A 56,533-nucleotide genomic window follows, 5' to 3' on the forward strand; every position below is an offset into this window, starting at 1 on the left:
ATAGCAATGCGTGTAATACTTGTTGATTAGCTTTTTTCATAATGGTTTTGTTTTTTATTATGCATTATCGTTAGCTGTAAGGGACAAGAAATCTTCTAACAAGATACAAATTTATTTAGGTTAGAAATGTTAATAATGCGATTTTTATTTTGGACTTATTGCATAATAAATATTTAAATGGACTTTGTAGAGATATTTTTTTAAAAAAAGGGTGGAATATGTAGAAGATAAATGTACATTTAGCCCTTGGTAGTATAAAGAATTACTATTCGATAATTAAATATAGATAATGGACAACCTTTTTTTATTATATATCCATGGATATGGATCAAACAGAGAATCACGTAAATTTTATAACATAAAAGAGTCTTTACCAGACTTTCCGGCTGCGGTCTTTGAATGGGATGAGAACACAGATTTTAAGTTGTTATTACAAACAGCTGTAAGACAGACAGCAGAGATTGAACAGATCATTTTAGTAGGAGACTCTACAGGAGCTAATTTAGCGTACCAAGTAAGAGAAGCTCGAAAAGCGCTAGGGTTAAAGACAATATTAGTACTAACTAGTCCATTGCTAGATTATGATAAACGCCTTAATGCGGATCTACAGTTTACAGAGAATCTTCAAGAGAGTTTAATAAAAATAAACAATGTAGAGGATGCTTTAGTGATTATGGCTAAAGAAGATGAGGTAATTGACTTTAGTAATTTTAATGTAAAGAATAATGCTTCTAATAGTACTGTGATTTATGTAGAGGATAATCACAGGTTAGAAGGATTTATCAATTATGTGGGGTATATAATAGGTTATATAGTCAATAAGAGTGTAAGACCAGAAGTAGAAGTAAACTAAAATAGCAAAGCAACCTGAGGGTTGCTTTTTTTAGATATTTTGCACGCTCGTTGGATGTAATTAAAAGGTTTGATTTTTAATAGTATTTATTGGACTATCAAAGATGAATTTATTTTAACCTTTAGAAGATTTAGATGTGTATGTAAGTTATGTGTATAGAAAAAGAATCAGAGGAATAAGTACTTGCTATATTAGGGTGCTATGGTTTAAGGTAATTACTTCAGAGCAAACTAATTAAATACAAATAATTAAAACCAAGAATTACAAAGAAGTCAGTGTTTATGTAAATTATAAGTTCACTTTAAATCATCGCAATTTTAAGGTTTTGGGAGGGTTTTAGGAAGAGAGTTTTAAGAGGGAAAGTAACTTTGGCTAGTATTCAGAATTTAATATTAGATGATCTGAACAGTATAGTATTGGGACTTGTAATATAGAAATGACAGGAAGTACTTATGACTGGGCATTAAGAGGGTGTTTTTAAGAGGATGAGGTATAAATAAAAAATCACCAAGAAATAGTCTTGGCGATTTTTGTTGTTGAAAGGTTTTGATTAATCTAAATGAATTAGGTATTGATTTCTTTCATCTCTTTTATGAGCTAAATGAGCTGTTTTTGGGGAGATACCAAATAGAGGAGAGAAGGTCTTAACCTTAATAGTTCTATTGTCGTCATAGAATTCTAATATTCTTATAAAGCCGTCTCCTCCGTTACCTTGATGGCCGCCACCTTCTGATTGCATATCAAAGAGCATCTGGTGTACTTCTTGTCCAAAGTTGTTTTTATCTACTCTATATCCTTCTCCCGAAATATGTCCAGATAGGACTAATTGCATATTCTTTGTTTCTTTTACTATTTTATTCCAAATCTGTTCTCCATTATTAGATTCAGGGAGTAATATTCTGTCTGATTTTCTTTCTTTTTTATCCTTAAAGTAAGGTTCAAAGATTATCCATTTGTTATCTCCTTCTAATCTTGTATCATTGCGATTGAGATAGGCGTGTGTTAACAAGACGATTTGATGATTTTCATATTGTTTAAATTTTAGAATTTCATTTGCCCAGTTTAGGGTTGTGTTTCGTGGAGCGTATTCTAGGTTGACAATCAGGTAATCTTTATTGTTAATTCCTTTAAACTCATACATGGCATTCGTTAGCGTAGGTAAGTTATGCTCATTAAGTCCATGTTGTACAAGATGTTTTTGATTTAAGTAATTCTTAGTTATAGGGAAGTACTTGTCATATTGGGTAGTTCTCGTTCCTTTAGAGTCTATGGTGTAATCGTGATTTCCTGTTGCTAGAATATAAGGAATCTTATGATCTAAGATAGTAAAGGATTTATCTATAAACTCCCATTGTTGCTTAGAAGAGAGATTTCCATTTAATCCAGGAAGGATTACATCATCTTGTTCTACTAAGTCACCAGTGCACAGTACCATTTTAATATTTAGTTGATCTATATTAGCCTCTATCCATCTATTAATAAGGTCTAGTATAGGTTGATTTTGGCTATATTTAGAATAGTTTTGAATATCAGGAATTAAAATCATAGACCAAGAGTTTGGCTGGTCTAATTCTACTTTTGTCGCGTATTGTTGAGCAAAAGAAATAGGGGATGCTAATAAAAAAAGCACCCCTATTTGGAAATATAAACTATACAAACACTTCATTTTAATAACCAGGGTTTTGGGTAAGGTTAGAATTGATAATAATTTCTTTTGACGGAATAGGCCATAAGTATTGCTTATTCTTATCAAAAGCCCTGGTGGCTAATACTTTTATTTTTCCTTTACTAAGTAATCCGTCAAATACAGGTAATCCATTTTCATCTATGGTTGGTGTTTCTGACCAGAACCACAGTCCTTTATCAACTACTTCTTTTTTTAGTTTGTCAGGGTCTAACATACCATAATTTGGTCTAGTTAGGGCGATTTCGGCATGTTTCCAACGCATAATATCTTCAATTCTTCTATTTTCCCAAGCAAATTCTACTCTTCTTTCTATTCTAAGGTATTTTCTCATTTCAGTTTGTGATGAGATAGTAAGTAATGGAGCAGTAATACCAGAGTCATTATAAGCGCGTGCTCTTACTTGGTTAAACGCTTTAAGCATTTCGCTATCTAATTGGTTTAGTTCTATTTTTGCCTCTGCATACATTAGCAATATATCAGCATATCTCATAATAACAATGTCAGCATCAGAATAAGAATCATCAGACCAGTCTGTATCAACTCCTTTTTTTAGTGTTAATCCATTATAAGAAGCATAGGTATCTACAGATCTTGTGTCTTTATTTTTTACTTGCTTACCTGTTGTAGTGTTAAGGACATTAGTAGAGTAAGGGTTAGGATCATAAATATATCCAAGGTGATCAGTACCAAATTCTACTATAGTTTCTTTTAATCTCGGATCTCTGTTTTTAAATGGGTTTTGAGGATCAAAAAGAGGAGATTGATCTATTGTTTTCCCATCCGTGCATAGATAAGTAGCAAATAATTCCCAAGAAGGTTGTGCTACAGAGCTTCCACCAGCATTTCTAGTATAGAAATTCTTAACTGAGAATATAGAATTATGTTGAGCAGAACGTGGAATAGCAAACACAGTTTCAGAAGAATTCTTAGTTTTAGAAAGGAAATATTCTCCATAATTACTGTGTAGCTTATAATTATTTAGTTTTATACACTCTTCAGCAGCCTTACGTGCTATTTCATAATCGTGAAGATTTAATGCTGTTTTTGCCTTAAACGCTAATGCTGCACCTTTTGTCAATCTTGAATTCTGTGTTCCATTGTACTTAATAGGTAGGTTATTGATTGCAAAGTTAAAATCATTGTACACTTCTTGTAAAATAATTTTTTTATCAGTTCTTCCCATTTTGAAAGCCTCCTCTATCGTAAGCGTTTGAGTATAAAAAGGAACATCGCCAAAGAAAAACAGTAATCTACCGTAGAATATAGCTCTAAAGGCACGTGCTTCAGCTTCAAACTGTTTTCTATCTACTTCTGATAGATTACCTCTGTTTTGCGTTAAGTTTTCTAATATAGTATTTGCTCTAGCAATTCCCTTATAAGTATTCTTCCACAATGCAGCACTTGTACCCCATTCACTATTAATGGTACCAGCAGCATATTCATTCATTACTTGTCTTTGAGACCAGTTATCTGTTAATCGTTCACCAGCCCAGCCTGTTTCAAGATTCCAAAGGTATTCTCTGTAAAAATCATTAATAGAAAGTTCGTATTCATTTTTATCAGAATACCAATTTTCTGAAGAAGCACTAGAAAGAGGGTTTAAATCTAAATCAGCACAACTGCATGTAAAGATAAGTAAGCTAAGTATATAAAGTATTTTTTTCATTTTAGATAATATTAGAAGTTAACAGATACCCCGAAGTTGAATGATTTAGCGATGTATGCATTATATGCTGATTCTGGATCATATCCCTTTGGAAAATTACTGAATGTAAAATAGTCGTTTAGAGAAATAAATACTTTAAGCTTGTCTAAATGCACTGAGTTTACTAAATCTTTAGGGAAATTATAAGCTAAAGTGATATTCTTAATACGGAAATAAGCTCCATTAATTAACCAGAAATCAGACATTTTATAATTGTTGTTTTCTGCGCTTACATGCGATAATCTAGGGTATTTAGCATTTAGATTTTGTTCCACAGTATTGTATGGGCTCCAGTATTGACCATCTATCTCTTGCATTGGACTTGTCCATGAAGATTGGAAAGGTCTGATTTGGTTTTCTGTCAATAGACTTTTTTGTTTTCCAACTCCTTGGAAAGCTATTCCTAATTCCACTCCTTTGTAATCAAGGTTAATATGTCCACCAAATATGTAACGAGGTAGTGAAGAACCTAAAGGCACACGATCATAATCTGGTGATATGCTTCCATCAGGAACACCATCAGGTTCACTTATATCTAGATATTTAATATCTCCTGGTTTTACAGCATTAGATAGTTTAGGGCTATTATCTATTTGTTCTTTATTTTGAAATAGACCATCAGAAATATATCCATACCATTCGTTAAATGAAGTTCCTTGTCTTATGATTTTTCCATTAGACATAACGATACGTCCTCCCAAATCCCCCATAGTGGTTCTAGAGTCTGATAGATTAGCTCCTATAGAGTATTTTAGGTCACCAATCTGATCTCGCCAATTAATATCTAAGTCCCAACCTTCAGTATGCATATTACCAGCGTTCTGTTGAGGGTTTTCAAATCCCATAAAAGCAGGAATCTCTAACTCTAATAGCATATCTCGTGTCTTCTTTTTATAATAATCAGCTGTGATACTAAGGCGATTTCTTAAGAAATTAATATCCAAACCAAAATCAATTGATTCTGTTGTTTCCCAAGTGATGTTCTGGATAGCATATTGCGTTTGAGCAGCAGTTAGAGCAGAGATAATCTGGTTGTCTTTATAGAATAAGGTATTAGAAAAATTGATTGAAGATTGATATGGATAGTTTCCGATTCGTTCATTTCCTAGAGTACCCCAAGAACCTCTAAGTTTTAAGTAGCTTATTACATTTTGGTTTTTCATGAAGTTTTCTTCTGATACTGTCCATCCTGCAGAAAAAGAAGGGAATATCCCCCATCTGTGATCTTTGTGAAAGCGTGAAGAACCATCTCTACGAATATTAGCTTGCAAATGATATTTGTTGTCAAATGAATAGATTAATCTAGAGAAAAGAGATTGATAAGCTGTCTCTGTTTTATCACCAGAGTTAGTCATAAATTCTACAGGAGCAAGGTCTAAATATGGAAAATTAGGCAATTCCATATTCATTGCTTTAGCGCCTAAATTATCTATAGAAGAATAATTATCTTCATACCCTAATAATAGATTAATACTATGTTTTTTTAGATCTTTAGTGTAAGTAGCAAGCACTTGTTTTGTCAGTATTTTGCTTTCGTTTCTATTCTCGATTAAAGTATTGTTTGTATGACCATTTATATAGCCTGAGAAGCGTTCAGGGCTCTCAGCATCATAATATTCTATTTTTTTTGTAAAGTTCTTTCTTCTATCAAAAGCTAGTTGTGGGGCTAAAACTAATGAAACTTTTAAATCTTGAATTGGCGTAAAGTTCAAGGCTACTCTTCCGTATATTTTATCAGAGTGATGTCTTTTAGTTCCTCCATGATACAAACTAGCATAGGCATTAGAACCTGATTTTCCTTCAGCTATTCTTCCATCTTGCCAAGTAGCAGCATATACAGGAGCATAACGCATAGCTTCCCATACAGGGTCATTAACAGGGGAAGTTTGTTGGGTTGTATTATATGATAAATCAATATCTCCAGAGATAAAATCATTAACCTTGATATTGTTATTTACACGAGTCATAATTCTTTTGTAATTCTCAATATCATAAATTGCTTTGATATTCTCATAATCTACACTTGCACGCGTCTTAATTCGCTCACCACCACCAGAAAGAGAGAAGGAGTGTCTTTCTTTTGCAGCAGAATCTTTTAGCAATAGATCTTGCCAGTCTGTAATAGGGTATTTATTAGGGTTCTCTAAGTTATTCTGATACCAATTGTCTATGTCTTGTTTGCTATAGATACCATATTCTCCTCCAGGAGCTGTCCCTGCATCATTCCAAGACATTTCATTGATCATCTCCATGTAGCGTTTATAACCAACAGACTTAGGCATCATCGTAGGTTTTTCAAAGGCGTAATCAGATTTATAAGAGAAGTGAAATTCGTTATCTTTAGCGCGTTTAGTTGTAATTAAAATAACTCCTGCTGCTGCTCTAGCTCCATAAATAGAAGCCGCTGCTGCATCTTTTAAGACAGATATTTCTTCGATATCATTAGTGTTTACTTGATCCATATCATCTTGTGCCACTCCATCTACAACGATTAATGGATCTGTATTACCTATAGTAGTCACACCACGAACTTTGATATTAGCTTTAGCACCAGTTTTACTTGAGTTACGCGTTACCATTACTCCTGATAGTTGTCCTTGAAGAGCCTGCGAAAGCTGTGTTGTATTTCGCTGTTCTATTGCATCTCCACTAACTTGTCCTACTGAACCTGTAATATCTTTCTTCTTAGCTGTCCCATAACCAATTACTACAATCTCATCTAGATTAGACGCTTCTTCTCTCATTTTGATATTCATCATAGAAGAAGCCTTTACCATTTGATCTTGAAAACCAATAAAAGAGACTTTTATTAAGTCATTTGGATTTGCTTTGATATCAAAGTTTCCATCTAAGTCAGTAATGGTAGACTGTATATTACTTAAGTTTTCTATGGTTGCTCCAGGTAATGTAAGTCCATTGTTGTCCAATACTCTTCCTTTAAGCATACTTAAAGCAATAGAAGAGTTTCCTTTTTTGATAGAAAGTAGATTGTCCTCTAATTTATAAGATAGATTAACTTTGGCTTGTAATGAACTTAATATTTGTTGAAGAGTAAGTGTTTTACTACTAAAGTTTACCTTAGTACTCTGAGGTAATTCATCAGTATAGTAAATCTTAATAGAAGTTTGTTTCTCTATTGTTTTTATTAATTCATTGATTGTTAATTCACTTTTAGGTAGTGCTAAATTAATTTGAGAAGGTGATTGTCCTAGAGTAATATTTGACCACATCAGACAAGCTAGTGCTATTACAGGAAACTTAATTTTTTTGTAGTTGTTTTTCATGGTTTAAGTGCATAATAGGTTTTTAAATGTTTAGTTATTTTTTAAAAATTGAGATATCTTTATCTTGTTTTTTATAGGTAAGGTCTTCTAAGAAGCAGATACTTCTCAGAATAGCATACAACTCATGTTTTGGATATCGTCCATGCAAGATGGCTTGGGTACTAACACGATGATCAATGTGGATGTGGATACGGTAGTATTCTTCCAACTGATTGATAGCTTTATCTAAAGGGATATTATTAAAGTCAAAGTATGAAGTCTGAGCGAGTAAAGTATTATGAGCTAGTCTATCATTATGCCATACCAAACTATCATTAGCGTGTAATATTCTTAACGAAGAATCTTTAGGGTTTTCTACTGATACTATTCCTTCTATTACGCGAACCTTATGGTCATTAGCAGCCTTATCACTCACTGTAAATGTTGTTCCTAGAACTGTAGTGTTAAGGTGATCAGACTTGACTAAGAAAGGAAGATCTCTGTTTTTGGCTACTTTAAATAAGGCAGTACCTTTTAGTTTTACTGAACGATTAGAGGTATTGTATTCATCGTTAATTTCTAATGTAGTACCAGGTTCTAGTATAATAATAGTGTTGTCATCTAAAGTAATACTCGTGGTCTTTTCTGCATAATATAGATTAGTAGAAGAACTATATTGATTCCATAAAAAGACACCACTTAATAAAGGTATTGTAAGACAAGCAGCCCAGGTAGCAGTGCGTCTAAAGCGCATGCGTCGAGTATGTGCTTTCTGACTAGCTACTATTTTATTGCGTAATCTGTTTTCAACAGTTTCTTTGTCTGCGATGGTAGAAGTACCTGTTTGTTGTAATCTTTCTAACCAAGAAGTTAAAAATTGATTTTCTTGATCAGATGAGTTTTTCTTTAAATATTGATCTATAATATTTCTAATCTTGTTTTCCATGAATAGTGCTTATATCTATAAAGTGCGCTATTCTATAAATGGTACTATGCGAAAAACTGGATTTAATGATTACTTAATATAGGTAACAATTACTTAACGAATAAAAGAAAGAAGAAAAAGGCTTCTACAGAATAAGAAAGATTAGCTCTTAATAAGGATAATGCTTTGTTTAATTGGTTTTTAACTGTGTTTTCTGACAAGTTTAGGAGTTGAGCAATTTCAGAATAAGACTTCAGACTGTAATATCTCAACTGAAAAATTTCTAAACATTTTTCTGGTAATATTTCTGCAGCTTTTAATTTGACTTGTTCTAGTAGGTAAAGTTTAAATTGTTCTTGTTCCTCTACAGTAAGTAATTCAAATTCTGATAATGCCTCATAAGCAGTCTCTAGTTCTACAGAAGTAAATTTTCTATTGCGCAAATATTCTAGACATTTATATTTAACAGCTGTATAAAGATAGGCTTTAAAATTCTCAATATGTAAGGTATCAAATCTCTTCCAAAGATCAATAAATACTTCTTGAATGATATCTTCTGTCTGTGCAGTATTTTGAGTTAGGTTATTAGCATAGATATACAGAGACTCCCAATAAGACGTATACAAGTTGTTTACGAATCTATCTTTATTAGTCATTATTATATTATTTTGAGACCAAAATTATCTTATAATAAGAGTAATGTTCTTTCTCTAACTTTACTAAAGCATTAAGCTTTTTTATGTAATAAGGACATTATTTCTAAAAAGTAGTGTTTTTGTAAGGATATATTGTGTGTGTTTTACAAGGTATAGTATTGATATACTGATAAAAGAGAGAGAGTTTAAGTGAGAATATAAGTTAGTGTATGGTTAAGGAAGTGTAAAGAAATAACTATAAGATAGGAGTTGTTACGTTTTATGCGACGTCTTCTTATAGAGATTATTATATGTTGGTCTACTAGGAGATTACTTGCTGTATTCTTGCACATTTCCTCCTGAAATGGGCATTTTGGGCAATAAAAGTGCTAGAATTCCTTTGAAAGAACGAATTATTGGTTATATAGCCTTCGTTCTTTATTCAATAGGTTCGACACCATACTTTCTAGTTGGATGGCGTGGAACTTCATTGCTTTAGGACTGAAAAAGTTTTATAAAACTAAAAAGTCAAGATGACTTCATTTCAAGAAAGTAAGAGTCTGGATAAATAATTAAAAATATTAATAAGTAAATGTGATAATTATGTTATAATAATAAGAAATAGGAATTGTTTGTTAATTAAACTTAGCGAGTAAAAATGAAATAAATAGTAGGTGGTAATCTTAACGATTTAATAAAATTGAAGACAGGCTATAATATTACATTTGATCCTACACGAAAACCTACTAAAAGTAACAACATATAATGATAAGTAAAGAGAAAATGTTTGATGCTTTATATGAAAAGCATTGGTCTGAGTTATATGCTTTTGCTCTTAACGTAACAAGGGATAAAGTTATAGCAGAAGATATTGTACAAGAGGTTTTTATTGATTATTGGAGCCGCATGAATACCATTAATGTAGAACTACCAAGGGCTTATTTTTTTCAAGCTGTTCGAAATCAGTGTGCAAAAGCATTGAGTAATAGAAACTTCAATCAAGTACAAATAGAGAATATAGCTTCTTTAGTTCCAGATCTTGACGAGATACAGTTTGAAGAAGTAAAACAACAATTATTGAACGAAATTAATCAAACTGCAATCTCACTTCTACCAGATAAATGCTTAACTATTTTTAAAATGCGTTTTTATGAGCAATTGTCTTATAAAGAGATTGCCTCTCGTCTAAATATCTCTGAAAGTACAGTAGAGAATCAAGTGAACAAGGCTTTAAAACTGTTGCGAGGAAATACAAGATATATTACAGATATGCATTTTTCTGTATTGTTAAGTATTATGTGTTAAGTAAAGTTTAGCTGTATTATCTAATCGTTAAGTATGGTTTGATACATAGGTGTTTTTTAAAATAGAAGAACATCATAGTATAAAGCATACTAAGAATGATAAAACAGTTTAAAAGAATATTGTCAAAATACGCAGAAGGAAATAGTAATAAAGAAGAAGAATCTTTAGTTAATCAGTATTTTGATTGCATGCAAATGGAAGGTGTGCTTCCAAAAGATGTAAGTACAGCTGTTGGCGAAAGGATGAAAAGAAAAATAAACCTTCAAATTAAACCAGTCCCAAAAACGTCTTTTGCAATGTACTATAAGATAGCAGCAGCAGTAGCAATTGTTTTATCATTATCTTATTATTTTCTTTTCCCTTCAACAAAAGAAATAGAATATGTGGAGCAATTTGCAGTTAAAGGACAACAGCTTCAGTTTTATTTAAGTGACTCTACCTATGTACACTTAAATTCAAATAGTAAATTAATCTACCCTAAAACATTTAACGGAAATTCTCGTGAAGTACAATTAGTAGGAGAAGCTTTTTTTGAAGTAAAACACACTTCAAGAGATACTCCGTTTTTGGTTGTTAGCCCTAAATTAAGAACACAAGTATTAGGAACAAAGTTTAATGTAAACGATAGTCCTAATGAAACAGTACAAGTAAGTGTTTATGAAGGAAAAGTAAAAGTAGAAGACAAACAAACTAAGCAACAGGTTATTTTGGCAAAAGATGAACAAGTGACTTGGACAGATGCAGTAAGTTCATTACAGAAAGCGACTATACAAGAACAGCAGTTTAATCAATGGTATAAAGGAGAAGTCAAATTTAACCAAATGGGGATCCAAGAAGTAATTACAGTATTGAATAGGCGTTTCAATACGCATTTGCAGTTAGCATCAACTAATTTACCAACTTCAACAATTAGTGGCGATTTTACAAGCGATAAAATTGAAGACATCCTTCAAAGTTTGCAATTTATATACGGTCTTCAATATAAGAAGCAAAGTGATGGGAAGATTATAGTACACCTCAAATAGTTTATGTCTAACCACAATATTATGAAATGAAATAACACAACTACAATTAACTACAAAGAAAAAACCTGTACAAAGTGGCAGCGATGAACAGGTTTAGAAGTGATAATTAATTATCCAGCAGAACAATTAACTAAAAAACAAAGATAACAATTATGTATCTCAAATTATTCAAAGGAGGTAAGAAATTATATACTCCATTAGCTACTGCTTTGCTTTTTTTACACTTATTAAGTGCAGAAAACACTTATGCACAACAAAAAGCAGCGACACCGATTTCAATTCAGTTGAATCAAGCTTCTATTACAGATGTTTTTAACGCCATTAAAAAACAATCAAATTACACTTTAATTTATAGTGATAAAGTAACCGCTTTGACCAAAAAAGTGGATATGCATATTGACGCTAAAGACATAAAAGGTATTTTAGATTATATGTCTAAACAATATGGAATTACTTATCAAATTACAGGTTCAACTATCTCTGTAAAATTAGGAGAAGTAAAAACACAAAAGATAAAAGGAATTGTAATGGACGAACAAGGATTGGGGGTCCCAGGAGCTACAGTTATATTAAAGGGAACGGACAAAGGTGTAAGTACAGATTTGGACGGAAATTTTGCTTTGGATGCTGTAGTGGGAAAAGATAGAGTACAAATTTCTTTTATTGGATATAAAACAGTTGAAGTAATAGCAGCTACTAATTTAAAAGTAGCTTTAGTAGAAGACCAAACTAATTTAGATGAAGTAGTAGTGGTGGGATATGGAAAGCAAAAACGAGTAAATGTTACAGGAGCTGTAGATCAAGTAGGAGCAGAGGTGTTTAAAGATCGCCCTGTTTCTAATGTAGCTAAAGCATTACAAGGAGAAATAGGAAACCTAAACCTTATCATAGGAGATGGAAAACCTACCAGAAGTGCAACATTTAATGTGCGTGGTACAACTTCAATTGGAGGAGGAGGGAATGCTTTGGTATTAATAGATGGAGTACCTGGTGATCCTTCTTTATTAAATCCCAATGATATAGAAAGTGTATCTGTTCTTAAAGATGCTGCTTCTGCAGCTATTTATGGAGCAAGAGGAAGTTTTGGAGTAGTTCTAATTACCACTAAAGCATCTGAAAATGAAAAGTCAAAGATTAACTTTTCTACCTCTTTTTCGGTTTTAGATCATACAGTTAAACCTGATTTAGTGACTAATGGATACCAATGGGCGAAACAATTTGACGACGCTTATTATTCTTGGAATGATTACAAAATGCATCCGTCTAAAGCAAATAGCGTATTTCCTTTTTCTATGGAATATTTGCAACAACTAAAGGAACATGACGAAAACCCAAGTTTGAGTAAAGTAGATATTGATCCTGTAACTGGAAAATATGTGTACTATGGAAATACAGACTGGATGAAAGAGTTGTATGCAGATATGATTACAGCACAAGAGTATAATTTAAGTGCTAGTGGTGGAGGGGAAAAAGCAAGCTATTACTTATCAGGTAGAATAAATTCTCAAGACGGTATTTTTAGATATAACCCCGATAAATTTAATATGTATAATTTAAGAGGAAAAGGGTCTTTACAAGCAACAAGTTGGTTGAAGTTAGAAAATAACTTTGAATATGCTGAAATGGATTATTTCTTTCCAATCTTAAATCACCCTTCAGATACACCAGTTTGGCGTAGAATATCAGACGAGGCCTTCCCTGTAGCGATGATGTTTAATCCTGATGGAACCTTAACACACAATGCGGCAATTGTATTTGGTAGTTTTGTTTCAGGAGGAAATTATTCAGATACAAACAGACAACAATTGAGAAATACAACAAGTTTTGTTGCTGACGTAATTAAAGATGATTTGAAGTTATATGGAGATTTTACTTTTAGGAATTTAAATGAAGTAGAAACGAAACAATATACTCCAGTGCCATATAGTACCAAACCAGGAGAGTTACTTGAAAGAGGAGAGAATAAGTTAGAAGAGTTGCAAGAGAAAACGACTTATAAGGGGATGAATCTTTATGCAGAATATAAAAAGCAATTCGGTAGTCACTATTTGAAAGGATTAGTAGGATATAATTACGAAAAATTGCGTTTAGACAAGCGCACTTTAGAACGCAATGAGTTAACGAATTCTTTATTACCTGATTTTGGTTTAGCAACTGGAGAGAATATTGTTTTAAAAGGAGGAGGATATCAATGGGCGACTTTAGGGGCTTTCTTTCGATTGAACTATAATTTCAGAGAAAAGTATTTTATAGAAGTAAACGGGAGATATGATGGTTCTTCAAAATTCCCACAGAATCAACAGTGGGGGTTCTTTCCATCAACTTCTGTAGGGTATCGTTTATCACAAGAGAACTTTTGGCAAAACAGTCGTTTAGCAGATATTTTACCTGAGTTGAAATTCAGAGCTTCTTATGGTTCATTAGGAAATGGAAATATCTCTCCTTATCAGTATTTAGAAACGATGTCTGTTAATCAATTAAATGTTTTATTAAACGGAAAAAATCCATTGTATACCAATAAACCAAATGTAATTCCTAATGGATTAACATGGGAGAAGGCTACTACATTCAATATTGGTTTTGATACAGAATGGTTTAACCGACGATTAACAACCTCTTTTGATTGGTACAAACGAGTTACAACAGATATGTATACACAAGGTACGCCTCTGCCACAAGTATTTGGAGCAACAGAACCTAAAGGAAACTATGCTGATTTAGAAACAAAAGGATGGGAGTTGTCGATTGCTTGGAGAGATAAAATCAACTTTAATAAACCTTTGACTTATAAGTTCCGATTTATTCTTTCAGACAATCAGTCTAAGATTACAAAATTTAATAATCCAACAAATTCATTAGATACATATTACAAAGGAATGAAGATAGGAGAAATATGGGGATTTGAAAATGCGGGTTATTTTATTGATCAGAATGATATTAATAATCATGCAGATCAAAGCTATATCCGTGTTTCTGCAGCAAATATATTAATGCCTGGAGATATCAAATTTGCAGATTTAAATGGAGATGGAGTAATTAATATAGGCGATAATACAGTAGATAACCCTGGAGATAGAAAAATTATTGGAAATTCAGCACCTCGTTTTAACTTCGGTTTTAATACTGATTTAGAGTGGAATAATTTCTTCGTATCTGCTTTTTTTCAAGGTGTAGGTAAACGCGATTTTTGGCCTGGAGCAGACAACTCTTTATTTTGGGGTGCATACAATAGACCATACAGTTGGCATCCAACAAAAATGAATGATATGATGTGGTCTGAAGAGAATCCAGATGCTTATTTTCCAAGGATGAGAGGGTATGTTGCTCTTAACAATAGAGGAGAGCTACAAGTACAACAAAGCAAGTATATCCAAAATGCAGCTTATATCCGCTTAAAGAACTTAACAATAGGATATAACTTTCCCAAACAGATGTTAGAAAAGAATAAAATAGAGAGTCTAAGAATTTTCTTTTCAGGACAAAACTTATGGACCTATTCACCCATGTTTAGAGTCTTAAAAACAATGGACCCTGAAGTAATTGATGGAGCAGATCCAGAATTGTCACCAAACGCTGGTAATGGAATGCGTTATCCGATGTTAAAAACATTCTCTTTAGGAATCGATATTACTTTTTAAAACAAGCAAACAATGAAAAAAATAATATTAATAACTGCTTTAGCAGGTTTGTTTATCACAACTTCTTGTTCAAACGACTTGGATCAATTACCCTTTGATAAACTTTCACCAGATGTAGCTTTTACAACAGAAAAAGATTTAGAATTATATAGCAATTCTTTTTATAAAATATTACCTAACGGAAATGATGTCGTTCGTGGAGATAATATGTCTGATTATGTTATTGGTCGAACAATCAATAACTATTTAACAGGTACTTATACAGCCTATGATAGTGGGGGTTGGAGTTGGAGTGATTTGAGAAATATCAATTATTTTTTAGAAAAATCAAAAGGAGCTAAGATCATAGATAAACGGAAAGCACATTACGAAGGATTGGCTCGCTTTTTCAGAGCGTGGTTTTACTTTGATAAAGTAAAGCGTTTTGGCGATGTGCCTTGGTATGACAAAACACTAACAGTAGATGATCCCGATTTGTATAAACCAAGAGATACAAGAGAATTGGTGATGCAAAAGGTTTTAGAAGATTTAGATTTTGCAATTAGTGCTATTGAAGGAGGAAAAGATAATAGTGCTTCACGAATTACCAAACAAGTTGCATTAGCTTTTAAATCTCGAGTATGTCTTTTTGAAGGAACGTATCGAAAATATCATACAGATTTAGGGTTGGTTGGTAGTTCATCAGAGTGGTTAAAACAAGCTGCTAATGCCGCAGATGAATTAATGAAAACATCTTCTTATCGCTTAAATACAGCGCAAGGGAATCAAAGCTATCGAAACTTATTTAATAAAGAAGCTGTAGAAGCTTCAGAAGTGATATTAGCGGCTAATGCAAGTGCAGCTTATAGAATCTTTAATGATGCAAATTGGTATTATACCAGTGCAACGTATGGGAATCGCTCTAATTTGACTAAATCGTTTATCAATACCTATTTAAATATAGATGGCACTCGCTTTACAGATAAAGCTGGGCATGCAACTATACCTTTTTGGGAAGAAGTAAAAGGCAGAGATCAACGTTTAGAACAAACCATTCGAATGGGAGATTACAAAAGAGATGGACAAGCTGCTGCTCCTGATTTCACCTATACTTATACAGGTTATCAGCCCAAAAAATTAACCTTAGATTCTTCTGCTACAGATGGAGTAGCAGAAAATAATAATACACTGCCTTTAATTAGGTACGCTGAGGTTCTGTTGAATTATGCTGAAGCAAAAGCCGAATTAGAAGAATTTACAGGTGCTGATTGGGACAAAACAATCAAGTTGCTAAGAGAAAGAGCAGGTATTACCAATAGTAGCATACCAACAGTCGCAGATGCCTATTTAAAACAAGAGTTTTTTCCAAACATATCAGATGCGAATTTATTAGAAATTCGAAGAGAAAGAGGAATAGAGCTGGTGTTAGAAGGCTTTAGATATGATGATTTAAGACGTTGGAAGTTAGGAGGGCTTTTAACCAAAAGCTATGAGGGCATGTATGTACCAGCCATGAATACACCATTAGATATGAATGGGGATGGTAAGTCAGATGTTTCTTTTGTTACAAAAGTACCTGCAAATCCACAAAAAGGAGTGTACTACTATATTATTGATAACAATCAGTACAAGTTGTCTAATGGTGATTCTGGGACACTTATAATTATGGACAATCTAAAACGTATCTATGAAAACCATCAGTATGTATACCCAATTCCATATAGCGCAATTGTATTAAATAGTAAATTAAGTCAGAATCAAGGTTGGTAATTTAATTGTAATAGAAATGAAAAGTCAAATAATAAGAATAATTCAAGTAGTGGTTTTATTACTTTGTTGTATCTCTTGTAATTATGAAGATGATTATACAAATAAAAACCCAAAGAAGGATCCTACAAAGTTGTTTACTCTAACAGCCTTGGTGGTAAATAAGATAGAGTCTCCTTTAGCTAAGGCAGAAGTAACTTTATATGACGAAAAGCAGAAGGAGATAAAAAAACAGGAATCTTCAACAACAGGAGCAGCTGTGTTTAGCGATTTGCTTGCTGGAAGCTATAAGTTAAAGAGTAGTTACGAAAATCAAGTTAACGAAGTAGTGGTAGAAATAAAGAATGAAGACAAAGAAGTCAAGATCAAATTAGATATTGCTCCAAAAGATGTTGTTCTTCAAAATTCTCCTATTGTAATTACTGGAATACAGGCCGATCCACGAGGGACAGATGCAGCAGCTAATGGCACATCCTCTACTTATGATGGAGGTAAAGTAGTTGTAAATCATATTGGAGGGTACGAGTATGTACAGTTAATGGCTTTAGAGGATATTGATTTTGAGCGTACACCTTATAGTGTAGTTATGGCAAACAATGGTATTGTTGGAGATAGAGGATGGGCACAAGGAGGAAATGTAACCTATAAGTTTGATTTAGTATCAGGAAAGGCAAAAAAGGGAACCTTCTTTTATGTAGGAGGAAAGTCAAAGGTACTTTCAGGTTATGGCAGTTGTGGAAAAAGTACAGATATCAGTACGTCTAATTGGATTGCTACAAAAGACTATAAATTAGAAGCAGGAGACGGTTTTGGAGATCCTAATGGAGGAATCTTAGGGAATTTAGGGAAAGATGGTCAGAATGTAGCAGATGGTGTTGCAGTGTTCAAAGGAACAACAGTTACAGGAGAATCAATTCCTTTAGACGCTGTTTTTTATGGTACCTCATTAGACGGAGTATATGATTCGGTTAACAATTGGGGATATCGTGTGCCAGAACAAAATGACCGTTATGCAACAAAAAATAAAGAAGGTAAAGTACAACCGTTTTTTGGACAAGGTTCCAATGTACATTTGTTTAGTCAACCAGGTTCGGATGTAGGAGATTTTATCAAGTTAGGTGGTTCTACAGATAGAAAGGAATGGAAGGTACTGAGAAATTCTACTATTGTACAGCTAAGTTATTGTGCAGGAGAATCTTCTTTAACAGACATCGAGAGAGCCAATGGAGTAACAGTATTTGCAGAAGGAAATACAACACCAGAAGTACCTGAGCCTTCAAAAGGAAATGTAAGTGTCATGTCTTTTAATATTCGTCATCACGATGCTACAGATCCCTATTCATTAGAGAGTAGAAAGGAGTATATCTTACAAGTGATTATAGACGAAATGCCAGACATTGTTGGGTTGCAAGAGTTTTCTGATAATTGGTTTGAAACATGGATGCAACAACAGATGGCAGCCAAAGGTTATGGGTATTATATGGACGAAGCTAATTCATACGGATCACCTAAAGTGATCTTCTATAAAAAAGATCGTTTTGATTTGAGAGGGAGTGCTACTTATCAAATGAAATATACTGAGAATAGAAGTGGTGCATGGGTGGTGTTATTTGACAAGCAAAAGCAAAAAGAATATTTTGTAACGAATAGTCATTGGACAACTGTTTCTTCAGAAGATAGAACAAAAATGGCTAAAGATGTCGTTAATATTATCGAACAAAATTACCAGAATCGCCCTGTAATTTGTATAGGAGATTTTAATGGACAACCTCATACTACAGAAATTAATGTTTTAAAAACAACAACGCAACCAAAATTGTTGAATGCTGTAGACGAATCATTAAAAACATTTCACAAATGGGGGCCAACAGGTTCAACTACTTTAGATTATATCTTTTATTCTTCTCCTTTCAAATTAATAGAAGGAAAAGTAATACGAACAAGTTTTGGCGCAATATGGCCTTCAGATCATTGGCCTGTTATGGCAACTTTTACGATAGATTAATATGAAAAAAATACTAATTGCGATAGGGCTTTTTTGTGGTTTAAATACAACCGCTATAGCTCAAGAAAAAACACCTCATATTGTATTAATTACAATCGATGGTTTTAGACCAGATTTCTATTTAGAAGAGCAATGGGGAATGCATACAGTACGAGAGTTAATGAAAAATGGAGTAGCTGCTAAGGCAGTTACTCCTATCTTCCCTTCTGTTACTTATCCAGATCACACAACCATTATTACAGGAGAACTTCCTGCTCAACATGGAATAGTATATAACAATATTTTTGACCCTGCTACAGGCTCTCAAAAGTGGTATTGGGATTATAGTGCAATTAAAATACCAACACTATATGATGTGGTGAAGCAAAAAAAACTGACTTCTGCTAATGTAATTTGGCCTGTAACAGTCAATGCGCCTATCGATTATAATGTTCCTGATATATGGGATCTTACTAACGGATACGATAGAAGAAGTATTACAGCTTTATATACTACACCTTATAGTTTGTGGCGCGAGATACAAAATGAAGCAACAGGAACATTAAGAGCTAAAGATTGGGCAATGACAGAAGAAGAGCTGATTATGGATGAGAATATTGCACGTATGGGAAGTTATATGATTCAGCAGTATCAACCGAATCTATTAACCCTTCACTTTCCATGTACAGATCACTATGAGCACCAAGATGGTTTGGATAGTCCTTTGGTACGTGCCAGTGTTGCTGGAGCTGATCGTGCAATCAAAACAATTATTGAGGCATTAGATCGTTCAAAACTGAAAGATAACTATGTAATAATTATTACAGGAGATCATGGGTTTGAGAAAATCACACACCGTTTACAACCTAATATTTGGTTAAAGGATGCAGGACTGTTAGACGACGCAAAAACAATGGACTGGAAAGCAATGTTTCATACCCAAGGAGGTTCTGCTTTCTTGAGAGTGCAAGGAAAGAATAAAGTAAAAACAATCGAAAAGGTTAAAACTTTATTAGAAAAACAACCACAAGAAATTAGAAACCGCTATCGCATGATATCAAAAGAAGAGCTACAAAAGCTTGGTGCAGATCCAGAGGCAGAGTTAGCCTTAACAGGTTTAGATCACACAACATTTGGTGGAGGCCTTAAAGGAGAAGTATTGAGTAAGTTAAATAAAGAAGGTGGAGCACACGGATTTTTGAATAGCGATAAAAGTATGCAAACTGGATTTGTTGCTTTTGGAAAAGGAATAAAACAAGGAGTGGTGATCGAACAAATGGCTTTGATAGATATTTGCCCCTTTATTAGTGAATTATTGGAACTGGATTTTAAATTTCTTTCAAAAGAGTTAAAACAACAACTACTAAGTATCTAAAGATAGAATTAATATTATAAAGAAGGCTACTCTTTAAAATAATAGTAGTCAAATTCGGAAGATTGTAATTTTTAAATTAATTAAGTTACCTAAGCTTAACAATAGCGTAAGATTCGTATAGGAAGACATCGCTAATTTTGGGCATTGAAAAAAAGTGACATTCTGAACAGTAAGGGGATATTATCAAATCATTAAATATTCTTTTTCGTAACGAAATACTTTAATACGCTCTATTTGTAACAACATAAACCATATATAATGAAAAAAAGATTCTTTACTGTTGCCTTCTTATTTACGGCAGCATTAGCCATCGGACAGACTAGTGTGCGTGGCTATGTATTCGAGGATGCTAATAAGAACGGGAAAAAAGATAGAAGTGAAAAGGTATTAGCAGGGGTAGCGGTATCTAATGGAGTGGAGGTCGTACAGACTGATGATAAAGGACTGTATGAACTGCCTTTAACAGGGGATAATCAAATCTTTGTGATTAAACCAAGTCAATACGCTACTGTGTTAGACCAATATAATCTACCTGCCTCTTATGTAACGCATAAACCTAAAGGATCACCAACAGGAACTAAGTATGAAGGAGTAGCTCCAACAGGAAAATTGCCAAAAGAAGTAAACTTTGGATTGATTGCACAAGAGGAGTCAGCAGATTTTAAGGCTTTTATCTTTGGAGACCCTCAGCCATATAGTCTAGAGGAATTAGATTACTTTAAAAAAGCAGTAGTAGATGAGGTAAAGAATAAGACAGAAGGAATCTCTTTTGGTATCAGTCTAGGTGATCTAGTAGGAGATAAATTAGACTTGCATACGCCTTATAAAGAAGTGATGAAAGAAGTAGGGCTACCATGGTATAATGTGATGGGAAATCACGATATGAACTATGAGGCAACTGAAGATATCTATTCTGATGAGACCTTTGAGAAGAACTTCGGACCAGCTAATTATGCATTTAATTATGGGGATGCTCACTTTATCGTATTAGATGATATTCTATATCCTCACCCAATTAAAAAGAAAGGGTACCTAGGTGGTTTTAGACAAGATCAATTAGACTTTGTGAAGAACAATCTGAAGTTCGTTCCTAAAGATAAGTTAGTGGTAATTTCTTTTCATATTCCATTATTTGTTGGAAACGAAAAACACTTCGATCAAGAGTCTAGACAACAGTTGTTAGATATTTTAAAAGAGCATGAGAATATCTTACTATTGTCTGCACATACTCACTATCAGATGCATCAGTTCTATACGAAAGAACAAGGATGGTCAGGTATAAAACCATTACATGAGTATAATGTTGGGACAACGTCAGGCGACTGGTACTCAGGCGAGTTTAACGAGTTAGGTGTGCCTGCTTCTACTATGAGAGATGGAACCCCTAGAGGATATGCTACTTTAGTAGTTAAGGGGAATCAGTATGAGTTAGATTATAAAGTGTCTGGGGAATCAGATGATTATAAAATGGAATTGTTTATGCCTAAGGTTATTGCGGATAAGAAAGCAAATAACTATCAGATATATACGAATGTCTTTATGGGAACAGAGAAAGACCTAGTACAGTATAGAATAGATGGAGGAGAGTGGAAAGAGATGAAGAAAGAAGAGAGTTTTGACCCAAGCTTCTATGCAGCAGTTCAAAAGTATGATTTGACAGAAAAACTATTAACTGGAAAGAAACCTTCTCACCCGATTAAATCATCTCATTTATGGAGTGCTAAGTTACCTTTTAATATTGGGGTAGGAGAGCATAAAGTAGAAGTGAAGGTGACAGATATGTTTGGTAGAGAGCATATCGCACAAAAGACATACAAAATCGAGAAAAGTAAATAGTATAGTTTTTTATAAGGTTTAGATTCTTCATCATTATAGCGAGCTCGCTTATAATCGAATCGGGATTTAAATTAAGTGTGTTGAAAGGGCTCAGTATCGTTAGATACTGGGCTTTTTCTGTTTGTGTAGGGGAGTTATAAGAAGGTCTTCTGCTATATCTATTCTTAGAAGAATCATAAAATGTTTTCAGAGCGTTTTCTTCCTATTATCTTTACTAGACATATAAAATGAAAAATGAATATGACTAATTTAGAACTAACGAAAGCTTAGTATTATGCATTATTCTATAAAAGTAAACACGCAGCAGTTAGAAGGAGCGTTATCTCCTATAAATAAGCCTTATTATTTTGCTATTCTTATAGATGGTGAAGCTACTTTTTCTTTAGATTTTAATAGATACTCTTGCTCTGGACAGTATATCTTATTTTTATCTCCTTATCAGTTGTTGACATGGGAAAAAGTAGAAATTAAGTCAATGAAGACTATACAGTTTCATGGAGACTTCTATTGTATAGAATATCACAAAGAGGAGGTAGCATGTAATGGGGTCTTGTTTAACGCATTATTTGACGCTCCTTATGTTCCTATTCAGTCATCTTTATTTCTAGAATTGACTCAGCTTTTTGATAAAATAGAGCAATTAGAACACCAACAGTCTGCTTATGATATTCCGATTCTCAAGACGTATTTACAATTGGTATTAGCCCTGAGTAGTAAGGAGAAACAGTTGATCAATAAGAAACAAAAGACTTCAGGACTGTTCTTAGAAGATATAGTTAGCTTTCAAGAGATGCTAGAAGAGCATTTTATGGAGTCTAGAGCAGTAGCATTTTATGCAGAGCAGTATCATTTATCTGTTGATGTGTTTAGTAAAAAGGTTAGAAAGCATTATGGAAAAACACCTTCTAAATTAATCCAGGAACGCCTTATTTTGGAAGCAAAAAAACAACTTCATCTGACTTATAAGAGTGTAAAAGAGATAGCTAAGATATTAGGATTTGAGGATGAGTTTTATTTTAGTCGTTATTTTAAGAAAGAAGTAGGTGTATCTCCTAAGATATTCAGAGAACAAGTAGGAATATCAGTAGTGGCAAAAAAGTCTATGGAATAGAAGGAATAGTCCATGTTATCTCTCTGCTAAACCTTCTAGTTTTGTTGAAAAATAAAATAAAACCAATGAAACAAATTTTAGTATTATTTAGTAGTTTACAAGAGAAATCGATTCATTTTCTTCGTTTATCTATCTGTATTGTCATGGTTTGGATAGGAGGGCTAAAAGCTTTTCAATATGAAGCGGATGGTATTGTACCTTTTGTAACGAATAGTCCTTTTATGAGCTTTTTTTATCAGAATTCAACAAAAACAGTATTAGATGAATCTGGCAAAGAAGTATATGAATATACTCAACATAAAAATCCCGAGGGCAAAGTAGTGCAGAAGAACATTGATTGGCATAAACAGAATGGTACTTATGTGTTTTCGTATATTCTAGGTACAGTGATTGTAAGTATAGGGATACTCGTATTATTAGGGATATGGTATCCTAGACTCGGTTTTTTAGGAGGGGTATTAACATTAGGAATGTCTTTGGTCACACTATCATTTCTAATTACTACCCCAGAAGTATATGTGCCTAATTTAGGAGGTGATTTTCCTACACCTAACTATGGATTTCCTTATTTATCAGGTGCTGGAAGGCTAGTCTTAAAGGACATTATCATGATGGCAGGAGGATTAGTGATCGCTGGTGATTCAGCACGTAATTTGCTTTATAAGTGATTAATAGAATTAGAATATAAAATAAAGTGAGAATAAAAGCTTAGTACTTATCTAGTATTAAGCTTTTATTCTTAGAGGAGATAATAATTTTTGAAAGTATACTATTATTTTTAATAACCGAAATGTGTGTACTAGTTAAAAAGAATTAATTAATATGAGTTAAAATATTTTATATTATTGCTATTTAATGTTTTTATTATTTATAATTATTGCAATTTAAATATGCTTTATGGTTGTTGTTTTGCATATTTATTACTTTTTATTTATAAAAAGTAATACTTTTATAAATGGTTAAAAAAAGTAATAATCAAAAAACATTTTAATATGAAATTGCAACACACGTATTTTTATCATCCCTCTAATATTGAATGTAATGAGGAAGTAATTAAACAATTCGAAAGCCAAGGTGTCTCTATGAAAAAGATACAAGAAGCACTTGGTAGACATAATCGATTTGTAGTCGCTAAAGAGTCAAATGAAACTACGGTTTCTATGGGAATTGAGGCGGCAAAAGGAGTTTTAAAACAAAGTGGTATCTCAATAGAAGAAATAGATATTATTGTCTTTGTGACTTGTACTCCAGAGCATCAGATACCTTGTGACTCTATTTTTATACACCAAGCTTTACAAGGAAAGAATAATACAATGTGTTATGATATTAACGCTAATTGTATTGGGGCTTTTGTAGCATTAGATCAAGTGACGCATTATCTCAATAGCAGTAGTAGAGCTAAAAATGCTTTAGTAGTTTGTTCTGATCAGTTATCTCGTATTTTAGATAGCCAAAACCCTGTAACAGCTTTTTGTTTTTCAGATTCCGCTTTTGCATTTATAGTAGAGAAAGAGACTACTACATCTGGATTAGTAGACGTTATGTATCATACAGATAGTAGTTTTTGTGATACTGTTCTGTATCCGCCTCAAGGACATTCTTGTTCTTTATCTGATGAATTGACAATGTGGGATACATCATTTGATGGAAGCGGAAGTGTGGAGTTTGCTTTAGATAAAATAGAGGTCTTTTTAGCAAAGAACAATCTGAAAATAGAAGATATCAGTTTATTCTTATTCTCTCAGTTATCGCTAAAAAACATTAAGATTATTAAATCACATTATCACTTACCAGAAGAAAAAGTACCTTTTTATTCGAAAGAGTATGGGTATTCAGGAGCTTCTAGTCCTTTTTTAGCTTTACATCAATATCAGAAAGAAGGAACACCTCTAAAGGAAGGAGATTATTTTTTAATGTGGACATTAGGGGCAGGGTATCAGGCTGGTTTAATGTTGTGGAAATACTAAGTGTTTAGATGTTAGTTATCTAACTTTACATAAGGATAAACTCAGTATATTCAATACTTACAGTGATTTTTTTGTTTTGAAATTACCAGATTACAAGTATATTTACTTTCAAAAAAACTATGAAATTTCTTACGATATTAATTTGTTTAGTCTCATTGACGACCTTTGCTCAACCTAAAGCTATTTTGGATAAAACGACTTATCAATTTTGGTTAAACGAACCTAAAGTCGTAGAAGAAAAGAATCCTCTCATTATCTTCTTACACGGGAGAAGTCTTTCGGGAACCAATATAGATAGGGTAAAGAGATATGGTGCGCTAAAAGGAATAGAGAAAGGATTAGATATCCCAGCTTATTTAGTAGCTCCTCAATTGCCTTCTGGGCCATGGAATGCGGATAAGATTGACGAAATTGTAAGTTATATGATTACAAATTATAATATCGATGAGAGTCGCATTTATGTAACAGGAATGAGCTTAGGAGGATATGGTACGATGAAATATGCTGGTAAGTATCCTAATCGTATAGCTGCTGCTATCGCTATCTGTGGAGGAGGTGAAGAAAGAGATGCCTGTGCAGTGACTAATATCCCTATTAAACTTATTCATGGTGATAAAGACTTTATCGTACCACTAAAAGAGTCTAAGAAGATAATGACTGCTATTCAAAAATGTGATAAAAAAGCTCCTGTAGAACTACAAGTAGTCAAAGGAGGAACACATGGGAGTGTAGAAGATCTATATCGACATATGGAGGTATATAATTGGTTATTACAACACGTAAAAAGTGATGTCTCAGTAAGTTCAGAAAACAAAGAAGAAATCTAAGTATAACATAAACAAAACCCCCAAAGTCTTTTGACTTTGGGGGTTTTGTTTATATATTATTGGCTATTGTCTTCGTTGTTTTTAAGATATACTCTATAAAATCTTCTTCTACTCTGGAGATGTCATCTAGTTGCCCATTGTCTAAACTTAGTTCCTTGAATGCTTTTTACCCTATAACCTACAGATATGATTACATCTAGATTATAAAACTTAACAGGTTTGTCTGAATTTGCAATGTGCAAATTTTGCACATTGGTTTGTTCTACTAGTTCACCTTCTTCAAATACATTCTTTATGTGTTTGGTAATGACAGTTCTATCTTTTTGAAATAATTCTGCCATTTGGGCTTGAGTTAGCCATACTGTTTCGTTCTCTAAACAGGTCTCTATCTTAGCGAGGCCATCTTCTGTCTGATAAATAAGGATACTTCCATGCTCTGCCATAACATTTTTTTTAAGTTTATAAGTACTTTATATACCACCAAAACCATACTGTAAATTAACAACTTTATATTTATTTAGAGAGCAGTTTTATGTTTTATCCTTATAGCTATAGCCTAGCGTATTGTGTTTTGAAAATGAGAGTTTTGTTTTGTCATTTTGAGATATTGATATGAAAAACACTTTTTAAGTTATAAATATGTAAGAGGGAATATTCTTAATTCCTATGAGGTTTTCTATTGTGATTTACTCAGAAGTCCTTATCTTTAAGTACTCAAATACCCTTAATAGATATGAAATATAAAATAGACCTATATACTCGCGTAAAGATAGATACCTCTAGTGACGCTAAGGCGTATGCTAATATGTTGTGTATAGGTGATCAATGCAAAACATTTGCAGAAGGGTTTATAGAAAACTCTCAATCTCGTATTTCGCTTATGGCTATTGTGAAGGGGTTAGAGCAGATTAAAGAAGGAGCAGAGGTGACTATTTATGCAACTTCTAAGTATGTGATGAATACCTTTGAGAAAGGGTGGGTGTTAAATTGGAAATACAATGATTGGTTAAAAGCAGACGGAGAGCCTCCATTGAATGTTGATCTATGGATGCGCTTTGCAGTTCAGATGGAGAGACATAAATTAACCTTTAACTATGTGTCTAATTATAAAAAGTATCCTCAACTAGTAGAGTGTAGAGATGTAGGCGCTGCTATACTATTACAACCCAACTTACTGATAGATGAGGTGTATAGAGCTTATCTAGAGGAGTTACAGTACAAGTTACACGATTTGATAGATGAGCATCGTGTAGCAGAGATAGAGGTGGTATTAGATACGATAGAGGAACCCGAAGAAGAGATTGTTTATGAGCCTGTATATGAGTCTTTAGATGAGATAGAGGATGAGCACGAAGACGAGGAGGAAGAAACAGAAGAGAGTCAAAGCCATACTCGTCCAACAGTATTTACCAGAATGCCTAGTGATATTAAATTATTAGTGACTATACGAGATCAATTGAATCAATACTTTGCAGATCAACCGACTAAAGTAGAGTTGCGTTCTACGGATTTATATGATGAAATACGTAAAAATAAGACTTTAAAAGAACGTTTTCCTCATCCAGTACTCTTTAACCGCTTCTTGCGTAAACAGCATCAAGAAGGGGTGCTAAAACAGATTATTCCGAACTGTAAGATTGATACTTTTAATACTGATTTCTATCAGTGGTATTTTCATAGATAATTTGGGATGATTTTGTTTTGTGAAAACTTGTTTTAACTGTTTTCAGATTGCTGTCATGGCTTAGTCTTGTTTCCGAAATGCTTTCAAGACCTCCCTAAAACCGTACTTTTTGGGAACAACCCGGAAAGAAAAGAGCAAATTTATAGCACTTAAACTTTGTGAGTCATTATATCCACTGCGTTTAGATATAAATATCGAACTCCGTTTTACTTCTATTTACTCCGTTTTACTCCTTTTTTTGACTTCGTGATTAATCGGATTATTGTTGTTAATTATTAAGCGCTTAGTAATCAATCATAATATTCTCCTAACGATTTGTTCATCTTGACTATCTTTAGTTGGTATTGTTTTAGAGGTAATATAATGAACTAAAAATTATTCATTATGTTAAAAAAGAAACCAGAAAAGGCCTTAGAAGCTTGGGAGAAGGCAATGGATCTAGTTACTTACCTGTATAAGGAGTCTGTAGTAGATCAGAGTTCTAATCATGCAGATTTAATTGCTTATATCCGAGAGCGGGTGTTAAAGATTCCATTGAGTATAGAATTATCCACCTTTGAAAACTGTATACTAAGTGATCAACTTGAGAGCACGAGAAGGGAATGTGCTCTATTGCATACCTGTTTAATGTTGACTAAGGACTTAGGTGTATTAGAAGCAGAGGTTATAGACACATTAATTGAAAGAATTGATGCTGTTAATGAGATTGTTAGTAGTCTTATCGAAGAGGAAGAAAATGAGTGGGATAAATTGCTTCTAAGGATATAAATAAATAAGCCCATCGTATGATGGGCTTGATTTTATAATTTGCCTGAAGGGGTAAAATCATTACTTTAGTAATGTATAAATACAAGTTATCAAACATTGTAAGTCATGTTCGAAAAAGTAGATAAAGATTCTTTACTTAGCCAAGAGTTTGTCAATAAGTATAAACCTTATTTTAGAGAGGAAGTATATCCTGCAAAAACAGTATTGTTAGAGGAGGGAGCGATAGCAAATAAAGTATTTTGGGTAAGCAAGGGATGTCTGCGTGTTTGGATTAATAAAGACGGACATGAGGTGACTTTTCAATTCTTTTTAGAGAACAGTATGGTTTCTTCTATTGAGAGTTTTTGGAGGGGAATGCCTAGTAAATTTACTCTTGAGACGATAGAACCTACAGTGGTATGGGTGGCTGATAAAGAAGATATCAGACCATTATTAGAAGACTCTTTAGCTACGCCAGAGTATAGAGATTTGTTTATAGATGTGATTTTTCAGCGAACATTCGACTATGTGAATCACAGTTTATCTTTTGTACAGTCAACCCCAGAAGAGCGTTATCTTAAGCTTTATGAGAGTAGACCAGAGCTTATACAACGTATTCCACAGCACTATATCGCTTCTTATATAGGAATATCTAAGGTTCACTTGAGCCGTATCAAAAGCAAGCTACTAAAGTCCTAATTTGATAACATTTGTTATCGATATACACGGTTGCTATCCAATACTTTTGTCTCTATAAAATAAAGAGATATGAAAGCAGTTATTGTAAAAGAAAAAGGACAGAATCCTGTATATACTACCGATTTTAAGCCTGTAGAAGTAAGTTCATCAGAAGAAGTGTTGATGAAAATCAAGGCAGTTTCGGTTAAGAATCTCGATAGAGCTATCGCCAGTGGTAAGCATTATTCAGTGAGCACTAAACCTTTTGCTCCTTTTGTTATCGGAACAGATGGAGTAGGTGAGCTTCCAAACGGAACGATGGCTTATGGATTTGGACTGCAGGGGATGTTAAGTGAGTATGCCATCGTAGATAAGAATCAATTAGTACCCTTGCCAAAAGGAATAGATTTAGCAATGGCAGCAGCAATGCCTAATGCCCTTATGGGGTCTGTGATCGCTATGGTAGTCAGAGCCAGATTACAAAAGGGAGAAGTAGTGCTGATCAATGGAGCTACAGGTGTCACAGGGCAAGTAGCTGTACAAATGGCCAAGCATTATGGAGCGAGTAAAGTAATCGTGACAGGCCGCAATGAAGAAGCATTATCCTCATTAAAGGAACTGGGAGCAGATGAAGCGATCAGTCTGTATCAGGATAAAGAAACTCTAGTAACAGCATTTAGTCAAGTACATCAAGAAACACCTATCGATGTGGTGATAGATTACTTATGGGGAGATAGCGCCTCAGCTATATTAACCGCTTTAAAAGGTAAAGGCAAGTACCAGCATAGAACTCGTTTTGTCAATGTAGGAGCGATGTCTGGTGATATGATGGAGTTGTCTTCTTCTATACTAAGGGGAACGGACATTATGTTATTAGGATCTGGAATAGGCAGTTGGACAGATGAAGAGATGGTTCGCTTCTTTAAAGTCTTATTACCAGAAGCTTTTGACCTTGCAGTAGCAGGGAAGTTACGCCTTGATACCGTAAGTTATCCGTGGCAAGAGATAAGTGAGGTATGGGATATGCCTCTTAGCAGTGGAAAAAGATTGGTGATGATGACAGAGTAAGAGAATAATACTGTTGTATTTGATTAGGTTATGTTTAATTAGTATGTCTAATTGTATTTTGTCGTTATAATCATTAAATTGCAGATAAGAAATATATAAATTTGCAAGAATTACGATGATTAACTTTAGTAAACTATGGGGGTATAGAATGACACATATAGATAATGTGAGTCATATTGCAATGAATGGATTGACACATGTAGATTCAGAGAATAGTAATCCAAATTACATTCCTATTGGAAATAAAGAAATTATCACTGTTCGTGCTAATAGATTATTAAATAATGGTAGACATATAGGAAGTTATCTACCTTTTTATTTTGGATTCTGTACTCCTATGTTATATGTAATTCAAAAGGGATACATGGGAGTAAAAAAAGTAAACCCTATTGATATTGTATATTGTGTGACATCTATTCAAAAGATCTTAGATTGTCAAAAAGCGTTTTTATTTACAGATGGTCAAGCAAACAGTGCATTGACTTCATATTATGAAAATGACAGAATAGGAGAAGTAAATGAATTGGTTGACTTTAATGCAGTTGCATCTAAATATTGGTTTGATGAAGAAGATGTAGACAAAAAGAGAAGAAAGGAGGCCGAGTTGCTATTGGATGGTGATTTAACTAAGGAGTTTATAATAGGGTATGTATGTTATAATGAGGAAGCTAGAACGAAGTTAATCAATAGTGGGGTAGAAGAAAGTAAGATTGTGATAAAACGAGGATATTATTTTTAAGTGATGATAAAGTATATAGAAGGAAATTTATTGGAGAGTAAAGCAGAGGCTTTAGTCAATACAGTGAATCTCGATGGAGTGATGGGGAAGGGGATTGCTTTACAATTTAAAAATCAATTTCCTGAGAATTTTAAAGCTTATAAAAAGGCTTGTGACAATAATGAGATAGCTATAGGTAAATCATTTGTTTTTAAAGAAGAGACATTGTTAGGAGACCAGAAGATAATTGTCAATTTTCCTACAAAAACCACTTGGCGTAAACCTTCAGAATATAGTTATATAGAAGCTGGATTGGTTGACTTAAAACAAATTATAGCTCAATATAATATCACATCTATTGCCATTCCAGCTTTAGGAGCAGGAAATGGTGGTTTAGATTGGGGAGAAGTACAGAAGAGAATAGAGTACTATCTTCATGATGTTCATTGTGAGATATCGGTTTATCAACCAACAAGGGTGATTCAAGAGAAAACTAATAAGGATAAAGTAAGTCTGACACCAGCACGAGCAATGTTATTAGCCGTCTTGTACGATTTGGTTAAACAAGGTGAGTTTGTGTCAGAATTCTCTGCAGAAAAAATAGCTTATTTCTTACAGAAGTTTGGAGCAAGAGAAGAGTTCAAGCTTCAGTTTAATGCTCAACATTACGGTCCTTATTCTGGCAAGGTTAGACATGTACTGTACTACTTGAATAATAGTTATATCACTGGATATGTTACTAAGGATAAGAAACCTTTCGAAATATTAGGGATTAATTTAGAAGACGAAAAAGCAGTGTTAGATTATTTAAATACAGAGAATAATAGAAAGTATTTGGATATAGTACATAGAACACAAGACTTTTTATCTGGATATTATTCCAATTTTGCATTAGAGTTGTTATCAACTATTGATTTTATTAAACAAGAGAAGAAAGTAGACTCATTAGAAGATATTTCTAATTACTTAATGAATTGGAATTCACGTAAACGAAAGTTATTTGCGAATAATACTAAAATGATAGAATTAGGTATTCAGCATTTAGACGAGATTAGCTAATTAATTATGTAAGTATCAACAATCAAAGCCCATCACATGATGGGCTTTTGCTATTATTTAGAGCAATGTATTTAAAGAGTAAGTGTATAAAATAGAGTAGATTGCAAAGAATTGATTAAGTACTACTTACAAATATATACTATGAAAGAAGAAAGCAACGTTTCGAATTTTCTGTTTTATCAGAATAAAGAAGGTAAAACAAGTGTTCAAGTTATAGTTGATAGTAATCAAGAGACTATTTGGGCGTCACAAAAGACAATGAGTGAGATATTCGGTGTTGATAGAAGTGTTATCACAAAGCATATTGCTAATGTATTAAAAGACGGTGAATTAGAAGAGGATTCAGTATGTGCAAATTTTGCACATACTGCCTCTGATGGTAAAAATTATAAGACTAACTTCTATAATTTAAATATGATACTATCTGTGGGGTATAGGGTTAATTCTGTACGGGCAACACAATTCAGAAAGTGGGCTAATGGAGTATTTGATAAAAGGATTTGCGTTAGATGATGAACATCAGAAGAATAAATGAAGAAAGACAAAAGTCTTTTTAGAATCGCTAGTCAACCTTTATATTTGACAAGGTTATAAAGAAATAGAATATGAGTAAAGATATACAGATTATAGCATTTGATGCTGATGATACACTTTGGAATAATGAAATATACTACCAAGAGACAGAACATGCTTTCTGCGAGCTTCTAAAAGATTATTTACCAGCAGAAGAAGTGTCTAAAGTCCTTTTTGAGACAGAAATGCGAAATCTAGATCGATATGGCTTTGGAGCGAAGAGTTTTTTATTGAGTTTATTAGAAACTGGAGCTCAGATTACAGGAGCTCAAATGACAGATGTATTAATGCACCGCATCTTGGGGTTAGGACATGAATTGATTGATAAACCGATCACTCTTTTAGACGGAGTGGAGGAAACACTAGATCAACTAAATGGCACCTATAAGCTAGTACTAGCGACTAAAGGTGACTTATTAGATCAAGAGCGAAAACTAAAGAATTCTTCCCTATCGAAGTATTTTGACCATGTAGAGGTAATGAGTGATAAGCAGATATTGGATTATGGAAATTTAGTAAGTAAGCTCTCTTGTCAACCCCAGGAGTTTATGATGGTAGGAAATTCAGTTAAGTCTGATATTATCCCTGTGTTAGAACTTGGAGGGTCAGCACTACACGTTCCTTTTCATGTGACCTGGGCACACGAAGTAGTAGAGGAAGAGCTAGCTTATGAAAACTATAGACAGTTAAAGAACATCAGAGAAGTAATAGATTATTTGAAATACTAGCTTAAAACATAACAATTTGTTCACATAGAAATGCTTTCTTTGGTATTGTAATGGTAGGAGTATAGTTAATCTATAAACTATTTGTTATGAGCTTTGTGAGTGTATATCAGCGAGACGTGATGTTGATTAAATCATTAGAACTAAAGTTAACAATCTATAAGTTAACCTTAGAGAACTTTAAAGAGGATCACCTAGGAGCGATCGCTAAGATGAGAGAGATTAGTGGGATGATTTCTTTGTATATCGGTTTGGGATTAAAGAGTCAGATAGAAGAAGATTTTGTCTGTTACTTAGACGATATCTCTCACTGCTGTATGACCTTAGAGAAGCAGATTTTGCTCTGTGGACAGTTAGGTTTTTTAATCAATGAAGATATCGTATCCTTATTAGATTTAAAGAATATTATCTTTGATTTTGTAGGGAAACAGTTGTTCGAAAGTAGAACAGCGAACTATTATAGACTGTTACACTATCGATTTACTTAAAAATAGAAGTCGTGATAAACATAGAGTTTTACCTCTGTTTTTAAAAGAAAAAGCTTGTATTACTACTCTAGATATTTGTAGCTTTGACCGTATCAATATTTTGTTAAGCAGCATATACATGAGTACAATTACATTTATCGACAGTGCCTATCCTAAACCCCATCTCTTAGAAGAGTTTGTTTGGGCTGGTCGTTTAGACGAATCAGGCAAACTGTGGTTTGACCTACACCTAAAGTCAAAATACTACTATCTAAGCGAAGGAGAAGAGTATATAGAAGATGAGGAAGAGGACTTCGACGATGATGCAGAGTATACCAGTATGAGCGAGTGGCAATCTAGAATTGTGTGGGATAATTATCACCAGTGTACATTGTCTTCTACGTACTGGTCAGATGAAGGAGGACTTCTTCTTTCTGATGGTACCACACCTTTTAGCTTTGATTTATTAGATAATAGAGAGTTTGTACTTAACCCGCTTCCTTTAGCAGATGATATGTTAGAGTCTGAATTGGCTTTTGGTATCTATCTACTAGGTCATGATCTTTCGGCGAATCATACCATTAGCTTTACACCATTGGCGAATAAGCATTATGCTATACAGTGGTCAGGGGTGGTAGCTCTAGCCTATGGTGGTTTTTATGATTATATCCACGAGTTTAAAGCAGATATTACAGAGAGTAAGTTTGACGGTTTTTACTTTCCTACGACTTGGACTTTAGAAGAAGCAAAGAAGCGATTTGAACAAGTATTGAGTAATATCGATCAGTATGAGTTTATAGATATTAACCCTAAGAGTAATAAACGAGAATATAAGCTAATGCTTAAAGAGTAAATGAGAAGAGCTACTGATGAGGTAGCTCTTTTTGTTTAAATGCGGATGAGTCTGTAGTGAGTCTGTTATGAGTCCGTACTGTCTCCGTTAAAAAGCCTGTTTTAACGGAGACAGTATGGCTTTATCATGCATCTAATCCCTATTCATTCCTTAGAATAGGTATTGGTAAGGTAAATACTGATAAACTAAACTCCCTATGTCTTTTCCTCTTTTCCAACAATATAAAAAGAATTACTTCTTATATATGTCACATCATAAGGCTAGCTATTAGTGGATGTTTTAATATAATGCCTTGTACATAAGTATATCTTTGTATTTGATTATTATCATAACATCATTGCTTTTCATTGTATTAAAGCCTTCAACATCATTAAAAAGATTAGTCTTTAAATCATTATACTGAATCTCAAATTCAGAAAGATCTATTAAAGAATCAGCGATAATGAATTTATAATAACATTGTTTATCTATAATAACTCTATGTTTGAATAATTGTAGTATTCCATAACTTTTCAAATAGCTATAGTTATATGTGTAAACATAAAAATCTTTTTTCATTTGATTTACGAAAACAAGTTGAGGTTCAATTGTTTCTATGAAAGTTTTATTTGTTATAGCTTTTTCTTTTGGAACACTATTTATTTTTTGATTTTGAATAAAAAAACCATTAGGATCAATAAGAATTGAACTAATAAAGTATATTATTAGAACTAAAGCGCTATATGAAAATATTTTTAGTTTTTTATTTGGTATCATTTTATTGGTCGCAGACTGTAGTTAAAACTATGCACTTTAGTGCATTTAGCTTTCAGCTTCTAAAAATGTTTACCTTTGATATATGGAATATCAACGAACCGGAGGACATAGTGTATCACGTTTAACTGCCCATATAGTATGGGTGACTAAATATCGTTATCCAGTATTGGAAGGAGATATTCAGATACGTTGTCGTAGTCTGATCATTCAGATTTGTGAAGCAGAAGATATTCAAATTTTAAAAGGTGTAGCATCAAAGGACCATGTTCATCTTCATATAGAATATCGACCATCTCAAAACATAAGCAATATTGTCAAACTCTTCAAGGGTCGTACCTCAAGGAAACTCCAAATAGAATTTCCTGAGTTGAAGCACAGATACTGGGGACGTCACTTTTGGGCAATAGGCTTTGGTTGTTGGAGTACAGGAAATATTACTGATGAAATGCTAAATCAATATCTTGAACACCATCGTAAATCAAATGATAACGGAGGTAACTTTATACTTGAGTAAGTAGCTCCACCCAGGCAGACTTTAGTCTGCTTTAACAAACTATGGACTTTCAGTCCATAGTGGTTTATTTAGTTAATAGATTAATTGTTAATTTACCATCAACAGGTTCTTCATTGTTTTACGCTCACTATCTTCGAAATATGAATTTGGTCAAAAGTAGCTGAATCAGCAACATTAACATTATTTGTACAGTAATTTATAAGATTAGAACAATCCTCGTTTAGTTGTTTATCTTTTCATTTTGATAGGTAAATCGACCTCCTTCTACTGAAAAACATGTCCAATCCTTTTTGTAATACCCTTACCATTGTATTGATACTTATAGTCTTTCATTAAAGTACCATTCTTCTAATTATACTCCTTATGAGCTAATCCAAAAGGATAATTGTTTGTTTCTTCTATAATCTCATTGCTTCAATTATATTATTTTTACTCTTATCACTATAAGACAACCTTAGATTGTCTAGATGACCTTTAAATTGATATGCATAAGTATTAGCATTTAAAAAGTCTTCTGCTGTAGGTAAAAACTCCTTTCTCTGTTACTCTCTTCTGTGTTTTCTCTCCTAAGGGAGTATAAAGATACTCTATTTTACCAGGCCTAAAATCAATCTCAACAGGTAAATTTAAGTGATTGCACTTAATATTAGTTGTTTTTTTGTGTTTATCACTTGTTAAACTACTATCCTTAATTATAATTCATTAGCCCATCTATGTGATATTGTCTACTTTTGCAACCCTTAAAAATAGGTAAGCACTTATAGTATGAACATTATCACTTTCGAAGAAGTATTTAGAGGTAAAGTCTTTCGTATTCCTGATTATCAGAGAGGTTACTCGTGGACGAAGAAGGAGTTAGAAGAATTGTGGGGAGATTTGAACAATACTCATCACAACCGCAATGCTTTTCATTTTACGGGTATTCTTACGGTGACTGACTTCAGCAAGTTTGATACCGAATGTATTAGACGCGAAGGGTTTGTGGTAAGAGGAGGAAAGTTAGTGATAGAAGGAAGTGACTATGAGGGCTTTAATATTGTAGATGGGCAACAACGTCTGACTACGATTCTGATCTTGTTGTCAGAATTGGTGATGGCACTAGAGGATAGTCCATTAAAACAGAAGCTTACTGAACACTATTTTAAGGTTAAAGAAGCAGATGGTTATCGCTATATTTTTGGTTACCACGTAGATGTGCCTTCTCATAATTATTTAATCAGAGAGATATTTAACGACACTGATTATGAGGCAGAAGAGACCGAAACCTTATACACGCATAATCTATCTTTCGCAAAAGCATTCTTTAGTGAGCGAATTAAAGCATTTACAGAGGTTGAATTAGTTTTTTGGATAGAGAAGCTCACAAAGCATTTATTGTTTTCTATATTAAACTTAAATGAGTCTAAGGAGCGTCCATTAGACGTATCCATGGTATTCGAGACGCTAAACTTTAGAGGGAAACAATTATCAAGTTTAGAACGTCTGAAAAATAGGGTGCTTTATATCGTCTCTAAACAATTGACAGTAGCGAGTACGATAGATCGCAGTCGTAAGAAAGTTAATCAGAGTTGGTTAGAAGTGTATAAATGGCTGGGGCGAAACCCTACACAGGCCATGGATGACGATGCTTTTTTGAAAGCATTTTGGTTATTGTACTTCTCTCATTCTAAGATGGTATCTACAGATTTTAAGTCTTATCAGAAGCATTTGTTTACCATCGACTTTCAGCTAGATCAACAAGAGATGGGAAGTATAAATTACGCTGATTATAGCGAGCTTACCCAATGGCTAGAAAGTATGCGCAAGGCAGTAGCGCTGTGGTATTTTATTAATAATCCTTATGCTGTAGACACAGATGAAGACTTTGTGTATATGACTACCCCTGCGATACAGAAGTCATTACTAAGACTGTCTAATTTCCCTAGAGGATACGGTAAGTATATGCTTAACCTAGTATTGGCTGTATTGATGAGAGATTTGCCTGTGAAGGAAGATCATGGACTATCAGACTTTGAACTACAAGAACGTTTGGTTAGTATAGAGCGTTTGTTCTTTGCGATGGAACGCCATAATATCATGTGCTTTTTACTACAGGGAAACAACTCTACGCTGAATGTAGAGGATACTTTCAGAGATATTAATTTTTACTATCTACGTGGACGTGCGCATAATAATGAATACTTGTTCAATGTGTTGATGGAGAGTAGAGTAGAGCACTTCAGATGGAAAGAGGTAATTCGTCATATCCATAAGGGAGGACGATTTAAGACTTGGGCAGGGTTAGACTATTTCTTAAAAGGCATAGAAGAGAGTATGGGAGGTTTATTAGAACAGACCGAGCCTAAAGTGTACTTAGTCTATCCAGAGGAAGATGATTATGAAGTAAGAAGTACGTATAAGGATATTAATACTATGCAAAAGGTCAATCGTGACCGTTATAGCCATTCGATAGGGAATATGTTTTTAGCATATAACCGCTATGAAGCGAACCCTTTTGACAAGATACAATACAAGGTACAGAATGCTGTAAAGCATGAGTATCGAGTTAGTAAGTTAGAGTTAGACCTTTTAGAATACCCTACCTGGACTAAGGAAAACATTGAAGCTAGAGGACGTAAGATGATGGAGGCTTTCATTGAACATTGGGAATTACCAATGATTCAAGAGACAGAGATGAAGAGATTGTTACTAGATGAAGTGTGATTTTAATTAGGAATTCAAAATTAGGAATTAGGAATGTTTGGCTTTCGCCATAATGTACTTAGATGATGAGATATACTTGTGTTGATGCAATAGTCTAAACAACATCACGCCTTCACGATTTCACAATATCACGTTCAATATAACAAAAAGACAAAATTATATAAGCACTTTATGTTTGAGTTCAATTAATTTTGCTTCAAATAAGTAATGAAGATGATGAACTTAGCATATAAACCAACTGTATATCACTATATTTTAGCATTTGTATTCATACTACTGATGGTGTGTGGAGCAGTGTATTTTCAGGATCCAGAGATTGTATTACCAGAGATAGCAGCGCTAGCTGTGGGACTATGGGTATTCCAAGAAAAAGCATGGCTGAGACAGCCTGATAAGATATTTATTCTTCCTTCACTAACAGCGTTAATGGGGTTTGGGCTAAATATGTTAGCTATTCCTTATATCTCTAAGCTGTTGATTGTATTGCTACTGATGTTAGTGCTGATGAAAGTAATTAATTATAGTTTGCCTCCTGCATTAGCTACAGGTTTTCTTCCTATTGTGACTAATGCTCATGCGTGGTCATTTATCTATGCTATATTGGTAACTACTTTTGTACTGATGATTGTGGTGTATGCACTAGATTTAAATAAAGGGATTGACTCAAAAGGGAAGGTCAATACGAAAAAGATGTATCCCTATATGGCTATTAATCTGTTGTGGATGGTAGTGGCTTATTATTCAGGTAACCAGCAGATGGCTATTATCCCTCCTATAGCAGTAGTACTATACGAATCTTTAAATATGAAGATGTATTCATTGAAGATCATGGTTAAGCAAATCGCTATTCTTACATTAGCTATTAGCATAGGAGTGGTATTATATCAGTATATCGAGAACTGGTTGGTGCTCGCATTTCTATTGTTGATCATGATGTATGGTTTGTCTCAACTATTTCAGATGCGAGTGCCTGCAGTATATGCGTTTCCATTTTTAGTTTATGTATTTCCAGCAGAGAAGGTGATGAGTTTGCCTATCGCTACTTTTGTTGTAGCAACATTTTCATTTGGAGCTGTTTATATTTATAGAACATACTTATCTACTAAGGTAGCAACTCAGCCTGCAGACGAATAATTCGCTGATAGATATACAAAACAATTGATTTATAAATGAAGTTGCTCAAAGCAGATAGGCTTTGGAGTAACTAGTTATTTATAAAATAGCAGATTGGGCAGAGCAGAGTTTTTAGGGTTGATACAGAATAGGTCTTTTCTAAGAAAAAGAGTACTTTTTAGATAAAGTAATGGATGTATGTTACAAGATAGAGTTACTCAGCTTTGGGTAAAGTTATTTGGAAAGCGCATTGATATCACCCAGACGCCTTGGATAGAAGGAGTCATAGGTGATAGGAAGATTATAGATAAGTCTTATATTGACAGATTAGCTGGTCAGTATGATGTAATTATTAATCAAGCTGGAAGTGGACTTATAGAAGATATCAATAGACTAGATTTTACAGCATCAGAGCGCGGTAGATTACATCCACAGATCATTGACTTCTACACCCATACATCAGATTACGACTTTGAGGTTTGGTGCGAGTGGAAAGGAATCTTTAAACCCTTTGGTACGTTATTAGGATGGTTGTTTAGTAAGAGATTACAGCAACTGAATATACCCACCAATACTAGGAGTCTAGCCAAAGGGCTAAAAAGCGAAATAATAAAACTTCAGAAAAAAGAACAAACGGTCTGGACGATTTGGTATCGAAAGGTCAAAGAAACAGGTCAAACGTTGTTCTCAGGTATTTATACACATGCTTATCTTCCTAGTAAGGATAAAGAATTGTTTAAAGTAGTTTTTCCGTTGCCCAATGGCAATGCCACAGTACTACTCAATCAGGAGGTTAAAGAAGATGGAAGTTTACTCCTACAGAGCAATGGTAAGCAATTTGGCGATGTAGGTTTTTACTTTTATGTTACGAATCACAAAGGAAAGCATTGGGTGAAATTTGTTAGAGCTTTACATGAGAGCCTTCATATGTATGTAGATGCCGATGGAAAGCTACGAACAGATCACAACTTTAGTTTTTATACCATTCCGTTTTTAAAACTACACTATAAGATGCAACGCATGGAGAACTAATGAATCTAGTGTATTTTCTGAATTATAAACTCAGTCTGTAGATGTATAATTAATCTTCTTTATCTTACTATCTACAGTTATAAACCGTGTAGAATAGCTGATACATATTAGTTAAAAGACCCTTTTAGGATGGAAAAGACTTGTATGGGGCACTGATATATCACAGAGATAGAAGAGGTACTATCTTCTCGGTAGAGTAGTATGATAGTATCCGGACTAGTATTTATCTTAAAAGTGGTCTTGTGGTGATCCAGTTAGTCCTTCTAGTTTTGTGGCTTAAACGAACACAAAATGGAACAACTATTAGAAACTATTGTAGCGAGCGATGAGCTACATAGCAAGTGGTTAAATGCCTTATCCTTTATGGAGAACACAGGAGCGAGGAAAATATCCGCTTGTGAAAATCCGTATCAAGTAACCTTCTTACAATTAAAACATGCAGCAGAAGAACATAGACATGCTTATTACTTAAAAAAACAAATTAAGAAACTACAAGTTTGTTTTCCTGAGCACTATGATACCACTAGTTTATTAGCACCTATTCAGACTCAACAGTATCTACAACGATTAGATGTGTTCTGCGTTCGATATCTAAAAGAATCACTTGGACTAAGTGAAGCACCTCTAAAATTTGCAGCTTATCTATTGGTTACGTATGCTATAGAGGTACGAGCGGACAAATTATATCCTATTTATCAAGGTGTTTTAGATCGTTCTGGTTCTAAGGTCATGGTCAAATCAATTATAGCAGAAGAACAAGGGCATCTAGAAGAGATGATTTCTCAGTTAGAGATGTTTTCACCTGATTGGCAATACTATGCTGATATCATTGTAGAGTATGAAGAATCGCTTTGTCAAGAGTGGATGGAGGCTATTGCTAAAGCGATTAATTAAGGTATGAATACACTACCTTATAATCTACAACAGCGATTGTCAGAGCGACTTCACGACCAGAACTATAGAAGTCTACAGCTTAGGGATACAACAGCAATAGACTTCCTGTCGAATGACTATCTAGGATTGAGTAGAAATAGTGCTTTTCAGCAAGTTTTATTAGATATGGTAGTAGATAATCCAGCTTTGTTAAGTGGAAGTACTGGATCTAGATTAATCAGTGGAAATACAAAGGAGGTAGAAGAAGTAGAAGAGTATATAGCAACTAGGCATAGCGTAGAGGGAGCACTTCTTTTTAATTCTGGTTATCAGGCTAATTTAGCTCTACTAGGTAATCTACCTACTACAAGAGATACTGTTATCGTAGATGAATGGATACATCGGTCTGCGCACGATGGATGTCTATTGTCAAGAGTGAGAAAATGGAAGTTCAGACACAATGATTTAGAAGATCTAGAGCGCCTACTTAATAAGGCAACAGGAGATATCTACATAGCCGTAGAGAGCCTATATTCTATGGATGGAGATTTAGCTCCTTTAGAGGAGTTAGTAGAGTTGGCACAACGTTATGGCGCTTACTTAATAGTAGATGAGGCTCACGCCATAGGAGTATACGGCCTAGGTAGAGTACATTCTTTAGGATTACAGGCTGGTGTATGGGCTACTTTAGTGACCTATGGCAAGGCGATGGGAGTACATGGAGCTGCTGTGCTGGGAAGTAAGATGTTGATAGATTCTCTTATAAACTTTGCTTCTTCTTTTATTTATAGCACAGCGCCTAATACTTTGATGGCTGTGAGTATTAAGCTTGCGTATCTTTTTCTAGAGAAGCATCTTATGCTATCACTACAATTAGAAAGTGTTATCAAGACTTACGCAGAAGTTGCCCCTAAAGGAATTGTACTCACTCCAAGTCCTATACAGGTGCTTACCCTTAAAGGAATTCGAGATATTCCAAGTTTTCAAACAGACTTATTGCTCCACAACCTTAATACTTATATCGTTAAGGCTCCTACAGTAGCTAAAGGTACAGAGCGTATGAGGATCTGTCTACATGTCTTTAATACAAAAGAAGAAATGAATTTATTATTTGAAATTATAAAAAGAAATGACACAACCCCTTAAACTATTTGTAACTGGTATTGATACAGGAATAGGTAAAACAGTTACTTCTGCTATTCTAACGCATTATTTTAAGGCTGATTACTGGAAGCCTATTCAGTCTGGAGATCTACATGAGTCAGATAGTATGAAAATACAACAGTGGAATGAGCATGTGACTATTCATAGAGAAAGGTTCAGCTTACAGTTACCCGCTTCACCTCATGAATCTGCAGCTAAAGAAAATGTAAATATGCAATTAAGTGATTTTACGCTACCTGACACTGCGAATAATCTCATTGTAGAAGGAGCAGGGGGATTGTTTGTTCCGATTAACTCTTCTACTTATATGATTGATCTGATTCAATATTTAAAACTTCCTGTCGCATTAGTCACTAAAAATTATTTGGGGTGTATTAACCATACAATGTTATCGATAGAGGCTTTGAGAACAAGGAATATTCCTATTGATTACCTTGTGTTAAATGGAGAGTTTAACCCTTATTCATTAGAGGCGATAAAGAACTTCATAGACAGAGATACACAATTAATTCACATACCAGCATTAGAGGAGATTACTAAAGAGGTAGTTATGTTAACAGCACTTGAATTAGCAAGTGATTCATCACAAAAATAAAAAATGAAAAATAGACAAAAGAATTTAATAGAACGCGATTATGCTGTGAATTGGCATCCTTATACTCAGATGAAAACAGCTCAGAATATTATACCTATTGTAAGAGGAGAAGGGAGTTATCTGTACGATGCAAATGGTAAGAGATATATAGATGCAGTATCTTCGTGGTGGGTAACCTTACATGGGCATTCGCACCCTTATATTGCTCAGAAAATGACCGAACAATTAACTACTCTAGAGCAAGTAATCTTTGCTGGGTTTACTCATCAGCCTGCTATAGAATTATCAGAGCGATTATTAGGCTTATTACCATCTAGCCAGACTAAGATATTCTATACAGATAATGGTTCGACAGCGATAGAAGTAGCTTTAAAAATGGCTATTCAGGCTAATTATAATAAAGGAGGTAAGAAGAATAAAGTCATTGCTTTTAAAAATGGGTATCACGGAGATACTTTTGGGGCAATGTCTGTGAGTGGTAGAGGGATATGGACAGACCCTTTTGGCGATATGTTGTTTGAGGTTTTATTTATAGATGTGCCCACAGCAGAGAATCTAGAGAGTATAAAAAAGACCATCGACACGCATGCAGAAGAGACAATCTGTTTTATCTATGAACCCTTAGTACAAGGGGCAGGGGGAATGTTAATGCATCAGCCAGAACACTTATCAGCGTTAATGAACTATTGTAAAGAAAGGGATATACTCTTAATCCAAGATGAGATATTCGTAGGGTTTGGGCGAACAGGACAGCTTTTTGCCGCTAATCACCTTAGTGAGTCGCCTGATATTATGTGTTTTTCAAAAGGGCTTACAGGCGGTACTTTACCTTTAGGGATTACTACTTGTACAGAAGATCTGTATCAAGCATTTTATGCAGATGATAAGACTAAAGCACTATTTCACGGACATTCTTTTACGGCAAGCCCTTTAGCCTGTACAGCAGCTTTAGCAAGTATGGATCTCTTGTTATCTAAAGATACACAGGATCATATTAATCGTATTGTAGAGCAACACAAAGGGTTTATACAACAATTAAAACAGCATCCTAAAGTACAAGATGCGCGTCAATGCGGAACTATTTTTGCGATGGAATGGAAAACAACAGAATGTACTTCTTATTTTAGTGATATGCATGATATATTATATCCTTTCTTCTTAGAGAGAGGAGTCCTGATGAGACCTCTAGGTAATATCATCTATCTAGTGCCTCCATACTGTACGACTGACGAAGATCTAGCGTATATATATAGCTGTATATTAGAGGCTTTAGAGATGATATAACTGTTCTGTATTAGGTGTCAAAACAAAAGAAACAGGTCTCTCTAAAAAGAGTAAAAAAAGCTTATAAATTTAAGTTTTTTTTCACAGTTCCTTTGATAAATTTGCACCGCTTTTAGCACGAGGAAAAAGAGACGTAAATTGCTTGGCATCATTGTTGTTTTATCGAGTACCTAAATATAAAATAGGAGGATATGATAAACAGTAGTTTATTGATTGGTGTATCTGTATTAAGTATGTTAGTGTTTGCAGGAAATTATAGTTCTGTAACTTATGCTACCTGTACAGGATCTTCGAATTGTAAAGCGTGTAAAAATTGTAAATACTTTAAGCACTGCTCTCAGAAAGGAAATAGCTGTGGAGTGTGTAAGTAGATGCATTTTTAGTACGTAGTACATGGCTAGGGCAAGGTCTTACATAGTTTGTGGTATTTTAAATAGGATAATGAAACAAATAATTCTGTTGTTTGCAAGTATGACATTACTGTTATTTGCTTGTAAAAAAAGTGCCGGGTCACACGGTTTTACCATTTATGGTGAGAGTGACTATTATAAAGATGGAGTGTATTGTGCTGAGGTGATGTATGAAAACCCTTATACAGAGAGTAGTAGTACTTATCAGGTAAGTGTAGAGGTGAAGGATGGAAACTTAGTACATATCAACTGGCCTAGTGAAGGATGGCTAGACGATGTGAACTTCTCTACTTAAAACATTACAGATGGGGAGTGCTCATTTATGAGTGAGAGAGGCTATAGATATACTATCACTCTAGGAGGGTTAGGAGGAGAGTGTTATGATGATAGTGAAGAATTGCAGAATCGCGTGAATGAGGATACGGCTCAGGCAACTTGTCCTGAATGTGGAGAGATGAGAGCTATACAAGAGAAACACTGCGTCTATTATGCTAATAGCATAATCCTAGAGAATAATTGGGATAGACACTTTTAGTAAAACAGTATAAGAAGACTTATTTATAGTGTAAGCAAATTATGAATCGTATTTAAGAAAAGAAGATGAAGATCATAGGATGGGGGGGGATTATCGCGATAGCGGTTCTCTTTTTAGGGATGTGTATTGGTGGACTAAATGGTAATACACCTGAAGAATTGTTGGTTCTATTAGCTCTATTAGGAGTGATATTAGGTGCCTATCTTATCTATAAAAGTCAACATAAGGAATAATATAATTAAAGAAGCCGATAGAATCATCTATCGGCTTTTTGTTTGAAAAAGGCGTTTTTTGATTGTAGAAACGCGAGATTAATACTATTTTTAGTAGTTTAATTGATTGAATAGGATTTATAAGATATGAATGTAAAGTACTGTTTGCCTAGAAAAGAGCTCAGAGGTATCGTAAGTAGATTCTGGCATGGAGAAGTAAATCTAATAGAAGGGGAAGGGCTGTATCGCATAATCGCTTCTGGAAATACAGGGATCATTATACAGCTGTTTCAGAATCAATCAGTATTGTACAATAAGGAAAATCAAAAGGCTTTGCCTAAGTCTTTTATCTATGGTCAAAAGAGCGATAATCCTTGTCTTAATTACTTTGCTCATAAAGCTACTGTACTAGGAGTAGACTTGCATCCTACTGCTTTTAAAAAGATATTCGGTTTTCATACTACAGAATTGACAAATACGCTAGCAGATGCAGAAGATCTCTTGCCAAGTGAAGTGTGTAGACAACTTTATGAAAGTACATCTACCCAAGAGGCAATTAAAATATTAGAAAATCACTTCTTAAGATATGCTATAACATCTTCTAATCAAGAGATAGAGTACATCATACAAAAGCTAAATAAGACTTGTGAATTAGCTAATACAACGAGCCTAGCAGAAGAAGTGAATATGTCTAGGAGAAGTTTTCAGAGAAAGTTCAAAGAAGTAGTAGGTATAGATGCTTATACTTATAGTAGAATCATGCGATTTCAGAAAGCATTACACTTTATGCAAAATAGTCAAGCTACCTCATTAACTCAGGTAGCGTACGAGGTAGGCTATGCGGATCAATCTCACTTCGGGAGAGAGTTTCGGGTATTTGTAGGAGATTCACCTAAAGCATTTCTTCAAAATAGCCATTTTATGGATACTCCACAGATAGATATTTCTATACCCTTTAGAATAATTGGCGTAGAGTAAATTGGCGTTATCATTCTATTTTTTGACTTGAAATAAGTTGAATTTTGTTCAATTAAAATTAGAAAAATAGTATGATGAATGTATATCACTTGAATGCTGTAGAGATTAATGCTCCAACAGGAGATAGAGCCATTGGGCACTGTACAGTTTTAGAAATAGAAAATAAATTAGTTCTACTGGATGCAGGAATAGGAGTACAGGACAACAATCCTGTGCAATCTAGATTCTCACCCGAATTAGTAACAGCTGTTGGGCTTCGATTAGATCCCTCTATGGCCATATATGAGCAGTTAAAACAACGAGGACTAGATCCTAGAAAGGTAACGGATGTGGTGGTATCTCATCTAGACTGTGATCATATCTCGGGTATTGTAGATTTTCCGAACGCTTCTATACATGTTGCCTCTGAAGAGTATCATAATTACCAATCTGACAATCCTCGATATGTAAAGACGCTTTTACTCCATCAACCTATTATAATGCAGTATAGGACTACAGGAGAACAATGGAGAGGGTTAGAAGTAAGAAGAATACAAATAGAAGGAGTAGAGTTGTATTTGACTCCATTGTTTGGACATACTTTAGGACATTGTGGTATTATTTATCAGGTAGAGGAGAAGTGGTATTTTTATATAGGGGATGCTTATTATTTAAGAGAAGAACTCAGTAATCCTAATCATCCTGTACACCAATTGACAGAGGCGAGAGCAGATAACAATAGACTGCGATTAGAGTCATTAGAGCGTATAAAGGAGTTTATAACTCAGTATCCAGAAGTAGTGGTGTATGGCTATCACGATATGAAAGAGTTTTTAGAAGTATAGTATATAAAAAAGCACCTCAATAGTTATACTGAGGTGCTTTTGATTTTATAAAGTAGTGTTATTCTGCAGAATAATCATCTAAAATGTCTAAAGAAGGCACGAAGAATAACGTTCCTGATATGGCTTTACTAAAGTCTAATATTCTATCATAGTTACCTGCTGGTTCTCCAATAAACATATTTTTAAGCATTTTTTCTGTTGTGCTGAAGGTAGAGGCATAAGAAATAAAATAAGTTCCTGCTTGTCCTTTAGAAGGATTAGCATAGGGCATATTCGCTCTAATAATTTTTAGTTCATTACCGTCTTCATCTTCTATTGCTGTAAGGGCAGTATGTGAGTTGGCAGGTTTTTTATCTTCTTCCATCTCTATATCTGTAGCTTTATATCTACCGATTACTTTCTCTTGTTCTTCTGTAGATAAATTGTCCCAATCTTTCATAAAGTGAATATACTTTTGGACGAATAAGTAACTACCTCCTTTGTATTGAGGATCTTCGTTTCCTACGATTCCGAAGTTATCTCTGTCTTCTCCGATAGGGTTTTCAGTACCATCTACAAAACCTATGATTGCACGACCATCCCAATATTTAAACCCTTGTACTTCATCGATACAGTCTGCTACAGGCAGTAGGACTTTAGATATCGCCATGGCCATATCATAGCAGATAGCAGGATTAATAGCGCTCAAGTGTAGGTGTAAGTCTGCATCTGTAGATACAGCAGTATGTTTATCTCCTTTGATTTCTTCAAAAACTTTTAATTCCTTCGGCATTGGAGTAGGTAAGTCTAGCTTTAACCAAGCGTTATGACTTACTCCTAAGATACAACTAGTAGGTCCAGCGTTTACTCTAACTTTAAATGAATTGTTTAAGTTATTGACTAGACCACATAAAGCCTCAAAAGCTTGTTTTATTTCAGCTCCTTCTTTAAATTTCCAAACTGAAAAAATAGTATTGTTATTTGGATAATCTGTCACATTTTGTGCTTTTTGACTCATTTGTCTTTCTTTTTAACGATTAAACTAACTGTGTTCTGTAAAGATATTTAAAATTTTGTCAATAGGTCAAGGATAGGGCGGTATTTAAAAAGGTTTTAAAAATGAGGGTGTATCTTTGTTAGAATAATTGAACACACTAGTGACATGATAAGGACAAGTTAAAACTTTAATACCTTTATCTAGTTATGTTAGTTTTGTGATGGATATAAGAGAAATATGGATATTATTTTATGGATTATAGTTAGTGTGGCTTTTATTGGGAGTATCGTTATGTTTATTCCTTCTATTATGTCGATTGCATCTCCTAAGTCTAGCGTTGTAGGACGAAGATATTATTGGTTAGACAAGGTATCTAGAGTTTTTTTTATATCTGTACTTTTTTATCCTCTATTATTTCTGATAGCTGTATTGTGCTACCGTTTTTTTGATCTAAAGGTTCTCCCTTGGTTATTTGGTTATGTAGTAGTCTCTGTTATTTTATTTATTATTTGGAGTAAGTTAGATCGGCTAATAAGGAGGTGATTTTTTGTGAAAAAATAGAGAAAAACGAGGATTATTATTGGTCTTAGATACCTCTTAAACCCTTGTAGTCTCTAGGAAAACGTCTTCTTTAATAGTACATATTGCGAATATTTGTTGTTATAAATGTTAAAAAAACTTTTTAACATTTCTGTAAAATTTAGTGTTTAGTTGTTTTTATTTTGAAGAATAGCTTTGTGTTTGATTTAGTTTATGGATATTGTTTATAATAAGATTTAAAAACGTAGAGCTTATTAATTATTGTCACATAACGCGAACCCTTGGTGTGTGTGACTTTTTTGTACCTTCTCATCACAATATGATAAATTATAAGGTTTTTAAAAACGTCCTTTTTAACAAAAATAGCTATATGATACAGGGAGAATTCAATAAAAGAGTCAACAAAAATAGCCTTGTGAAACTGTTTTTCTTTCTTCTAACTGTTTTTCTTCTTTTGTGTATTCCTTTTTATAAAGAAATGCTTTTGGATACATCGTTTAATTTTTTCCCTTTAGTAGCTAATATTATTTTAGTGTCTTTATTACCACTTTTTACTTATTCTTTGGTGAAAAGAGAGGCGTATAAACTAATTGTAATAGGAATTGTATTTTTGGTTGTAAATCTTGTAGAACATCACTTTAATCTATTGGAGATTTCTTTGTTCAATCTTTATTGTGTGATGTATATTTTGTTTTTTTATTGTTATGCCAAAAAGATTACCATAAAGAATAGATTTCAGAAAGGGTATACATGCTTTATTAATTACTTTCTTATTTTTTATGTTGTACTTCTGAACGTTGGAATCGTTTTTGATAAGTTCTATCACAGTATACATGCCGAGCAGATTATGTACTTTAATATAGGTATTAAGTTGATTATCTTATTTATAAGTATGCTTACCTTATGTTCATACGTGATAGTTGTACTTGTGAAGAGTAGTAGAGTATTAAGAGAAGATACTGTGATACAATTAAAAGAGTATTTGAATTTTAAATAAACAGATATCATATATGTAGATCGGAAGCTAAATAGAAGTAGTCGTTTTTTCATTCACAAAGGAATGTGAAATACCCATCTTAGAAGATAACCAGTGTGTTTAATTTCTAGTAGAACTTTACATAAATTATATAAGCTCCCCCCAAGCGTTTAAATTATGATTTTATTATTCTTAATAGTATTACTTTTTGTTGGTTATGTCCTTGTTTTTAGCCATAATATGTCTAAAGAGATTGGCGATAAAAAGGTGTTTTACCTCTCTTGTATTCTTGTTATATTAGCTTTTTTAGTTTACTTCATTAAACGTGATAAAATTGCTTTAAACTTTTCTTTTGGAGCATTTTTAGGACTGACTATAGGTCCACTTTTACTATTGTTATTAAAGGATAAAGAGAGTAAGATATACTATCACTTTTTGCCTCTTATTGTATTTTCATTAGTTGATGTTATTAGCTTTTTTTTCGTACCTAGTTTTTATTGTTGGTATTTACCATTCTTAGATGATATTCTTTTTGCAACAGTAGCATTGAGCTGTATAATCTATGGTAGTTATGGTTATCTTTATGTAGTTCGAGAGGAACTAAGTTTTGAACACAATAGTATTGTGATTTCTTATATTGTATTATTATTTAGTTGTGCTTTCTTTTTTGGTCTGCTTTTTTTTAAATCTCCTAAAGTATTAGATATAGATTATGTGTATATGATATATTGCTTCTTCTTGATAGGAGTGGCTTTGCTGACAGAACTCAATGTTGCTCTAAACTGTAGACAACAGAATGCTAATCCACGTGTTTTAGATCCAAGGGAGTATCTTATAAAAGGGGAGGGGAAGCAAGTAGTCTGGTCAGAATTTGTACAAGAGCTACCAGACGAACATAGAGAGAATAAGAAAGAAGTAGAACACACAGAGAAGCAAGAAAGAATAGATGTTATTCGTCAGAAGTTGTCTAAAAACCTGATAGAAACCAAACTTTATTTAGAGCCTAATCTGACCATAGATCAAGTGGCGACTGTCATTCGTATTAGTAAAAAGGAATTAACGGATTACTTTAAAAAGGGTAATTCAACTAATTTTAGAAAGTATATTAATCGGTTAAAAGTAGAATATGCAGTTAATCTAATTCAAGAAAAAAATAAGGATATCACGGTAGAAGAGCTTACATTTTATTGTGGATTTAATACTCGATTATCTTTTTATAGAGCCTTTGTTCAATGGTATGGTTTTCCACCTTCAGCATTATTAGATAAGTAGGTAAATTTTTTTAATGTATCAAAAGCGATATTCGATATAGAGTATCGCTTTTGTTTTTAGCATGTTTTTTTCGTTTTTTGATAAAAAAGTAGTAAACAGTGTCTTAAGATACTAATATCTACTTTTAGACTAGTTCTATTATATAGAAACTTAAATAATAATGTTTTTAGTTGTTAAAAATATAAACTATGTAACCATAAGCCATACTTTTTTAACACTTGATATTCTTAAAGTATGTACCATTAGGCTTTAGATGAGGAGAGAGAGTTTTTTTTGATACATGGAATTAACATAAGGCTTCTAGTTTTGTTTTTCAAGTTTAAGTATATAAACACTCTTCAAATCCTATTTATTTAGATATTCATTTTTGTTAAATGTAGTTGAGTTTTACACTTTGGATAGTTTGTGGGCTAAAAAGAATATTTCAGAATCTTTATTGTGTCTATCAAAGTGATCAAAAAAAGTGAGGGGTTTTTTCTTTAAAAAAGATTTTATGTACAGAGTTTAATTGTTTCCCTATTTACAATTTATTATGGTTCTACTATTTTTGATTCTCCTTTTTTTTGTTAGCTATGTTGTTCTTTTTAGTTTTAATAAATCAAAACGCAATATAGATAAGAGGATTTTTTTTCTATGTTGTATTTTAGTTCTATCCTCTTTTCTAGTGTATCTAATAAAGAGAGATAAAGCTTTTTTTGACTTTCACTTAAGTGCTTATTTTGCTTTAACGATAGGCCCTCTATTGTTTTTACTATTATGTAATGTCTCTATTAAGGTATTATGGCATTTATTGCCTTTTATATTTTTTCCAGTATTCTATTTGTTATCTAAGCTATTTTTTCCTTATTCTGAATATTTACTTTTTTTAGATACGATACTGTATGTTTTGATAGCAGGAAGTTGTTTGTTGTATGGAAGTTATGGCTATTTATATATGATAAAACATGAATTAGAGTTTAAGAAGAATAGTGTGATTGTGAGTTATATTTTATTAGTGTTAAGTTGTTCTTTTTTCTATGCTGTACTGACGTTTAAGCCTATTGGAGTTTTTGATGTCGATTATATTTATGTATTCTATTGTCTTATTTTGCTTATTGTTGCCTTTTTAGATGCAATGAATAGTTATATAATTAAAAACTACAAAGGAAGGTTAAAGATAAAAAGTGAAACAATACAGTTATTAATAGGAGAGCCAGAAGAACCAAACTTAGCAAGTCAACCAGAGCTTGACGGGTCAGAAGTTGCTATAGAATATAGCGAAAAAGAGGTAATAGAGGTTTGTTTGGATACAAAGGAACTTCAATTTACTTTGGAGAAAGAACAGCGCATGATGGTTATTCGTCAGAAGTTGTTTGAACAACTGATCGAAAGTAAGCTTTATCTGAATGTAGATTTAACCTTGCAAAAGCTTTCTGAAGTATTAGAAGTAGATAAGAAGGAATTGTCAGAGTATTTTAAAGAATCTAATTCTGTAAGCTTTAGACAATATATAAACCGATTAAGGGTAGAATATGCAGTGGGCTTAATTAAAGAAAAAAATAAAGATGTGACAGTAGAGGAATTAACGAGTTTTTGTGGTTTTAATACCAGATTGTCTTTTTATCGCGCATTTGTACAGGTATACGGTTTTCCTCCATCAGCTTTGTTGAGTAAGTAATGAAGATTTTAGATAATTGTTTTAGAAGTATTGCTTCTGAAATAATAAAATACTTTGGATTTTAAAAGATAATATATGTTAAAATAAAAGATTAACATATGTATTTTTAGTTTTGTTTTTAATGTATTTTTATGTGTTATATTGTTTTTTTTTAGTTGTGTTTTATTGATATATATTATTTATTAACTTTTTAGTTTCTTCATTGTTTTTGATGTCTACTTACTAGTTGTTCGCATAAAGTGACTTTTTGATAATTTTAAGTCTTAAGTTGTACAGGTGTTTATTTAATGTGAATTATTGTGTTTAAAAAAATATATGTAATGCGACTTATGTTTGTTAATAAAATAGCTAGAAAAGGTTTATCAGAGTACATAATTTATGTACTATTACTGGTTTTTATTACTTTCTGTTTAGTTTTCTGTACAAGTACGATAGGATGTATGGAGTTTAATATTTTTCCTTGGATGGGTAGTATTATCTTAACTTCTCTTATTCCTATAACTAACAATAGAACGGTATTGTCAGAACTATACAGTATTTTAATGTTGGGATTAGCTGTTATTATTATACATACATTTTTTCATTTAGAGATTTGGTTAGAAGATTCATTGTTTAACTTTTTTAGCATAATATATCTCTTGTTTTATTTTACTCGCATTAGTAGAATTAAAATTGAAGATAAAGTACATCGTGGATATATTCATTTTATTAATTTCTTTTTGTTGTTTGATTTCATACTTTTTAATGTTGATTCTTTATTAGGTTTGTTGTTCAGAGAGACTATAGCGTTACATATAAAGTATATAGATATAGGAATAGATGTTGTTATTCTATTTATTTCTTGTATTACTCTGTTTACTTTAATAATCAATAAACTAATATTTAAAAAAGAGTCATTCACATATAAAATATCGAGTAAAACGGATCTAGATGTAGAAGAAGTAAAAGACCAAATAATTACTAATCAACCAGTAGTAGCCTTTACAGAAGAGGAGGTAGTAATTGCAAAAAAGATTGCTGATTTTTTTGAACAAGACTTATCTTATTTAGAAAATGATTTTTCTTTGAGTAGACTATGCGAATTGATAATTGAGGATAACAGAAGTACGGTTAGTAGGGTAATTAATGACTGTTTAAATACAACATTTTATAAATTAGTAGGCAAATATAGGGTAAACCATGCCCTTAGATTATTAGAAAGGAAGGAAAATTGGACCCTTGATGTAGTAGCAAATAGTTGTGGGTTTAAATCTGTAAATACTTTTAAAAAGCATTTTGTTGATTGTGTAGGAATAACACCTAATGAATATAGAATGGTTGGTCTTTAGATAATACTCTTTTCGGATAATGCTAGAGCATAATTACATATCTCCATATAGCTTAGTTATAAAGTAACTCTGTAAGTTTAGTGTAGGGGAGATTTATCCTTATTTTAAAAGTAGATCTTAATTATATAAATGCCATACGGCTATCAATTTTTAATTGGTAGCCGTTTTTTGTATAATCTATTTTTTACATTGGAATAGCACAAAAAAAATCTAATGAATTGACTCGTGCTAAAAAGATTTGTTCGGGAAAAAAGGCTATTTGTTCGGAAAAACAAGGTGTTTTCCGAAGAGTTTCCGAACAAGCTCCGAACAAAACTTTTTTTATTAGAAAGTTTCTAGCTTTTTTATAACTAAACTTTTGTCTTGGTAGGAAGAATTATTTAATAGAATAGAGAAATATGTGACCTATTATCCTTGTCTTTTATTTTGAGAAAATAATATTATCACCAAATATTGGAACTGTCTTTTTTACAAGTAAACCAAACTTTTTTGATTATCCCTATCCTATTGTTAACCTCTCTTTTTGTACTAATCAGCTTTATTAATTAAGTAAAAGAGTACCACTCTTATGCAAAACTAAAAGGTAAAAGAGGAGTAGTGGTTAAATAGAGCTGACCTAATATTTCAAAACTAGTTTTGTATTTACTTTATTGATTTGTAGTGTGTTGTGTTTTTGTTTCATTCGTTAAACTACGTATCAATACGTTTCATTTAATCATTTTAGTCGATTTCTGATACAATTATTAACAATTGGTGCAAATATATTTGCTTGTCAATAATTTCTGAACAGGGAGTTAATTGTATTTCTATTCTTTAGTACTATTTACGGAATAGGATGTAGTAATATAAATCAAGTATTGTTAGGTTAAAATAAATTGTAGAGAAATATATGAAAAAAAGAGTACTATCTGTAGCTGCTTTATTAGTAAGTAGTTTTGCTGCTAATGCACAAGTAGGGATTGGAACTTTAACTCCAAACAAATCCGCAGAGTTAACTATTGAATCAACCAATAGGGGGTTATTGATTCCACGTATTGCATTAAAAGACAGTAAAGATGTTGTTACAATTAGCGAATTTCCTAAAAATGGAATTAATAGCATGCTTGTGTACAATACTGCTACTGTTAAGAATGATTTGAAACCAGGATATTATTATTGGTATATCGATAAATGGAATCGATTAACTACTGTTGTAGATATTCCTGATGCTGTAATTAATAATTACCAAGAGATTTTCAATAATAAAAATATTGTTGAAGAGATTACTAATATCGTTAATACAACTAAAGGTAATGTTGTTTATGAAGGTGATAAATTATACTACATAGGCGATAATGGTGAAAAAGTAGAAATAAAAGAGAAAGTTACTAAGATAGAGTATGATGAAACTTCTGGAGATTATATTTTCTATAACGAGGATGCAATTGATAGAAAAGGAAATCCTATTCTAAATAAAGGGTATAGAATTAAACTTCCTAAGAGCGTAATCAAAAACTTCAAGGAGATTATTAACAATGAAATAGTTAAGAAAGAACTGTATGAAGTAATTAACAACAGTTATGTAGGTGGGAATGTTTATTATGATGGAAATTCATTTACTTATGTAACAAAAGAAGGAGAAGTAAAGAATATCACGTTTAACGATATCGTTAAAGGAAATGAAACGGTTACTACATTGGTGGATAATGGTAATGGAACATTTACATATACAAATGAAAAAGGAGATGCTGTTACTATTGATTTAAAAAAGGGACCTAAAGGAGACAAAGGAGCTGATGGGAAGTCTGCTTTAGAAATTTGGCAAAGTTTACCTGGTAATGATGGAAAGGATGGAGAAGCTTTTATAGCAGCTATAAAAGGAGACAAAGGAGACAAAGGAGATACAGGCTTCAAGTCAGAGTCACAACCAGGTCAGACAGGAGAACCAGGGAAACCAGGTGAAGCTGGAGGACCAGGTGAAGGAGTGACTATCGTACACAATGATTCAGGTGTATGGGTATATGATCCAACAACAAATACATGGACAAATATCTTAGGTCCTAAAGGAGAAAAAGGAGACAAAGGAGATACAGGCTTCAAGTCAGAGTCACAACCAGGTCAGACAGGAGAACCAGGGAAACCAGGTGAAGCTGGAGGACCAGGTGAAGGAGTAACTATTGTTCACAATGATTCAGGAGTATGGGTATATGATCCAACAACAAATACATGGACAAATATCTTAGGTCCTAAAGGAGAAAAAGGAGACAAAGGAGATACAGGCTTCAAGTCAGAGTCACAACCAGGTCAGACAGGAGAACCAGGGAAACCAGGTGAAGCTGGAGGACCAGGTGAAGGAGT

General features: G+C 33.3%; 48 protein-coding genes and 1 pseudogene (1 of these 49 running past the window's edge). 40 read left to right on the top strand and 9 right to left on the bottom strand.

Annotated elements, in window-relative coordinates:
- Window positions 1-40: the 5' end (the start) of a hypothetical protein gene (locus tag AABL85_RS06485; RefSeq protein ID WP_006264000.1), read on the bottom strand. The gene continues 596 nt to the left of window position 1, outside the view; the window shows 40 of its 636 coding nt (coding positions 1-40); its start codon is at window positions 38-40; its stop codon lies off the left edge, out of view.
- 249 nt (window positions 41-289) lie between these two features.
- Here AABL85_RS06485 and AABL85_RS06490 point away from each other — a divergent pair, with 249 nt between their 5' ends.
- Window positions 290-853 (top strand): YqiA/YcfP family alpha/beta fold hydrolase, encoded by a 564-nt coding sequence (locus tag AABL85_RS06490; RefSeq protein WP_006263999.1) that lies wholly within the window; start codon window positions 290-292, stop codon window positions 851-853.
- Between the two features lie 550 nt (window positions 854-1,403).
- Here the strand turns inward: AABL85_RS06490 and AABL85_RS06495 are convergent.
- From AABL85_RS06495 to AABL85_RS06515, 5 genes are all read right to left on the bottom strand, one after another.
- Window positions 1,404-2,519, bottom strand: a complete 1,116-nt coding sequence (locus AABL85_RS06495; RefSeq protein WP_006258196.1) for a metallophosphoesterase — start codon at window positions 2,517-2,519, stop codon at window positions 1,404-1,406.
- Window position 2,520: 1 nt separating this feature from the next.
- Window positions 2,521-4,206, bottom strand: a complete 1,686-nt coding sequence (locus AABL85_RS06500; RefSeq protein ID WP_341309569.1) for a RagB/SusD family nutrient uptake outer membrane protein — start codon at window positions 4,204-4,206, stop codon at window positions 2,521-2,523.
- A gap of 11 nt (window positions 4,207-4,217) precedes the next feature.
- Window positions 4,218-7,529: a TonB-dependent receptor gene (locus tag AABL85_RS06505; protein WP_341309570.1), complete on the bottom strand. Its 3,312-nt coding sequence runs from the start codon at window positions 7,527-7,529 to the stop codon at window positions 4,218-4,220.
- A 34-nt stretch (window positions 7,530-7,563) separates the two neighbouring features.
- On the bottom strand, window positions 7,564-8,454 hold the full coding sequence (locus tag AABL85_RS06510) for a FecR family protein (RefSeq protein WP_341309571.1): 891 nt from the start codon (window positions 8,452-8,454) through the stop codon (window positions 7,564-7,566).
- 89 nt (window positions 8,455-8,543) lie between these two features.
- Window positions 8,544-9,089 (bottom strand): sigma-70 family RNA polymerase sigma factor, encoded by a 546-nt coding sequence (locus AABL85_RS06515; RefSeq protein ID WP_006258192.1) that lies wholly within the window; start codon window positions 9,087-9,089, stop codon window positions 8,544-8,546.
- Window positions 9,090-9,833: 744 nt separating this feature from the next.
- On the opposite strand from AABL85_RS06515, the gene AABL85_RS06520 reads away from it, so the two are divergent.
- From AABL85_RS06520 to AABL85_RS06570, 11 genes are all read left to right on the top strand, one after another.
- The gene (locus AABL85_RS06520) at window positions 9,834-10,373 is read left to right on the top strand and encodes an RNA polymerase sigma factor (RefSeq protein WP_006258191.1); all 540 of its coding nucleotides are present in this window, start codon (window positions 9,834-9,836) and stop codon (window positions 10,371-10,373) included.
- Window positions 10,374-10,468: 95 nt separating this feature from the next.
- The gene (locus AABL85_RS06525; RefSeq protein WP_341309572.1) at window positions 10,469-11,398 is read left to right on the top strand and encodes a FecR family protein; all 930 of its coding nucleotides are present in this window, start codon (window positions 10,469-10,471) and stop codon (window positions 11,396-11,398) included.
- A 152-nt stretch (window positions 11,399-11,550) separates the two neighbouring features.
- Window positions 11,551-15,036, top strand: a complete 3,486-nt coding sequence (locus AABL85_RS06530; RefSeq protein WP_006258189.1) for a TonB-dependent receptor — start codon at window positions 11,551-11,553, stop codon at window positions 15,034-15,036.
- Between the two features lie 12 nt (window positions 15,037-15,048).
- A complete protein-coding gene (locus tag AABL85_RS06535; RefSeq protein WP_006261489.1) occupies window positions 15,049-16,785 on the top strand; it encodes a RagB/SusD family nutrient uptake outer membrane protein in 1,737 nt (578 codons plus the stop codon).
- 16 nt (window positions 16,786-16,801) lie between these two features.
- Entirely contained in the window at window positions 16,802-18,787 is a 1,986-nt protein-coding gene (locus AABL85_RS06540; protein WP_341309573.1) for an endonuclease/exonuclease/phosphatase family protein, read from the top strand.
- Window position 18,788: 1 nt separating this feature from the next.
- Window positions 18,789-20,141 carry an alkaline phosphatase family protein gene (locus tag AABL85_RS06545; RefSeq protein ID WP_006263991.1) on the top strand — a complete coding sequence of 451 codons (1,353 nt, stop codon included), beginning with the start codon at window positions 18,789-18,791 and terminating at the stop codon, window positions 20,139-20,141.
- Window positions 20,142-20,399: 258 nt separating this feature from the next.
- Window positions 20,400-21,977 (top strand): calcineurin-like phosphoesterase family protein, encoded by a 1,578-nt coding sequence (locus AABL85_RS06550; RefSeq protein ID WP_341309574.1) that lies wholly within the window; start codon window positions 20,400-20,402, stop codon window positions 21,975-21,977.
- A 274-nt stretch (window positions 21,978-22,251) separates the two neighbouring features.
- Entirely contained in the window at window positions 22,252-23,088 is an 837-nt protein-coding gene (locus AABL85_RS06555; protein ID WP_006261486.1) for a helix-turn-helix domain-containing protein, read from the top strand.
- Window positions 23,089-23,153: 65 nt separating this feature from the next.
- Window positions 23,154-23,756 (top strand): reactive chlorine resistance membrane protein RclC, encoded by a 603-nt coding sequence (rclC, locus tag AABL85_RS06560; RefSeq protein WP_006263989.1) that lies wholly within the window; start codon window positions 23,154-23,156, stop codon window positions 23,754-23,756.
- Window positions 23,757-24,080: 324 nt separating this feature from the next.
- A complete protein-coding gene (locus tag AABL85_RS06565; RefSeq protein WP_073144982.1) occupies window positions 24,081-25,055 on the top strand; it encodes a ketoacyl-ACP synthase III in 975 nt (324 codons plus the stop codon).
- Window positions 25,056-25,174: 119 nt separating this feature from the next.
- Entirely contained in the window at window positions 25,175-25,882 is a 708-nt protein-coding gene (locus tag AABL85_RS06570; RefSeq protein ID WP_341309575.1) for a prolyl oligopeptidase family serine peptidase, read from the top strand.
- A 122-nt stretch (window positions 25,883-26,004) separates the two neighbouring features.
- Here the strand turns inward: AABL85_RS06570 and AABL85_RS06575 are convergent, their stop codons facing one another.
- A complete protein-coding gene (locus tag AABL85_RS06575; RefSeq protein ID WP_341309576.1) occupies window positions 26,005-26,325 on the bottom strand; it encodes a virulence RhuM family protein in 321 nt (106 codons plus the stop codon).
- A 290-nt stretch (window positions 26,326-26,615) separates the two neighbouring features.
- Here AABL85_RS06575 and AABL85_RS06580 point away from each other — a divergent pair, with 290 nt between their 5' ends.
- From AABL85_RS06580 to AABL85_RS06625, 10 genes are all read left to right on the top strand, one after another.
- Window positions 26,616-27,566 (top strand): RNase H family protein, encoded by a 951-nt coding sequence (locus AABL85_RS06580; RefSeq protein WP_006263985.1) that lies wholly within the window; start codon window positions 26,616-26,618, stop codon window positions 27,564-27,566.
- A gap of 384 nt (window positions 27,567-27,950) precedes the next feature.
- A complete protein-coding gene (locus tag AABL85_RS06585; RefSeq protein ID WP_341309577.1) occupies window positions 27,951-28,334 on the top strand; it encodes a four helix bundle protein in 384 nt (127 codons plus the stop codon).
- A gap of 105 nt (window positions 28,335-28,439) precedes the next feature.
- Window positions 28,440-29,012, top strand: a complete 573-nt coding sequence (locus tag AABL85_RS06590; RefSeq protein WP_341309578.1) for a Crp/Fnr family transcriptional regulator — start codon at window positions 28,440-28,442, stop codon at window positions 29,010-29,012.
- Window positions 29,013-29,081: 69 nt separating this feature from the next.
- Entirely contained in the window at window positions 29,082-30,059 is a 978-nt protein-coding gene (locus tag AABL85_RS06595) for a zinc-binding alcohol dehydrogenase family protein (protein ID WP_341309579.1), read from the top strand.
- 115 nt (window positions 30,060-30,174) lie between these two features.
- Window positions 30,175-30,798 (top strand): type II toxin-antitoxin system toxin DNA ADP-ribosyl transferase DarT, encoded by a 624-nt coding sequence (darT, locus tag AABL85_RS06600; protein WP_341309580.1) that lies wholly within the window; start codon window positions 30,175-30,177, stop codon window positions 30,796-30,798.
- 3 nt (window positions 30,799-30,801) lie between these two features.
- Complete coding sequence (darG, locus tag AABL85_RS06605; RefSeq protein ID WP_341309581.1) at window positions 30,802-31,836, top strand: type II toxin-antitoxin system antitoxin DNA ADP-ribosyl glycohydrolase DarG; 1,035 nt, start codon at window positions 30,802-30,804, stop codon at window positions 31,834-31,836.
- A 141-nt stretch (window positions 31,837-31,977) separates the two neighbouring features.
- Window positions 31,978-32,349, top strand: coding sequence for a virulence RhuM family protein (locus tag AABL85_RS06610; protein ID WP_341309582.1), 372 nt, complete (start codon window positions 31,978-31,980; stop codon window positions 32,347-32,349).
- Between the two features lie 92 nt (window positions 32,350-32,441).
- Window positions 32,442-33,137, top strand: a complete 696-nt coding sequence (locus tag AABL85_RS06615; protein WP_006263980.1) for an HAD family hydrolase — start codon at window positions 32,442-32,444, stop codon at window positions 33,135-33,137.
- An 86-nt stretch (window positions 33,138-33,223) separates the two neighbouring features.
- Window positions 33,224-33,622 (top strand): four helix bundle protein, encoded by a 399-nt coding sequence (locus AABL85_RS06620; RefSeq protein WP_006265637.1) that lies wholly within the window; start codon window positions 33,224-33,226, stop codon window positions 33,620-33,622.
- Window positions 33,623-33,740: 118 nt separating this feature from the next.
- Window positions 33,741-34,454, top strand: coding sequence for a hypothetical protein (locus AABL85_RS06625; protein ID WP_006265636.1), 714 nt, complete (start codon window positions 33,741-33,743; stop codon window positions 34,452-34,454).
- 279 nt (window positions 34,455-34,733) lie between these two features.
- On the opposite strand, the gene AABL85_RS06630 is transcribed toward AABL85_RS06625, so the two are convergent.
- Window positions 34,734-35,210 (bottom strand): hypothetical protein, encoded by a 477-nt coding sequence (locus tag AABL85_RS06630; protein WP_341309583.1) that lies wholly within the window; start codon window positions 35,208-35,210, stop codon window positions 34,734-34,736.
- Between the two features lie 82 nt (window positions 35,211-35,292).
- Between AABL85_RS06630 and tnpA the strand changes: the two genes are divergently transcribed.
- The 14 genes from tnpA to AABL85_RS06700 all read left to right on the top strand — a co-directional run bounded on the left by tnpA (window position 35,293) and on the right by AABL85_RS06700 (window position 47,447).
- Entirely contained in the window at window positions 35,293-35,724 is a 432-nt protein-coding gene (gene tnpA / locus AABL85_RS06635) for an IS200/IS605 family transposase (protein ID WP_341309584.1), read from the top strand.
- A 765-nt stretch (window positions 35,725-36,489) separates the two neighbouring features.
- Complete coding sequence (locus AABL85_RS06640; RefSeq protein WP_341309585.1) at window positions 36,490-38,427, top strand: DUF262 domain-containing protein; 1,938 nt, start codon at window positions 36,490-36,492, stop codon at window positions 38,425-38,427.
- Window positions 38,428-38,640: 213 nt separating this feature from the next.
- Window positions 38,641-39,561 carry a hypothetical protein gene (locus AABL85_RS06645; RefSeq protein ID WP_341309586.1) on the top strand — a complete coding sequence of 307 codons (921 nt, stop codon included), beginning with the start codon at window positions 38,641-38,643 and terminating at the stop codon, window positions 39,559-39,561.
- A gap of 177 nt (window positions 39,562-39,738) precedes the next feature.
- Complete coding sequence (locus AABL85_RS06650; RefSeq protein ID WP_341309587.1) at window positions 39,739-40,572, top strand: hypothetical protein; 834 nt, start codon at window positions 39,739-39,741, stop codon at window positions 40,570-40,572.
- A gap of 291 nt (window positions 40,573-40,863) precedes the next feature.
- Window positions 40,864-41,466, top strand: coding sequence for a hypothetical protein (locus tag AABL85_RS06655; protein WP_341309588.1), 603 nt, complete (start codon window positions 40,864-40,866; stop codon window positions 41,464-41,466).
- 3 nt (window positions 41,467-41,469) lie between these two features.
- Window positions 41,470-42,591 carry a pyridoxal phosphate-dependent aminotransferase family protein gene (locus AABL85_RS06660; RefSeq protein WP_341309589.1) on the top strand — a complete coding sequence of 374 codons (1,122 nt, stop codon included), beginning with the start codon at window positions 41,470-41,472 and terminating at the stop codon, window positions 42,589-42,591.
- The gene (gene bioD / locus AABL85_RS06665; RefSeq protein WP_341309590.1) at window positions 42,575-43,204 is read left to right on the top strand and encodes a dethiobiotin synthase; all 630 of its coding nucleotides are present in this window, start codon (window positions 42,575-42,577) and stop codon (window positions 43,202-43,204) included. The genes AABL85_RS06660 and bioD overlap by 17 nt, the downstream gene beginning before the upstream one ends.
- 3 nt (window positions 43,205-43,207) lie before the next feature.
- Entirely contained in the window at window positions 43,208-44,488 is a 1,281-nt protein-coding gene (gene bioA, locus AABL85_RS06670) for an adenosylmethionine--8-amino-7-oxononanoate transaminase (protein ID WP_341309591.1), read from the top strand.
- Between the two features lie 191 nt (window positions 44,489-44,679).
- Window positions 44,680-44,859 (top strand): hypothetical protein, encoded by a 180-nt coding sequence (locus AABL85_RS06675; RefSeq protein ID WP_006258155.1) that lies wholly within the window; start codon window positions 44,680-44,682, stop codon window positions 44,857-44,859.
- 70 nt (window positions 44,860-44,929) lie between these two features.
- On the top strand, window positions 44,930-45,193 hold the full coding sequence (locus AABL85_RS06680) for a hypothetical protein (protein ID WP_341309592.1): 264 nt from the start codon (window positions 44,930-44,932) through the stop codon (window positions 45,191-45,193).
- 27 nt (window positions 45,194-45,220) lie between these two features.
- The gene (locus AABL85_RS06685) at window positions 45,221-45,433 is read left to right on the top strand and encodes a hypothetical protein (RefSeq protein ID WP_341309593.1); all 213 of its coding nucleotides are present in this window, start codon (window positions 45,221-45,223) and stop codon (window positions 45,431-45,433) included.
- Between the two features lie 65 nt (window positions 45,434-45,498).
- Window positions 45,499-45,666: a hypothetical protein gene (locus tag AABL85_RS06690; RefSeq protein WP_341309594.1), complete on the top strand. Its 168-nt coding sequence runs from the start codon at window positions 45,499-45,501 to the stop codon at window positions 45,664-45,666.
- Window positions 45,667-45,792: 126 nt separating this feature from the next.
- Window positions 45,793-46,623, top strand: a complete 831-nt coding sequence (locus AABL85_RS06695; RefSeq protein ID WP_341309595.1) for a helix-turn-helix domain-containing protein — start codon at window positions 45,793-45,795, stop codon at window positions 46,621-46,623.
- Between the two features lie 71 nt (window positions 46,624-46,694).
- Complete coding sequence (locus AABL85_RS06700; protein ID WP_341309596.1) at window positions 46,695-47,447, top strand: MBL fold metallo-hydrolase; 753 nt, start codon at window positions 46,695-46,697, stop codon at window positions 47,445-47,447.
- 58 nt (window positions 47,448-47,505) lie between these two features.
- Here AABL85_RS06700 and AABL85_RS06705 read toward each other — a convergent pair whose 3' ends face one another.
- Window positions 47,506-48,444 carry a Dyp-type peroxidase gene (locus AABL85_RS06705; RefSeq protein ID WP_341309597.1) on the bottom strand — a complete coding sequence of 313 codons (939 nt, stop codon included), beginning with the start codon at window positions 48,442-48,444 and terminating at the stop codon, window positions 47,506-47,508.
- Between the two features lie 1,672 nt (window positions 48,445-50,116).
- Between AABL85_RS06705 and AABL85_RS06710 the strand changes: the two genes are divergently transcribed.
- The 4 genes and pseudogenes from AABL85_RS06710 to AABL85_RS06725 all read left to right on the top strand — a co-directional run.
- Entirely contained in the window at window positions 50,117-51,211 is a 1,095-nt protein-coding gene (locus tag AABL85_RS06710) for an AraC family transcriptional regulator (protein WP_341309598.1), read from the top strand.
- Window positions 51,212-52,145: 934 nt separating this feature from the next.
- Window positions 52,146-52,868 (top strand): AraC family transcriptional regulator, encoded by a 723-nt coding sequence (locus AABL85_RS06715; RefSeq protein WP_341309599.1) that lies wholly within the window; start codon window positions 52,146-52,148, stop codon window positions 52,866-52,868.
- Between the two features lie 440 nt (window positions 52,869-53,308).
- Window positions 53,309-54,196: a helix-turn-helix domain-containing protein gene (locus AABL85_RS06720; RefSeq protein WP_341309600.1), complete on the top strand. Its 888-nt coding sequence runs from the start codon at window positions 53,309-53,311 to the stop codon at window positions 54,194-54,196.
- A gap of 889 nt (window positions 54,197-55,085) precedes the next feature.
- Window positions 55,086-56,533 (top strand): annotated as a pseudogene (locus tag AABL85_RS06725) (hypothetical protein); the annotation flags it as partial.

It is taken from the genome of Myroides odoratimimus (assembly GCF_038039805.1).
GTDB lineage: Bacteria > Bacteroidota > Bacteroidia > Flavobacteriales > Flavobacteriaceae > Flavobacterium > Flavobacterium odoratimimum_B.

Coding starts and splice junctions, on each gene's coding strand:
- AABL85_RS06490 (WP_006263999.1), top strand. CDS start 290: ATGGACAACCTTTTTTTATTATATATCCATGGATATGGATCAAACAGA.
- AABL85_RS06495 (WP_006258196.1), bottom strand. CDS start 2,519: ATGAAGTGTTTGTATAGTTTATATTTCCAAATAGGGGTGCTTTTTTTA.
- AABL85_RS06500 (WP_341309569.1), bottom strand. CDS start 4,206: ATGAAAAAAATACTTTATATACTTAGCTTACTTATCTTTACATGCAGT.
- AABL85_RS06505 (WP_341309570.1), bottom strand. CDS start 7,529: ATGAAAAACAACTACAAAAAAATTAAGTTTCCTGTAATAGCACTAGCT.
- AABL85_RS06510 (WP_341309571.1), bottom strand. CDS start 8,454: ATGGAAAACAAGATTAGAAATATTATAGATCAATATTTAAAGAAAAAC.
- AABL85_RS06515 (WP_006258192.1), bottom strand. CDS start 9,089: ATGACTAATAAAGATAGATTCGTAAACAACTTGTATACGTCTTATTGG.
- AABL85_RS06520 (WP_006258191.1), top strand. CDS start 9,834: ATGATAAGTAAAGAGAAAATGTTTGATGCTTTATATGAAAAGCATTGG.
- AABL85_RS06525 (WP_341309572.1), top strand. CDS start 10,469: ATGATAAAACAGTTTAAAAGAATATTGTCAAAATACGCAGAAGGAAAT.
- AABL85_RS06530 (WP_006258189.1), top strand. CDS start 11,551: ATGTATCTCAAATTATTCAAAGGAGGTAAGAAATTATATACTCCATTA.
- AABL85_RS06535 (WP_006261489.1), top strand. CDS start 15,049: ATGAAAAAAATAATATTAATAACTGCTTTAGCAGGTTTGTTTATCACA.
- AABL85_RS06540 (WP_341309573.1), top strand. CDS start 16,802: ATGAAAAGTCAAATAATAAGAATAATTCAAGTAGTGGTTTTATTACTT.
- AABL85_RS06545 (WP_006263991.1), top strand. CDS start 18,789: ATGAAAAAAATACTAATTGCGATAGGGCTTTTTTGTGGTTTAAATACA.
- AABL85_RS06550 (WP_341309574.1), top strand. CDS start 20,400: ATGAAAAAAAGATTCTTTACTGTTGCCTTCTTATTTACGGCAGCATTA.
- AABL85_RS06555 (WP_006261486.1), top strand. CDS start 22,252: ATGCATTATTCTATAAAAGTAAACACGCAGCAGTTAGAAGGAGCGTTA.
- rclC (WP_006263989.1), top strand. CDS start 23,154: ATGAAACAAATTTTAGTATTATTTAGTAGTTTACAAGAGAAATCGATT.
- AABL85_RS06565 (WP_073144982.1), top strand. CDS start 24,081: ATGAAATTGCAACACACGTATTTTTATCATCCCTCTAATATTGAATGT.
- AABL85_RS06570 (WP_341309575.1), top strand. CDS start 25,175: ATGAAATTTCTTACGATATTAATTTGTTTAGTCTCATTGACGACCTTT.
- AABL85_RS06575 (WP_341309576.1), bottom strand. CDS start 26,325: ATGGCAGAGCATGGAAGTATCCTTATTTATCAGACAGAAGATGGCCTC.
- AABL85_RS06580 (WP_006263985.1), top strand. CDS start 26,616: ATGAAATATAAAATAGACCTATATACTCGCGTAAAGATAGATACCTCT.
- AABL85_RS06585 (WP_341309577.1), top strand. CDS start 27,951: ATGTTAAAAAAGAAACCAGAAAAGGCCTTAGAAGCTTGGGAGAAGGCA.
- AABL85_RS06590 (WP_341309578.1), top strand. CDS start 28,440: ATGTTCGAAAAAGTAGATAAAGATTCTTTACTTAGCCAAGAGTTTGTC.
- AABL85_RS06595 (WP_341309579.1), top strand. CDS start 29,082: ATGAAAGCAGTTATTGTAAAAGAAAAAGGACAGAATCCTGTATATACT.
- darT (WP_341309580.1), top strand. CDS start 30,175: ATGATTAACTTTAGTAAACTATGGGGGTATAGAATGACACATATAGAT.
- darG (WP_341309581.1), top strand. CDS start 30,802: ATGATAAAGTATATAGAAGGAAATTTATTGGAGAGTAAAGCAGAGGCT.
- AABL85_RS06610 (WP_341309582.1), top strand. CDS start 31,978: ATGAAAGAAGAAAGCAACGTTTCGAATTTTCTGTTTTATCAGAATAAA.
- AABL85_RS06615 (WP_006263980.1), top strand. CDS start 32,442: ATGAGTAAAGATATACAGATTATAGCATTTGATGCTGATGATACACTT.
- AABL85_RS06620 (WP_006265637.1), top strand. CDS start 33,224: ATGAGCTTTGTGAGTGTATATCAGCGAGACGTGATGTTGATTAAATCA.
- AABL85_RS06625 (WP_006265636.1), top strand. CDS start 33,741: ATGAGTACAATTACATTTATCGACAGTGCCTATCCTAAACCCCATCTC.
- AABL85_RS06630 (WP_341309583.1), bottom strand. CDS start 35,210: ATGATACCAAATAAAAAACTAAAAATATTTTCATATAGCGCTTTAGTT.
- tnpA (WP_341309584.1), top strand. CDS start 35,293: ATGGAATATCAACGAACCGGAGGACATAGTGTATCACGTTTAACTGCC.
- AABL85_RS06640 (WP_341309585.1), top strand. CDS start 36,490: ATGAACATTATCACTTTCGAAGAAGTATTTAGAGGTAAAGTCTTTCGT.
- AABL85_RS06645 (WP_341309586.1), top strand. CDS start 38,641: ATGATGAACTTAGCATATAAACCAACTGTATATCACTATATTTTAGCA.
- AABL85_RS06650 (WP_341309587.1), top strand. CDS start 39,739: ATGTTACAAGATAGAGTTACTCAGCTTTGGGTAAAGTTATTTGGAAAG.
- AABL85_RS06655 (WP_341309588.1), top strand. CDS start 40,864: ATGGAACAACTATTAGAAACTATTGTAGCGAGCGATGAGCTACATAGC.
- AABL85_RS06660 (WP_341309589.1), top strand. CDS start 41,470: ATGAATACACTACCTTATAATCTACAACAGCGATTGTCAGAGCGACTT.
- bioD (WP_341309590.1), top strand. CDS start 42,575: ATGACACAACCCCTTAAACTATTTGTAACTGGTATTGATACAGGAATA.
- bioA (WP_341309591.1), top strand. CDS start 43,208: ATGAAAAATAGACAAAAGAATTTAATAGAACGCGATTATGCTGTGAAT.
- AABL85_RS06675 (WP_006258155.1), top strand. CDS start 44,680: ATGATAAACAGTAGTTTATTGATTGGTGTATCTGTATTAAGTATGTTA.
- AABL85_RS06680 (WP_341309592.1), top strand. CDS start 44,930: ATGAAACAAATAATTCTGTTGTTTGCAAGTATGACATTACTGTTATTT.
- AABL85_RS06685 (WP_341309593.1), top strand. CDS start 45,221: ATGAGTGAGAGAGGCTATAGATATACTATCACTCTAGGAGGGTTAGGA.
- AABL85_RS06690 (WP_341309594.1), top strand. CDS start 45,499: ATGAAGATCATAGGATGGGGGGGGATTATCGCGATAGCGGTTCTCTTT.
- AABL85_RS06695 (WP_341309595.1), top strand. CDS start 45,793: ATGAATGTAAAGTACTGTTTGCCTAGAAAAGAGCTCAGAGGTATCGTA.
- AABL85_RS06700 (WP_341309596.1), top strand. CDS start 46,695: ATGATGAATGTATATCACTTGAATGCTGTAGAGATTAATGCTCCAACA.
- AABL85_RS06705 (WP_341309597.1), bottom strand. CDS start 48,444: ATGAGTCAAAAAGCACAAAATGTGACAGATTATCCAAATAACAATACT.
- AABL85_RS06710 (WP_341309598.1), top strand. CDS start 50,117: ATGATTTTATTATTCTTAATAGTATTACTTTTTGTTGGTTATGTCCTT.
- AABL85_RS06715 (WP_341309599.1), top strand. CDS start 52,146: ATGATAAAACATGAATTAGAGTTTAAGAAGAATAGTGTGATTGTGAGT.
- AABL85_RS06720 (WP_341309600.1), top strand. CDS start 53,309: ATGGAGTTTAATATTTTTCCTTGGATGGGTAGTATTATCTTAACTTCT.